The following is a 45,520-nucleotide window of genomic DNA, read 5'->3' as shown; positions in this document are numbered from 1 at the left end:
CGCGTCGGCGGCGGGGGCGGTCGCGGTGGGCACGCGCGACCTCGGCGCGCCGTGGGCCACGGTCGCCGTCGTCGACGAGCGCGCCGCCGGCGTCGTGGTCCGTCGCCTCTGAGTCCTGGTCCGTCGCCGTCACGGGACGCCGTCGATCGATGCGGGGGCCGTCCGAGGCGTCAGCCGCCGGAGACGCTCAGCTCGGCCTCGTGGAGCGCCTTGGCGAACTCCTCGGACAGCTCACGCGAGTCGAGCCAGCCGTACGGCAGGAGCGGGCGCTTGGGCGAGCCGGCGCGGCCGCGCTGGCCCTCGGCACCGGCGCCCGGGTACCCCTGCTCGAGGTCGAGCCGGCCCAGGCGCTCGTCGAGCTCCGCCATGGTCGACACCAGCCCGAGCGCGGCCCGGGTCTCGCCGCCCACGACGTAGCCCTTGAAGTACCAGGCCATGTGCTTGCGCATCTCGCGCAGCGCCTTGCCCTCGTCGCCGAAGTGCTCGACCATCAGCTCGGCGTGCCGGCGGACGATCGTCGCGACGTAGCCCAGGCCGGGCGTGATGCGCTCGTCGGACCCCGCGAACGCGGCCGCGAGGTCGGCGAACAGCCACGGCCGGCCCTGGCAGCCGCGGCCGACGACGACCCCGTCGCAGCCGGTCTGCGCGACCATCTCGAGGGCGTCCTCGGCGGACCAGATGTCGCCGTTGCCCAGCACGGGGATGTCGGTGACGGTCTGCTTCAGCTGGGCGATCGCGTCCCAGTCGGCCGTGCCGGAGTAGTAGTCGGCGGCGGTGCGGGCGTGCAGGGCGACGGCCGCGACGCCGACCTCCTGGGCGACCAGGCCGGCCTCGAGGTAGGTGAGGTGGTCGTCGTCGATGCCCTTGCGCATCTTCACGGTGACGGGCACGCCGTACGGGCTGGCGGCGTCGACCGCGGCCGTGACGATGTTGCGGAACAGGTCCCGCTTCCAGGGCAGCACGGCTCCCCCGCCCCGGCGCGTGACCTTGGGCACCGGGCAGCCGAAGTTGAGGTCGACGTGGTCGGCGCGGTCCTCGCTCGCGATGAGCTTCACGGCGGCGCCCACCGTCGCGGGGTCGACGCCGTACACCTGGACGGAGCGCGGCCGCTCGTCGGGCTCGTGCGAGATGATCCGCATCGACTCCTCGCCGCGTTCGACCAGGGCGCGCGAGGTGACCATCTCGGCGACGTACAGCCCGGCACCGGACTCGCGGCACAGGCGGCGGAAGGCGGCGTTGGTGACGCCCGCCATCGGCGCCAGGACCACCGGGGTGTCGATGGTCAGCGGACCGATGCGCAACGGCGGCAGCACGGCGCCGGAGCGCGCCGGAACCGCAGGAGTCGTCAGGGTCATGCCCCCATTGTCCCTCACGCGACGGATCAGCCCAGCAGCCAGCCGTTCTCCTGCGCCAGCCGGGCCGCCTCGGCGCGCGTGCGGCCTCCCGTCTTGCCCATCGCCGCGGACAGGTAGTTGCGCACCGTGCCCTCGGACAGGAACGTCTCGCGGGCGATGTCCGCCACCGTGCCCCCGGTCGCCGCGACGACCAGCACGGCCCGCTCGCGCTCGGTCAGCGGGTTGGCGCCGACGGTCAGCGACTCCACCGCGAGGTCGGGATCGACCACCCGCAGCCCGCGGTGCACGCGGCGCACGGCGTCGGCCAGCTGCTCCGCGGGCGTGTCCTTGACGACGAACCCGCTGGCCCCGGCGTCGAGCGCGTGCCGGACGTACCCGGGGCGGCCGAAGGTAGTGACGATGAGCGAGCGGCACGCCGGGTACCGCGCCCTGAGCTCGGCGGCGGCGGAGATCCCGTCCATGCCGGGCATCTCGACGTCGAGCAGCGCGACGTCGGCGGCGGTCTCGCGCGCGGCGTGCAGCACCTCGTCACCCCGGCCGACCTGCGCGACCACCGTGAGGTCCGACTCCAGGTCGAGCAGGGCCGCGAGCGCGCCGCGGACGAGGGCCTGGTCGTCGGCCAGCAGCAGGCGGATCATCGAGTCCCGTTCTTCGTGGTGACGAGCAGCTGGTAGCCCCCCAGCGGGCTCGCGGACACCTCGACGTGCGCGCCGACCTGCCGCGCGCGCTCGGTCAGCCCGCGCAGCCCGTTGCCGGGCACCACCTCGGTGTTGGCCGGCCCGTAGCCGTCGTCGTCGACGACGAGCGTGTCCGCGGTCATCGTCACCCGCACGCGCGTGGCCGCCGAGTGCCGCAGGACGTTCGTCGTGCCCTCGCGCAGCGCCCAGGCGAACAGCTCCCGGAGGTCGTCGGGCACCTGGTCGACCGTGCCCGGCACGTCCGCCTCCACCCCCGCCGAGTCGAACGCCTGCCGCGCGCCGGCCAGCTCTCCGGCGAGCGTGACGGCTCGCGTCGCGGAGACCATGCCACGCACGTCCGCGAGCGCCGAGCGGGCCAGCGCCTGGACCTCCGCGATCTCGGCGCGCGCCCGGTCGGCGTCGACGTCGAACAGCTTCCCGGCGAGCTCCGCCTTGACCGCGATCACGGTCAACGAGTGCCCGAGGATGTCGTGCATGTCCCGCGAGATGCGCTCGCGCTCCCGCTCGACCGCCAGCACCGCGACCTCGTCCTGCGCGAGGGCCAGCTGCCGGTTGCGCAGCACCAGCTGCGTGAAGCCGTAGACGGCGACCGACGCCAGGATCACCGAGATGACCAGGTCGTCGATGGTGTCCCACCCCGGCACCAGCCGCGGGACGACCAGGATCACCGCCGTCGAGAACACCGCGACGAGCAGCGCGCGGGGATCGCGCAGCAGGAAGATCGCGGACACGCAGACGAAGACGAGACCGACGAGGCCCTGCTCGTCGGCCGCCAGGCAGGCGATCGCGACGAGGACCACCTGCTGGAGGAGCACGTACCCGCTGCGGGGGTCGGGCAGCCGGCTGCCGTGCGGCCCGGCCCGCGTGAGGACGACCCACGCGAAGCTCACGGCGAGCCCGGCGATCGCGCAGAGCGAGAGCGTGCGCTCGACCCCGTGGGGCGCGTCCCAGGCGGCCTGCCACGGCTGCAGCAGGAAGATCGCCCAGACGATGCCCATCGTCGGGCCGACGACCCGCATGACCCGGCGGGTGCGGGGCCGGGCGATCCCGTCCGCCTCCGAGGCGTACGCGAGCCGACCGCCCCAGCTGGGCCACTCGTCCTTGGGCACGGAGATGCCGTCACCCGGCTTCGCGCGACGCCTCACAGCGCTCACGCTAGCCGGGTGACGGTCACCGCGATCCGTCGGCGTGCGGGTCACACCCGCGCCGTGTCGCGGCGGAACCGCCACGCGGCGCCGCCGACGAACACGGCCGCCCAGCCGACCACGTTGACGATGGCCCAGATGCTCGGCGCGTCGCCGGTCAGGGGCGCCCGCACGATCTCCGCCAGGCCGTAGGTGGGCACCACCTTGGCGATGTCGGCGAACAGGCCGTCGCCGAGCGGGACGAACAGGCCGCCCGCGAAGGCCAGCAGCGCGAGCACCGGGCCGAGGATCTGCATGACGTTCTCGGCCGGCAGCAGGTAGCCCATGAACAGGCCGAAGGCGGCGAAGACCACGGAGCCGAGCCACGCGAGCCCGAGGGACGCGACGAGCGCACCGGTGTCGCCGGTCGCCCCGCTGGCCAGCCCGACGGCCGCGACCACGACGACCGCGGCCAGGCCCATCACCATGGCGACGGCCACCTTGGTGAACACGTAGGTCGCCGGGCGTAGCGGCGTGAGCCGCAGCTGGCGGGTCCACCCCTGCGAGCGCTCGACCGACACGCTCGCGCCTCCGCTGGTGGTGGCCAGCATGGCGCCGTACAGCGCCATCGAGACCATGATGAACGCGGTGACGTTGCCGTTGCCGACGGACTGCGTCTTGTACGCGTCGGCCGTGCCGAAGATGAGGAAGAACGCCGGCGGCATGATCAGCGTGAAGATGACCGTGCGGCGGTTGCGCAGCAAGCGGCGCAGCTCGATGGCGAGGAACGGGCCGTTGACCAGCGAGGTCCGCGGCGCGCGGTCCCGCGCGGTCGTGGTCGCGGGCAGGACGGCGGTGCTCATGAGGGGCTCCCAGGGGTGGTGTTGTCGCCGGTCAGGGCCAGGAACGCGTCCTCGAGCCCGCGGGCGGTGATCTCGACGTCGCTCGCCGCGGTGGCGGTGAGCAGGTGGCGTGCGACGCCGTCGGAGTCCGACGTGTGCACGAGGACGCGGTCGCGCCGCAGCTCGACGGACTGGACGCCGGGGATCGACTCCAGCGCGGCGCGCTCCGCCGCCGACAGGTCGGGCAGGGTGGCCGTCACGAGCCGGCCCGACGCCATGTTCTTGACCTGCGCGGCGGACCCGTCGGCGACGATCCGGCCGTGGCTGACCAGCACGATCCGGTCGGCGTAGGCGTCGGCCTCCTCGAGGTAGTGCGTCGCGAACATGATCGTCCGGCCGCGCGACGCGTCGGCCCGCAGCGCGGTCCAGAAGTCGCGGCGCCCCTCGACGTCCATGCCCGTCGTCGGCTCGTCGAGGACCAGGACGTCCGGGTCGGGCAGCAGCGCGAGCGCGAACCGGAGGCGCTGCTGCTGGCCGCCCGAGCACTTGCCCACCTTGCGGTCGGCGATGTCCGCGATGCCGGCACGGCCGAGCACCTCGGACGCGGTCCGGGCCGACCGGAAGAACGACGCGGTCAGCTCGACCGTCTCGCCCACCGTGAGGTCCTTGAGCAGGCCGCCGGTCTGCATGACGGCCGAGACCCGGCCCTCGGCGATCGCGCGGCTGGGGTCGAGCCCGAGCACCGACACCGAACCCGAGTCGGGCTGGGCCAGGCCGAGCATCATGTCGATCGTGGTCGTCTTGCCCGCCCCGTTGGGGCCGAGGAACGCGACGACCTCACCCGGCGCGACGGCCAGGTCGATCCCGTCGACGGCACGCACGGTGCCGAAGGACTTGTGCAGACCGCGCAGCTCGATCGCCAGCGGTCCCGAGCCGGCCGGGGCCGGGGTGGGAAGGGTGTCGGTGAAGGTCATGGCTCGATCCTGACCGGCCCGCCGGCACCGCTCCCCCGCCGCACGTCACCAACGGGGCATGACGGATGTCATCCGGGGACGACGACGCCCGCCCCGCGGACGGGACGGGCGTCGTGGATCGGTCGGGGTCAGGCGCCGACGAGGTGCTGCGCGAGGTAGCCGGTGACCTTGTCGAGGGCGACGCGCTCCTGCGTCATGTCGTCGCGGTGCCGGATGGTGACCGCCTGGTCGTCGAGCGTGTCGAAGTCGACCGTGATGCAGAACGGGGTGCCGATCTCGTCCTGGCGGCGGTAGCGGCGACCGATCGCGCCGGCGTCGTCGAACTCGACGTTCCAGTTCCTGCGGAGCTCGGCGGACAGGTCGCGCGCCTTGGGCGACAGCGCCTCGTTGCGGGACAGCGGCAGCACCGCGGCCTTGACCGGCGCGAGGCGCGGGTCGAGCTTGAGCACGGTCCGGGTGTCGACGCCGCCCTTGGTGTTGGGCGCCTCGTCCTCGTAGTAGGACTCGACCAGGAACGCCATGAGCGAGCGGGTCAGGCCGGCCGCGGGCTCGATGACGTACGGCACGTACCGCTCGTTCTTGGCCTGGTCGAAGAAGGACAGGTCCTGGCCCGAGTGCTCGGTGTGCGTCTTGAGGTCGAAGTCCGTGCGGTTCGCGATGCCCTCGAGCTCGCCCCACTCGCTGCCCTGGAAGCCGAAGCGGTACTCGATGTCGACGGTGCGCTTCGAGTAGTGCGACAGTTTCTCCTTCGGGTGCTCGTAGTGGCGCAGGTTCTCGCGCGAGATGCCCAGGTCGACGTACCAGTCGGTGCGCTGGTCGATCCAGTACTGGTGCCAGGTCTCGTCGGTGCCGGGCTCGACGAAGAACTCCATCTCCATCTGCTCGAACTCGCGCGTGCGGAAGATGAAGTTGCCGGGCGTGATCTCGTTGCGGAACGACTTGCCGATCTGGCCGATGCCGAACGGCGGGCGCATGCGCGCGGTCGAGTAGACGTTCTTGAAGTTGACGAAGATCCCCTGGGCGGTCTCGGGCCGCAGGTAGTGCAGGCCCGACTCGTCCTCGACCGGGCCGAGGTACGTCTTCAGCATCATGTTGAAGTCGCGGGGCTCGGTCCACTGGCCGCGGGTGCCGCAGTTGGGGCACGCGATGTCCGCCAGGCCGTTCTCGGGCGGGCGGCCCTTCTTCTCCTCGAACTCCTCGAGCATGTGGTCCTCGCGGAACCGCTTGTGGCAGTTCAGGCACTCCGTCAGCGGGTCGGTGAAGACGCCGACGTGGCCGGAGGCGACCCACACCTGCCGGGGCAGGATCACCGACGAGTCGAGGCCGACGATGTCGTCGCGGCTGGTGACCATCGTCCGCCACCACTGGCGCTTGATGTTCTCCTTGAGCTCGACGCCCAGCGGTCCGTAGTCCCACGCGGAGCGCGTACCGCCGTAGATCTCACCGCTCGGGAAGACGAACCCGCGCCGCTTGGCGAGGGAGACGACGGAATCCAGGCGGGAGGGTGCAGCCACGATCGATCACTCCAGGGTGGTGGCGCCCGCGGCTGGGTGTCGCGGGCGGATGGACCACGGCATCGCCGCCGTGGTTGAGGCGCAGCCCAGGCTACCGGTGAACGGCCGCAGCCGTTTTGACAACGGTTCTCGTCTAACTGAGAATGATCGTCATGTCCAACGCGTTCCGACGAGCCGCCGTGCTCGCGCCGCTCGTCGCGCTGCCCCTCGCGCTCGCCGCGTGCGACGCGGGTGCGACGCCCGGTGTCGCCGAGGGCACCGTCGACGTCATGGCGTCGTTCTACCCGCTGCAGTTCGTCGCGGAGCAGGTCGGGGGCGACCGCGTGACCGTGCGATCGCTCACGCCACCCGGGGCCGAGCCGCACGACGTCGAGCTCTCCCCCGCGCAGGTCTCCCGCATCGACGGCGCCGACCTGGTGGTCTACCTGTCCGGCTTCCAGGCCGCGGTCGACGACGCCGTCGCGCAGACCTCCCCCGCGCACGTGGTCGACGCCGCGAACGACACCACGCTCATGACACCCGCGCAGGAGCATGGTCACGAGGAGGGTGCCGACGAGGGCGAGGAGCAGGACCACGGCGCGCTCGACCCGCACTTCTGGCTCGACCCCAGCCGGCTGCCGTCGGTCGCCGACGACGTCGCGCAGCAGCTCACCGCGATCGACCCCGAGGGCGCCGACACCTACTCGGCCAACGCCGCGGCGCTGAACCAGCGCCTGGCCGACCTCGACGCGTCGTACGCCACCGGGCTGGCGACCTGCGAGACCAACACGTTCGTCACCTCGCACGAGGCGTTCGGCTACCTCGCGGACCGGTACCACCTGCACCAGGTCGGCATCTCCGGCATCGACCCCGAGGCCGAGCCGTCGCCGGCCCGGCTGGCGGCCGTCGAGAAGATCGTGCGCGAGCAGCACGTCAGCACGATCTTCTTCGAGAGCCTGGTGAGCCCGAAGGTCTCCGAGACGCTGGCGAAGGACCTCGGCATCACGAGCGCGGTGCTCGACCCGATCGAGGGCCTCGCCGATGCCGCCGACGACTACTTCTCGGTGGCTGAGCGCAACCTCGACGCCCTCCGCATGGCATTGTCCTGCTCGTGAGCACCCCCGTGATCGAGGCGACCGGCCTGGGCGTCACCCTGGGCGGGCAGCCGATCCTCGACGGCATCGACCTCGCGGTCCCCGCCGGTGAGGTGCTCGCCGTGCTCGGCGCCAACGGCTCGGGCAAGTCGACGCTCGTGCGCACGCTGCTCGGCGTGATCCCGCGGACCGCCGGGGACGTCCGGCTGTTCGGCACGAACCTCGGGCCGGCCGCTCCCTGGGACCGCATCGGGTACGTCCCGCAGCGCCTCCCCGCCGCCGCCGGGGTGCCCGCCACCGCGTACGAGGTGGTGACGTCCGGGCTGCTGCACGGCCGGTCGCTGCGTCCGCCGCGCGGTCACCGCCGCCGGGCGCTCGACGCCCTCACCGACGTGGGGCTGGGCGACCGCGCCGACCAGCGCGTCCAGGAGATGTCCGGCGGGCAGCAGCAGCGGGTCCTCATCGCGCGCGCCCTCGTGCGCGATCCCGACCTGCTCGTGCTGGACGAGCCGACCTCCGGCATCGACATCCCCACGCAGGCCACGTTCGTCGACACCATCAGCCGCCTGCACGACGCGGGGACGACGGTCGTCGTGATCCTGCACGAGCTGGGCCCGTTCGCGCCGCTCATCGACCGCGCGATCGTGCTCCGGCACGGCCGCGTCGCGCACGACGGCGCCCCTCCGCGCGCCCGCGGGGAGCACGCCGGCGAGTGGCACGACCACACCCACGCGCACCCCGACCCCGAGCCGCCGCACATCGGGCCGTCGCTGTCGGTGGAGGTGAACCCGTGACCGCGTGGGACCAGGTGGTCGAGCTGCTCAGCTCGCCACTCATGCAGCGCGCGCTGCTCGCCGCGATCCTCGTCGGCGCCTGCGCGCCCGTGGTCGGGACGTTCCTGGTCCAGCGCCGCATGGCCCTCATGGGCGACGGCATCGGGCACGTCGCCCTCACGGGCGTGGCGCTCGGCTGGCTCGTCGGCAGCTGGGCCGGTCTGGTGCCGCAGGACTCGCTCGCCGTCCCGGGAGCCGTCATCGCCGCGATCGTCGGCTCCGTGGTCATCGAGCTCGTGCGCGAGCGCGGCCGGACGAGCGGGGACCTCGCCCTCGCGCTGATGTTCTACGGCGGCATCGCGGGCGGCGTGCTGCTGATCAAGGTCGCCGGCGGCACCAACGCGAACCTCATCAGCTACCTGTTCGGCTCGATCTCGACCGTGTCGACGACGGACCTCTGGTGGACCGTCGGCCTCGCCGCGCTCGTTCTCAGCGTCGGCATCGGGCTGCGGACCGCCCTGTTCGCCGTGAGCCACGACGAGGAGTTCGCGCGCGCGAGCGGCCTGCCGGTGCGGTTCCTGTCGATGATCGTCGCGGTCATCGCCGCGCTCACCGTCACCATCGCGATGCGCGTCGTCGGCCTGCTGCTGGTCAGCGCGCTGATGATCGTGCCGGTGGCCATCGCGCAGCTGTTTGCGAGGTCCTTCAGCCGGACGATGACGCTGGCCAGCATCATCGGCGTCGTCGTCAGCGTCGCCGGCCTGGTGCTCACGTACTGGCAGGACATCCCGCCGGGCGCCACCATCGTCGTGCTCGCCATCCTGGTCTACGCCGTCGCCGCGACACTGCGGCCGTTCTGGTCGCGCTCGCAGCCCCCGCGCGACCCGCACCCGGACATGGTCGACGACGTGCTCCTGGTCGACGACGTGCACGACGAGCTCGAGGTAAGGCCAACCTCACCCGCACCGTAGAATCGGCCCGTGACCGACGTCCGCGACGCCTACGGCCTGGGGGGTGTCTCCCTCGGCATCGCCGTCGCCGTGCTCTTCGCGATCGTCATCGCCCGCTCGCACGCCACCTACTGGGCCGGCCGCGGCGTCGTTCGAGGCGCTCAGGCGGTGCACGAGACCGCGGGTGCACCGGGCTGGTGGCACGCGACGATGGTGCGGCTCGAGGCCTGGACCGACACGCGCACGGCGAAGCGCGGCCTCGACCTGGTCCGCCGGTGGGGTGCCGGCGCGATCACGCTCGCGTACCTGACCGTGGGGCTGCAGACGGCGATCTTCGCGGCGGCCGGGCTCATCAAGATGCCCTACCTCCGGTTCGCGATCGCCTCGATCCCCGGCGCGCTGATCTGGGCGGTCGTCTGGGCGACCGTCGGTTTCGGTGCGGTCTGGGCCGGGCTCGCCCTCTTCGCGACGTCGCCCTGGGCCCTGGCCGGGGTCGCGGTGGTGCTGGTCGTCGGCATCGGCTGGCTGGTGCGCCGACGCCTCGCGCGCCGAGCGGCCGAGCCCGTCCCGGCGCCCGTCGGCGACTGACGGACCGCCTGGTCCGGGGGCTACCCGGGCTGGGCGGCGCGGTCGACGGCTCCGCCGTAGCGCCGGTCGCGCCGCGCGTACGTCTCGACCGCCCGCCAGAGGTGGCGCCGGTCCACGTCGGGCCACGGCTCGTCGAGGAACACCAGCTCGGCGTACGCCGCCTGCCAGATCATGAAGTTCGACGTGCGCTGCTCTCCCGACGACCGCAGGAACAGGTCGACGTCCGGCAGGTCCGGCTCGTCGAGGTAGCGCGCGAACAGCTTCTCGTTGACCTTGTCGGGCTTCACGCGACCCGCCGCGACCTCGCGGGCGATGGCCTGCGCGGCGTCGGCGATCTCGGCCCGACCGCCGTAGTTCACGCACATGGTGAGCGTGACGGTCGTGTTGTCCTTGGTGAGCTCCTCGGCGGTCTCCAGCTCGGCGATGACCGAGCGCCACAGCTTCGGGCGTCGGCCGGCCCACCGCACGCGCACGCCCCACGAGTTCATGAGGTCCCGTCGGCGTCGCAGCACGTCGCGGTTGAAGCCCATGAGGAACCGGACCTCGTCGGGTGAGCGCGACCAGTTCTCGGTCGAGAACGCGTACGCCGAGACGTACTCCACGCCGACCTCGATGGCCCCCGCGACGACGTCGAGCAGCGACGCCTCCCCCGCGGCGTGCCCGGCGGTGCGCGGCAGCCCGCGAGCATTGGCCCAGCGGCCGTTGCCGTCCATGACGACCGCGACGTGCTTGGGGACGAACTGCTTCGGGATGTCCGGCGGGCGGGCGCCGGAGGGATGCGGGTACGGCGGTTCGACGGCGTGCGGCACGTCGGCCATTGTGCCGCGTCCGGCGCTATGAAACCGGATGGTTGCACTACGGGTCGTCGCGGGTTAGCGTGACGTGCAACATATTGATTGCACATCGAGAGGATCGCCACCATGAGCACCAGCCTCACCCTGACGTTCGCCGTCGACCAGACCGCCGAGCACACCTTCGCCGCCATCAACGACGTCCGCGGCTGGTGGTCCGGCCCGCCCGCGCCCACCGAGCCGCAGATCGAGGGTCGGACCGACCGGCTCGGCGAGGAGTTCAGCTACCTCGTGACGGACGTGCACTACTCGAAGTTCCGGATCACGGAGCTGGTCCCGAACAGCCGGGTCGCCTGGCTCGTGCTGGACAGCCGGCTCACGTTCATCAAGGACGAGCAGGAGTGGACGGGCACGACGGTCACCTTCGACGTCAGCGAGCAGGACGGCCGCACGCAGGTCGTGTTCACGCACGTCGGTCTGGTGCCCGAGCACGAGTGCTACGAGGTCTGCGACGACGCGTGGAGCTCGTACATCCTGGGCAACCTGCGCCGCCTCATCGAGACCGGCTCGAAGGACCCGGCTCCAGCCGGCTTCGCGACCGCCGTCGACGCCCTGCGCTGACCCGTCGCCGGTGGTCGGGAGGTCAGACCCTCTCGACCATCGGCAGCGAGCGCAGCTGGCGCTCGAGGTGGAACTGGCAGAACGCGGCGACCAGACCGTTGCCCTCGCCGCGGTGCCGCTCGGCGCTGGAATCGGCGAGCGACCAGTCGCCCGCGAGGAGGGCCGCCAGGAGCTCGAACGTCTCCGGCGCCGGCGCTGCGGCACCCGGAGGTCGGCACGCGCGACACACGGCTCCGCCCGACGCGACCGCGAAGGCCGTGTGCGGACCGGGCTCGCCGCAGCGCGCGCAGTCGGTGAAGCTGGGAGCCCAGCCGGCGACGGCGAGCGCGCGCAGCAGGTACGAGTCGAGCACCAGACCCGGCGCGTGGTCGCGGCCGGCCAGGGCCTTCACCGCGCCGACCAGCAGCCAGTACTGCTGGAGCGACGGCTCGTGCTCGGCCTCGACCAGGCGGTCGGCGGTCTCGAGCATGACCGTGCCCGCCGTGTAGAGCGTGTAGTCCTCGCAGATGCGGCGACCGAACGCCCCGAGCGTCTCGGCCTGCGTGACGATGTCGAGGTTGCGGCCCGTGCTCAGCTGGAGATCGACGTGCATGAACGGCTCCAGGCGCGACCCGAACCGTGACGACGTGCGGCGCACACCCTTGCCGACCGCACGGACCTTCCCGTGCGACCGGGTCAGGAGGGTGACGATGCGGTCGGCCTCCCCCAGCTTGTGGGTGCGCAGCACGATCGCCTCGTCGCGGTAGAGGCTCACCCGCTCATTGTCTCCCGCGCCACCGACAGTCCCCGTCGGCGCGCGGGGGCGAACGACGCCGATCAGGCGGCGAACTCCTCGTACTCGGCCACCAGGCCGGAGAAGCAGGCGTCGATCGCGGAACGCTCGCCGACGACAGCGCGCACGTCGGTCACAGAACCCTCGTCACTCTTGACCGCGGTGGACCTGGCGGGCGTGGGCGGGCTCGGGGCGCGACTCAGGTACTCATGCCCGGTGGGCGTGGTCGTCAGGACGTGGTGCCCAGGTCCCGCTCGCTCGAGTGGCCTGCGCGACCATCCCGGCGCTTCCTTCGCCAGGTTGCAGGCGACGCAGAGACCCTCGCCGTTGGCGGCCGTCGTCGCGCCGCCCGCGGCGGACGAGACGATGTGGTCGATGTGCCGCACGGGAGCTCCGCAGTACGGGGTTCGGCAGATTCCTTGGTCGCGGATCCGCAAGAACTCGGCCAACCCGTCCGGGTGGAAGCGCGCGCGGGAGGTCATCGCGACGAGGTCGCCGCCGGGATCGGCGTACAGCCGCCTCAACCACACCGCACCGGCATCGACACCAGCAGCAACGAGCTCACGAGCCACCTGCGCGGGGACTGGACCGCCACCCGATACGTGCCCGGGCTCGTGGCCGGCACCCAGCAGCGCCGAGTCGCTGAGGACGAGGTTCACCGTGAGGGGTACCGCCGCCGTGCTCGACTGACCGGTGACGAGCTCCACGAGCGTGTCGGCCATGACCTGCCCGCGACCTCGTCGCGCAGCCGCGCGCCCGTCCTCGCCGCCGCCGACAGCCGCACCCGCGCGCTCCGGCGGAACACCCGCAGCCGCCGCATCGGCCGCCCGGCCGAGGGCCGCGAAGACGGCGACACCCTGTGCCACGGGGAGCAACGCCGTCAGGTACGTCATCGTGTCGGGGGCCGCCCGCAGGGTCACGCAGCGCTCGGACTGCGCACGCCGTGCGCGGCGGACGGCCGCGGCGGGATCGAGCCGCGCGGCATGAGTGCGAGCCGACGCGACGAGCTGCCTGGTCCCGATCCCGACCAACGTCGACGGGTCGGCGCAGAGCAGCGCGTCGACCTCGCGACGATCCTCGACCTCCAGGCAGGCCGTCTCCTGGACCAGCAGCATCGCGCGGTGCTCGGAGAGCAGCCCATCCCGCAGTGCGCCGAACGTGTGTGGCATCTCCGAGAGCCACGCCTTGGCGGCACCGACCAGAGCGGCGCCCCGGTGCGGCGACTCGCGACGCGCCAGACCGACCTGCGCGGCGACACCCAGTCCGCGCCGCCTGGCGGGCACGCCCTCGTGCGCCTGCCGCTCACGTTCGGCACGGTCGAGCGCGACCGCCGCCTCAGCCTGGAGCGAGCACGCCGCGGACTTGAGACCCTCCAAGGCTGCGATCAGCTCAATCAGTGCCGCACTCGGACCGGCCGCACATCCGCCGCGGTCGTCGCCTCTTGCGCGGACGACGCTCAGCCCTCCGCCATCCGTCGATGAACCAGCCAGTCCACCGACGGCCCGCACGAGCTCGTGCCGCCAGCGCATGACCACACCCGCATCGACCGCACTCACGTCGACCCGAGCGGCACCCGAAGCCGCGGCTGCGAGGTCGCAGGAGGAGAGCGCGGGGCTATCGGCCGGAGCCATCGAGCCCACGGGCGCATCGAGCACGCCGACGACCGGCGTGGCCGCGTCGGCGGCCCGCTCGGTCCGGAGCGGAGTCGATGTCATGAGACCACCCTATCGAACATACGTTCGATTCGAATGCTCTGTCCACATTCCGACCCGCGGGGGTGAGCGGAGAACGCGGCACGCATCAGCGACGACCGGCGACCGCCGCGAGAATCGCCAACGCCGCTCGCTCGGGGGCCACGACGGAACCCAGCGTGCGACTTCAGGACCTCACGGTCATGACCGCCGGCGCAGGGCCGAACGCGTGCGCGGCGAGGACCGCGCGCCCCTGCGGTGCAACAGGACGTCCAAGCAGGGGACGTCAGAACCCGAAGGTCGTGACCGCCGGCACAGCACCGAAACCGCGCGCATCGATGACCGGGCGGTGCCAGAGCACGTCCGAGCAGAGCACGTCAGAACCCGAACGTCATGACCGCCGGTACCGAGCCGGCCGCGAGCGCGTCCAGCACGGCGCGCTCGTGCGGAACGACGGGGTCCGGCAGCGCGTGCAGGGGGAACCAGCGCAGGTCCGCCGCCTTGTCCGCCTCCTGGAGCGCGGGGTCGCCGATCCATCGTCGGCACTCGAAGAACCAGTCGACGCGCTCGTCGATCGGGTCCCCCGTGCCGTTGGTGCGGTGCATGCCGGTGAGGCCGGCGAGGTCGGCGGGGACGACGTCGATGCCCAGCTCCTCGCGCGCCTCGCGGACCGCGGCGGCCAGCACCGATTCACCGCGCTCGACGTGCCCGGCGGCGGCGCACGCCCAGTGCTCGTCCATGTAGCCGGTGCCTCGGCGCAGCTGGAGCAGGACCTCGTCGTCGCGTCGGAGCACCACGTAGGCAGCGGGGACGACCTGGAAGCGCACGGCAGCCACCGTAGACCGGACCATCGATCCGAGAGCGCGGCCGCGCCGCCGACACCTCGCCGCCCCGCATCCGTCGAGGGTGGTGACGGAGCTGCGGGCGAGGGTCGGCGGCGCGAGCGGTGCACGACCGTCGTCGGGGTCGCCGACGGACGGCCGGGCGCGCCCCGGGGCGGCAGGCGGTGTCGCAGCCGCGGGGCCAGGGCCAGGAAGTCAGTGCGGCGCGGTCAGCGCTCGTGCCGGTTGACGGCCGAGATGATCGCCTTCAGCGAGGCGGTCGTGATCGAGGGGTCGATGCCGACGCCCCAGAGGATCTCGTCGCCGATCGCGCACTCCACGTACGCGGCGGCCGTGGCGTCGCCGCCCGACGAGAGGGCGTGCTCGGCGTAGTCGAGGACGGCCACGTCGACCCCGAGCGTCTTCACGGCCGCGACGAACGCCGCGACCGGACCGTTCCCGGACCCCTCGAGCGTGCGCCGGACGCCGCGGTCGACGAGGTCCACCTCGAGCGTGTCCGGACCGTCCTCGACGCTGGTCCCCCGCGTGCCGCGCAGCGAGAACCGGCCCCACGGGGCGAACGGGCTGCCCGGCTCGACCGGCAGGTACTCGTCGTTGAAGATGTGCCAGAGCTCGTCGGCCGTGACCTCGGTGCCGTGCTGGTCGGTGTGTTTCTGCACCACCTGCGAGAACTCGATCTGCAGCCGCCGCGGCAGGTCCAGGTCCTTCTCGGACTTCATCAGGTAGGAGATGCCGCCCTTACCGGACTGCGAGTTCACGCGGATGATCGCCTCGTACGAGCGGCCCACGTCCTTCGGGTCGATCGGCAGGTACGGGACGGCCCACACGACGTCGTCGACGGTCTTGCCCTGGCGCGCCGCCGACGCCTCGAGCGCGGTGAGGCCCTTCTTGATCGCGTCCTGGTGCGAGCCGGAGAACGCCGTGAACACCAGGTCCCCGCCGTAGGGGTGCCGCTCGTTGACGGGCAGCTGGTTGCAGCGCTCGACGGTGCGGCGGATGTGGTCGATGTCGGAGAAGTCCAGCTGCGGGTCGATGCCCTGGCTGAAGAGGTTCATGCCGAGCGTCACCAGGCAGACGTTGCCGGTGCGCTCGCCGTTGCCGAACAGGCAGCCCTCGATCCGGTCCGCGCCGGCCAGATAGCCCAGCTCGGCGGCGGCGACCGCGGTGCCGCGGTCGTTGTGCGGGTGCAGCGACAGGACGACGCTCTCGCGGTACCGCAGGTTGCGGCTCATCCACTCGATCGAGTCGGCGTAGACGTTGGGCGTCGCCATCTCCACCGTCGCCGGCAGGTTGATGATGACCTTGCGGTCGGGCGTCGGCTCCAGGACCTCCAGCACCGCGTTGCAGATGCGCAGCGCGTACTCCAGCTCGGTGCCCGTGTAGGACTCCGGGGAGTACTCGTAGTAGACGTCCGTGTCCGGGACGAGCTCCTCGTACTTCTTGCAGAACCGCGCACCCGACACGGCGATGTCGACGATGCCGTCCTCGTCGGAACGGAACACGACCTCGCGCTGCAGGGTCGACGTCGAGTTGTACAGGTGCACGATCGCCTGCTTGGCGCCCGCGATCGCCTCGTATGTCCGCTCGATCAGGTGCTCGCGCGCCTGCGTCAGGACCTGGATGACGACGTCGTCGGGGATGCGGTCCTCCTCGATGAGCATCCGCACGAAGTCGAAGTCGGTCTGCGAGGCGGACGGGAAGCCCACCTCGATCTCCTTGAAGCCCATCTGCACCAGCAGCTCGAACATCTCGAGCTTGCGGGCGGGGTTCATCGGCTCGATCAGCGCCTGGTTGCCGTCGCGCAGGTCAACGGCGCACCAGCGCGGGGCCTGCGTGACGCGGGCGTCGGGCCACCGGCGGTCGGGCAGCTCCACGCGGATCTGCTCGTGGAAGGGGCGGTACTTGTGCACCGGCATCGACGACGGCTGCTGGGCGCTCGTCTCCAGGTAGGTCATGGTCTTCTCGTCCTTCGGGCGGTTCGGCGGGGGGTCAGCCGGCACACACGACACCGCGACGAGGATGCGGCCTAGAGGGCCTCGTCGCGGCAGCGAAGAAGGAGGGTGACTGCGAGCACGAAGTCACCGTACCCCCAATGACGCGGCGGCCCGCAAGTCGGTCTCACCGGAGCGCCACCAGCACGTCGTCGCCGAGCGCGTACAGCTGCGACCCCATCCGGACCACGCGCGTCGTGCCGGCGGGCAGCGGGATCTCCCAGAGGGACGCGCCGTCGTCGAGCGACAACGACGTCAGGACGGCGGTGCCGTCGGACGCGTCGTGCTCGACCGCGACGCGCCGGCCGTCTGTGAACGCGCGACCGATCGACGGTCCGAAGGTGCGGGACCACGACAGCTCCCCCGTGGCCGCGTCCAGCCCGACGAGCGCGCCGCCGCCGCGCAGCACCACCCGACCGCCCGCGTCGACGTCCACCTCGGGCGCCGGTGCCGACGCCAGCCACACCTGCTCGGCGGTGCCCCGGTCGTACGCCCGCACCCGCCCACCGGTCGACCCCTCGGTCAGCCCGCCCGCCGCGAAGACGAGCCCGGACGTCCCGTCGCTTACCGTCGGCGCCACGAGCACCCCGCGGACGGAGGCCCAGGGCCGGCCGAGCCCGGTCGACAGCTCGGACACGGCATCCACGCCCGCGTCGCGCAGCCGGTAGCGGGTGCGGACCAGCGTCCCGTCCTCGAGCAGCCGCGTCTGGTCCGCCACGGTGGCCCCAGGCGGTCGGGGCAGCCGCTCCCCCGTCGCCGCGTCGAGCACGAGCGTCACGTCGTTGCCCGCGGCCAGGACCAGGCCGGCCGCGGCGACCAGGGCGACGCGGCCGTTCGACGCGGACTGGAACGTGGACCACCGCTGCGTCTGCCAGCGCGCCTCGCCCGTCGCCGGGTCGAGCCGGCGGACGGTGAGCATCCCCCAGGCGTAGGTGGCGACGACGAGGTCCGACCCGGCCTGCGCCGTCGCGACGACCCAGCCGCCGACGGGGCTGCGGGACAGCACGGTGCCGTCGGCGGGGTCGAGGACCAGGAGCTCGGCGCGGCCGTCGTCGGCCCTCGGCTCCGACGGGACCAGCACGCGCCGGTCCGACGGCGGCGCCGGGCCGACCACGCAGGCGAGCTGCGCGTCGAGCGCCCGGCAGAGCACGTTCTCGGGCGCGGGATCGGCGCCCAGCGGGACGGCCCACCGCTGCTGCCCGGTCACGGCGTCCAGCCCCAGGATCTGCCGCCCGTCGTGCGGGCCCCCGACCGTCGCCACGATCACGTCGCCCACGAGCAGCGGGGGCGACGACCCGTCGACCGCCGCCGTCCAGCGCACGCCCGGTGCGTCCGTCAGCGACCGGACGGCGCCGGGGAACGCCGCCGCGCCGAGCACGGCGGCGCGCTCCTGGCCGGCCGCCCAGCGCGGCGCACCGACCAGTGCCACCGCCAGCACGACCGTCGCGACGACGACCGCGGACACCGCACGCGCCGGTCGGCGGACCGCCCAGGCACGGAGACGCTCGGGCCCGGACGGAGCGGGCTCAGCACCCGGCAGCTCGTCCTCGTCCAGCCGCACGCGCTGCATCGGGGCGCGGAGCCCGCTCGCCGCCATCCCTCAGCCGTAGACGATCAGGTCGTTCACCGTGCGCACCACGAGGTGCCCACCGACCGCGTCGACGTGCCGCACGTGCTCGGGCAGCGGCACCGCCCAGTACCGCACGCCGTCGGCGAGCGCGCGCCCCCAGAGCTCCGGCCGACCGTCGGGCGAGGTTCCCGGGCCGAGCACGAGCGTGCCGTCGGACACCGGCTCCCACCCGAGCGCGTCGCCGGAGTCGACCGACCACAGCGCACGGCCGTCCGTGGCGTCGAGCACCCCGTACGTGCCGGCTCCCGACACGACGAGCCGGTGACCCACCAGCACCCTCGGGTCGAGCATCGTCACGGTGCGCCACTGCTCGGCGCCCGTCGCGAGGTCCATTGCGGCCAGCTGCGAGCCCTCGTCGACCACCACGAGGGCCGGTTCGGAGCCGTCGTCCGCCGACAGCTGCGCGGGCAGTCCCGGCAGGCCGTACAGCTCGGTGCCGTCCACGTCGTGCATGCGACCGCCGCCGACCGGCGCCCAGGTGGCGAACCGGTCGCCCAGCGCCGCCACCTGGATCCCGGTGAACCGGGCGCCGGCCACGAGCGTCGTGCCGTCGTCCGCGTCCAGGACGATCGTCGACTCGCCGTCGAGCACGACGACCGGCGGCAGGACGCGCATCGACGCCGTGAGGAGCTGGGCCATGGCGTGCGGTGAGGTGTACGACCACACGACGGCGCCGGACCGCCCGCTGCGCCGCTGCACCTGCAGGTGGTTGTCCGGGTTCAGCCGGCCGATGACGAGGTCGTCGTCCACCCGCTCGATCCCGACGACGTCGCCGCGGACCTCCCAGCCGCCCGTGCGCGTCCCGTCCGCGGCCGCCAACGGCAGGACGGTGAGGCGCGGCGGCTCCTGGATGGACGCCTCGTCGGAGTACAGGACGCGGGGCTGCGGCACCAGGCACAGGACGAGCGACCCGACGTTCGCGTCCTGCGCCGGGCAGGTGACCCCGCTGGTCTCGAACCCGCTGCGCGAGGCCTGGGCGACGGGCACCGACCAGAGCACGTCGCCGGAGGCGGGGTCGTGCGCCGTGACGGTCCACTCCTCGTCGCCCACGGCGAGCACCACGAGCGCCCCGTCGGCGGCGAGCACCGCGCTGTGGGCCGTACGACCCTCCACGTCCCACAGGGGGGTCGGCGCCGCGTCGAGCGGCCGGACCAGGCCGGGGACGGCCTCGATGCGGGCGACGAAGGCGCGGTCCCGGGCGGACACGAGCATCGTCGCCGCGATCACCGCGAGCACGACGACGACCGCGAGCGGCCACCAGCGCAGGAGCGGGTGCCGGCCGACCGGGACGTCGGGCGGCGGTTCGTCGTCCGGGTGGCGCGACCGAGGCGTCGTGGTCGAGGCGTCCTCGATCTCGACGAGCTGCATCCGTGCAGCAAGGCGCCGGTCCGCCATGTCCCGACTCTAGGACACCGGCTGCGCTCCCGGAGCCCGGACGAGCCGCAGGGCGCAGTCGCCGAACGCCACCGTGGACCCCACCCGTAGCCGGACCTGCTGGTCGACCCGGCACACCACCTGTCCGCCGTCCGGCAGCGTCACGACCGTGCCGTTGGTCGATCCGCGGTCCGCCACCCAGACGCCGCCGGGCTCGACGCCGATCTGCAGGTGGGTCTTGGAGACCGACCGCCCCGGGTCCACCACGCGCACGAGCTGGACGTCCGCGTCCGACGCCGGGTTGCGACCCACCAGCGCCGTCCGCTCGATGGTGATCCGGCGGCCGTCCGAGAGCTCGAGCTCGGCCACCGCCCGGTCGACCGCGACCGACTCTGCCGGCTGCGCCACCAGGTCGTCCCGGGGACCGGCGGGCCGGGTCAGCTCCAGCTCGGGCGAGAGCCCGTAGCTCAGGCCGACCTGCCGGACGACGGGAGTCGCGCGGGTGTCGAGGTCGGGTCCGCTGCGCTGCGGCGAGACCGGTGCGAGCACGAGCGCGGCGGGCCGACCCTGGTCGACGAGGAGGGTCCCGTCGGCGCCGGCGGGCGTCGCGACCGCCCACCCAGGGACCGTCGCCGCGCGCGGGGACGGATCCTGCGGCGCGGGAACGGGAGAGACCCGGGGACGCGGTCCCTCCACGGGGGCGGGCGAGTGCACCGGACGCACGTCGAGGACCTCGTCGCGCGCCGCCAGGTCGTGCCAGCCGCGAAGGCGGCCGGTGCGGTCGAACACGGGCGAGAGCAGCACGACGAGCGCGCCGACGCCGAGCGCCAGCAGCCCGGCGACGACCACGAGCCCGCGGAGCAGGACACGCCCCAGGCCGATCGGCCGGCGCGACTCGACGTCGAGCGTCCGGATGCCCGTCGCGCGGCGGCCGACCGTCCAGCCGAGCCGGCCGTGCAGGGCCCACTGGACGGCGACGACGACCACGGCGAGCACGACGGCGGCGAGGGTGAGGATCCGCTGGTCGCTCAGCAGGCCGACGGCCAGGACCGCGGCCAGCAGCAGCCCGTCCAGCAGGCCTGCGGCGAACCGACGGCCCAGGCTCGCCGGCGCGGCCTCGGCCGCGGCGTCGTACGGACCCGCGTGCGCACTCATGAGATTCCCTTCGGGCGTCGTCTCCGGCGGTCCCGGAGCGACGCTGTCGATACGCGCGCACGCATGCGTCGGCGCCAGCCGACACCGTGCGCCATCGCCCCCACGGTCACCTGGACGTCCGCCCAGTACGCGGTGGCCTCGGCCGCGTTCGGCGCACCGGCGCTGAACACGGCGTGGTCGGCCGAGCGCGCGAGCGCGCCGACCCGGGACGCCACGACCGCGCCGTCGGGCGCGTCGGCGAACGACGCCGCCAGCGCGCGCGCCGACTCGTTGCGCGTCGCCAGGCCCCCCGTCGGCCGGCGCAGGTCGCGCGCGGCGTCCAGCACCTCGTCCCAGCCGCCGGCCACCTGCGCGACCGGGTCCTCGCGACGCCGCCGGCGACGGCGTCGGCGGGCCTTGAGCGCGACGATGACGAGGAACGGCGCTGCGAGCACGAGCAGCGGGACGGCCACGACGCCCGTCACGCGCGCGATCCGCCACCACAGCGCGTCGCCGTCGTCCCCCGTGTCGGGGTCGTCGGTCTGGGGCTGCTCGGTGTCCTCGTCGGGCGGCGTGACCGCCGCGGGCGGCGGCGGGGGCGGCTGGACGACCTGCGGATCGGGCTCGGACGGCTTCTCCTGGTCCTCCTGCTGCGGCGTCTGCTCCGGCGGCGGGGTCGGGTCGAACGGCACCCAGCCGTAGCCCTGGAAGGCGACCTCGACCCAGGCCTGGATGTCGTCGCCGGTGACCTCGACGGGGCCGTCGCCGGCGCCCTCCGGCGGCACGAAGCCGAGGACCACGCGCGCCGGCAGGCCCATCTTGCGCACCATGAGAGCCATCGCTGCGGCGTACTGCTCGCCGTCGCCCACCATGAGGTCGCCGCCGAGCAGCGACGTGATCCGGTCGGCGCCGTGCCCGGACAGCGACTCGGTGCCCGACACGTCCATGCCGTGGCTGAAGAACCCCTCGGTCGAGAGCCAGTCGGCCAGCGCCTGGCTGATCTGCACCGGGTTGCCGGCGTCGCGCGCGACGTCCGCCGCGGTCGCCGCGGCGACGTCCGGGACGCCCGTCAGGGGCGGCTGCGCCACATCCGACGCGGGCGCCCGCCCGATCTCCGTGGCGTCGGGCACGCGCGGCACGACGACGTCGACGCCGTACTCCAGCCCGGGCCGCAGCCCGCCGGTGAGCACCGCCGCACCCGTCGCGTCGTTGTAGCGCAGCGCGCCCGCCGCGCTGCCGTCAGCGATGTCGAACGACGTCGCCTGCCCCACGGTGGGCAGCCAGACGCCGGTGAGGCCGTCGATCGTGATGTCGACGTGCGCGGTGTCGCCCCGGACCGTCGTCTCGATCTCGTCGCCGACGCGGCGGAACTCGCCGGACGCCTGCGCGGAGCCGTCGCCGGCCACGTTCCAGACGACGCCGTCGTAGCGGTCCATCGTGGCCAGCCGCACCCGGGCGTTCGCCGGCAGACCGCTGACGGTGAAGAGGGTGGTGTCCGCGTCCTTCTTCACGTACTCACGGAAGGCCGACAGCGGGCTCGGGTAGTCCCTCGGGTCGAACGGCGGCACCAGCTCGTCGCGCACGACGAGCCGCTCGGTCCCGCCGGCCACCAGCGGTGCACCGAGCACCCCTGCGCTCACCGCGACGACCGTGAGCAGGCCCGTCGCCACCACGCGGCGGGCGCGGAGCAGACCCGCGCGCCAGGCCGCCCACGGCAGCAGCACCACGACGAGCACGAGCCCGGTGAGCACCGGCGGGACGGTCGGTCGCCGCGTGCCCAGCACGATGACCGCGATCATCACCGCGACGGGCACCAGCGCGGCCGACGCGGCTGCGGCCCCGGTGCGCAGGCGGAGGGCCAGCGAGACGGCGAGCGCCGCGCCGACGAACGACAGGAAGTACATCGCGACGAGGAGCGTGCCGCTCGAGCCGACGGGCGGCTGCAGCGTGAGCACCTGCTTCCACGTCGACGCGGTGCCCCGGGCCAGGTCGAGCACGGTCTGCGGCGTCGGCACGATCCCGGCGATCGTGGTGCTCGGGGCGGCGAGCGCACCACCGGCCAGCACGAACACCACGACGAGCACCGCGACCACCGTGATCGCGGACCATCGCCGCGCGGCGCCGACCGCGGCGACGAGGGTGCCCAGCGCGAGGCCGCCGACGAGTGCCGGCACCGCGGTCAGACCGCCGTAGACCTCGAGCAGCGGCACCAGGACGAGCGCGAGGGTCCCGACGAGGCAGGCGATGTCGACGGCGGCGCGGCCGAACGGTCGGGTCATGCCGTCACCCGCCTCAGGAGCCGGGGCAGGTCGTCCAGCCGGCCGATCGTCGCCAGGCTCAACGAGCCCTGCGTCCGCACGGAGACCTCGGCCCCGGGCAGGCAGCGCAGAACGACCGTCCGCGTCCCCGCGGGGACGTACCGGGCGCCGAGCCGGTGGTCCGCGTCGCTGGGCAGCGAGCCCGTGACCAGCATGGCGACCGACGCCTCCGGGGCCTCCCGGACCACGCGGCGGCCCAGGAGCGTCACGCCGGCGCCCCCGGCGGCCAGCGCGATCCCCGAGCAGTCGTCGAGCAGCAGGGGCGGGGTCTCGACGCGCAGCCGGCCCGGGCCGGCGAGCACCACGAGGTCGCGCTCCTCGCGGATCGTCTGGACACCGACCGACGCCACCACCGAGACCGCGAGCTCGAGCTCGTCGTCGTCGGCGTAGTCGCGCGGGTCCGTCGCCAGCGCGAGCGCCGTCGTGGTGCGCCGCGTGTCCTCGAACTGCTTGACCATGAGGCTGCCGCGGCGGGCCGTGGTCCGCCAGTGGATGTACCGGCGGTCGTCCCCGGCGACGTAGTCCCGCAGGGCGTGGAAGGACAGGTCGGAGTCCGACAGGTCCCGCGTCGCCTGCCCCTCGAGGTCGCGCAGCAGGCCGGCGCTCGCGCCCGCGAGCGAGACGAGCAGCGGGTGCACGAAGAGCTCGACCGGCCGCGTCCAGCGCACGCTGCGCCGCGCGATCCCGAACGGGTCGCCGCGCACCGAGCGCACGGGTCCGACGACGATCACCGCGCGCCGGGCGGTCGGGATGGCGAAGAGGTCGTCGTGCGTGGCGTCGGGACCGAGCGCGGGCACCCCCAACTCGGCGACCGCCGCGCCGACGGGCAGCTCGACCCGCGACGGCAGCGACCGGCGACGCGCGACGTTGCGGACCTCGAGGCGACCGAGGGCGCGCTCCCCCACCTTGACGCGCCGGTCGGCCATGTCGAGCGTGATCGCGTACCGGGCGCGCCCGGCGGTCATCAGCAGCGACACCACCAGCACGGCCCCGAGCGCGGACCCGAGCGCCGCGAGCTCCAGCCACCCGAACAGCCGGCCCAGCACGAGGCCGAGGGCCGCCAGCGCGGCGACCCCCCAGCCGATCGGTGAGACCCGCAGACCCACGATCAGGCCACCCGCAGGGCCGGCGGCGCCGTCGTCTCGAGGATGCGCGCCAGGATCTCGGCCGCCGTGATGCCCGCGAACTCGGCCTCCGTGTCCAGCAGCAGCCGGTGCGCGAGCACGGGCTGCGCGAGGTCCTTGACGTCGTCCGGGATGACGTACTCCCGGCCGGCCGCCGCGGCCCAGACCTTGGCGGTGCGCACGAGCGCGAGCCCGCCGCGCACGCTCGCGCCGATCGCCGTCTGCGCGTCGTCGCGCGTGGCCTCGGTGAGCCGTGCGACGTAGTCGAGCACGACCTCGTCGATGTGCACCGTCTGCGCCAGGTCCGCCATGGTGCCGACCGCCTGCGTGGTGATCCGCGGGGTCAGCACCGTGGTGCGGTCCTTGGCGCCCGCGAGGATCTCGATGGTCGAGGCGCGGTCGGGGTAGCCCAAGGACGTCTTGATGAGGAAGCGGTCGAGCTGCGCCTCGGGCAGCCGGTACGTGCCGGCCTGCTCGATCGGGTTCTGCGTCGCGATGACCATGAACGGGCGGCCGACCGGGTGGGTCACGCCGTCGACGGTGATGTTGCCCTCCTCCATGACCTCCAGGAGCGCGGCCTGGGTCTTGGGCGAGGCGCGGTTGATCTCGTCGGCGAGCACCACGGACGCGAAGATCGGACCCGGGTGGAACTCGAAGCGGTGCGTGCTCTGGTCGTAGATCGTCACGCCCGTGACGTCGGACGGCAGCAGGTCCGGCGTGAACTGGATGCGGTGGTGGCTGCCCTGCACCGTCGCCGCCAGCGCCTTGGCCAGCGACGTCTTGCCGGTGCCGGGGGCGTCCTCGAGCAGCAGGTGCCCCTCCGCGACCATCGCCGTGAGCGCGAGCCGCACAGTGTGCTCCTTGCCGAGCAGCGCCAGGCCGACGTTGGACACGAGGGCGTCGAACCTCTCGCTGAACCAGATGCTCTGCTCGGGGGTCATGTGCGGGTGTCTCCGTCTCGGTGGTGCGGTCTCGGGGTGGTCGGGGGTAGGTGCTACGGCATGGTGAAGGTCAGCGTGGTGGTGGCGCCCACGCCCTTGCCGTTGATGGCGGCGATCGTGACGGTGACGACCGCGCCGGGCACGGCGCCGGGCATGCTCGCCACAGTTCTGTCGGCGCTCCGGGCGCTCTTGTTGAGGTCCTTGCCGCAGTCCTCGGGGTCCGAGCCGGCGGTCCAGCACACGCGGTAGCCGCTGACGTTCTGGCCGCCGTCGTCGGTCGGCGGGTCCCAGCTCGCCGTCAGGGTGGTCGGCGCGCTGGCGTCGTCGGGGGTCAGCGCCGCGTTGATCACCTTGCCCGGGGCCGCGCCCCAGCCCCACGTCGCGGACTGCGTGGCCGTGCCGCTGGTGAGCGTGCGGCCGGTGCCGGTGGTGCTCGCGGTGACCGTGAGCGTGACCGTCGTGCCGCTCCAGCTGATCCAGCCGCTGACGTCCACGTCGGCGGCCCGGCCCGTGGTGGTGCCCGTCGCGGAGTGGCCGCCGGGCGCGCTGAGCCGGTAGGTGTACGTCACGGTGCCGCCGCCACCGTCGCCGGACGCGCCCCAGCCGATCGTGGCGGTCGACGGCTCACCCCACGAGCCGGTCGTCGCCGACACCGCGAGCGTGAGGTTCGTCGGGGTCTCCGGCGGGGTCGTCGCGGTGGCCGTGGCCGCCGGGCTCCACCCGCTCGAGCCGGCGGCGTTGACCGCCCGCACCTGGTAGGTGCTGGCGACGCCGGGCTGGGCGGGAACCGTGTACGACAGCCGGTTGCCGACGTCCGCCTCGCTGCCGTCGGGCAGCCTGATGACGTAGGCGCGGATCGGCGAGCCGTTGTCGTCGGCGGCGGACCACCGCAGGTCGATGCTGCCGTCGCCAGCCGGGGCGGTCGCGGTGAGGCTGGCCGGCGCGGTCGGCAGGCCGAAGGTCGAGGCCGTCGTGGACCCGACGTCGCCCCACCCGGCCTTGTTCTTCGCGCGCACCGAGACGCGGTAGGGGTACTTGGTCTGCGCCTGGTCGAAGGTCAGCGTCTGGGTGCCGGCCGCGACCGGGAACGTGCCGCCGTTCGGGCCGTCGACGACGACCTCGTACTGCGCGACCGCGTCGCCGTTGTCCTTCGGAGCCGTCCAGGCGATCGCGATGACCCGACCGAGCTGCGTGTCGGTCGGCGTCGCGGTGACGTCGGGCGCGTCCGGGGCGCGGGCCGGGACCATCGGCTGCGAGGACGGCGACCAGCCGCTGGGATCCGGCGCCTTGTTGTGCGCGCGCACGCGGACGGAGTAGGCCGTGCCGTTGCGAAGGCCGGAGAACGTGTAGCTCGTCGTCGGGGACGTGACCGACGCCGGCCCCGCGGTCGGCGCGGGCGAGATCTCCAGCGTGTAGCTGGTCACGGGCGAGCCGGTGGAGGTCGGTGCCGCCCACGTGGCCCGGACGGAACCGTCCCCGAACTCCAGCGTCGGCGCCGCGGGGGCGTCCGGGACGGCGTCGGGCCGGGCGGTGGCCGACGGCGCGCTGGGCTCCGACCAGTCGACGTCGTTGAGCGCCGCGACCGTGAACGAGTACTCCACGTCGTTGGTGAGGTTGTCGATCGTGCAGGTCGTGCTCGCGCACTGCCGGACGATGCCCCCGGGGTTCGCGATGACGCGGTAACCCGTGATCGGCGCGCCGCGGTTGTCCGGGGCGTCCCACGAGAGGACGACGGTCCGGTCCCGCACCTCGTTGATCCGGGGGGCTGTCGGCGTGGCGGGCCGGCCGCGCACCACGACCGTGATGCGCCCCTCGACCTCACGGTCCGGGTCGCCCGTCACGTCCCGCACCCGGTACCGCGTGACCATCTGGCCGATGAAGCCCTCGGCGGGCCGCACGCTCACGGAGTCCGCCGAGGCGCCCGCGGTCCCGGCTCCCGGGGTCTCCACCGTCGCGCCGAGCACGGTCATCGCCGACCCGGGGAACGGGTTGAACGCGCCGTCGAGCACGTCGACCGTGATCTGCCGGCCCTCGACGCCGTTCTCGATCGTGCGGTCCACCAGCCGGATCTTGGGCCGCGTGCTGGCCACGACGCGGACGTCGATCGTCTGGTCGAGCGAGCCCGTCCGGCCGTAGCCGATGCGCACGCTGAGCTTCTCCGTGCGACCCTTCGGCGTCGTCTCGTCGGCCGCGATGCTCAGGATGCCCTTCTCGATCCCGCCGGTGAACCCCGCCGGGATCGCGGACGTCAGCTGGTAGGAGTACCGGTCGTCCGTGGGGCTCGCGCCCTCGGGCCCGGTGGTGAACGCCCGCAGGTCGACGGTGAGCGGGTCCTCCCCCGGCGACACGTCGATGACCGACGGCGTGAACGTCGGCGGGTGGTCGTCGACGGCGTAGACGGTGATCTGCAGCGTGATGACCGAGGTGCGCGCGGACGTGTCGCCCGCGCCCGACGCGTCCGTCACGGGCACGGTGATCGAGGCCGGGCCGGCGTAGCCGGGCGCCGAGGTGAACTGCAGGGTGGTGAGGGTGGGCACGAGGTCCGAGCCGTCGGACTTCGTCGCCGTCACGCCGAGGGCGTCGGCGACGCGCGCCGTGCGGCCCGGAGCCACCTGCACCTGCTCGTCGAGAGGGATCACCAGCTGCTCGCCCGAGGCCACCCGCAGCTCCGGGGCCTTGGGCCGCGGCATCGGCGGGAAGAAGCCCAGCATCGGCACGGTGATGAACGCGTAGGAGGCCGCCGTGCCGGGTTCCGCCGTCGTGTTGGTCAGCAGGTACGGGATGGTCTGGGGGTGGTCGACGAGGCTCACGACGACGTCGCCCCCTTCGGTCACCCGCGCCACGTCCGACTGCGAGCCCGGGACCGAGACCGCCAGGTCGCTCAGCGGACCGCTGGGGTTCTGCGCCACCGCGAGCACGTCGACCGAGACCTCGGTCCGGCCCAGGGTGTCGAGCGCGGACACGACGACGTCGCGCGCGATCGGCGGCAGCACCGGGGCGTCGTCGAGCACCGTCACCGTCAGGACGGCGGTGTCCCGACCCCCACGGTCGTTGGACACCGTGTACGCGATCTGCAGCACCGTCGGCTCGTCCGGCGCGTGCACCACGATCCGGCGGCCCGAGACCTGCGCGTCCGTGCCCGCGGGCATCTCGAGCGCCGGGTCGAGCGAGAGCTCACCGCCGCTCGAGTCCACGTCGTTCGCCAGCACGCGCACCTCGACGCGCTGGCCCGGCTTGACGGTCACGTCGTCGTCGCGCGCGACCACCGGGGCGGCCCCGGCCGGGCGGGGGGCGATGCCGACGCGGATCGTCGCGACCGCGCGCTGGCCCACCCAGTCCTCGACCGCGTAGGTGAACTCGACGGTGCCGACGTCGCCGGGCACCGCCTGGAACTCGATCCAGTCGGGGCCGCCGGCGCGGGCGATGCCGTGCGGCGGGCCCGACGCGATCCCCAGCAGGGTGACGCCGTCGCCGTCGGGGTCGATCCCGACCAGCGGCACGTCGATGCGCACGGTGTCGCCCTCGAACACCCGCGCCACGATGTCGACCGGCCGGGGCGGCGCCTTGGTGGTCGCGTCGGACGCGTGCACGTGGACGGTGACGGTCGCGGCGGTGCGGTTGCCGGTGGCGTCCTGCACCTCGAACGTCGCGTGGGCCGTCATGGCGCCGGCCGGCGCCTGGTACCGCAGGACGTCGCCGGACACGAAGAGCAGGCCCTCGCCCTCGCCGAGCGGCTCGGCCAGCTGCGGCACGAGGGTCAGGCGGTCGCCGTCGGGGTCGTAGGCGTCCTGCAGCACGGGGATGGTGACCACGCCACCCGTGCGGACGCTGGCCTCGGCGTTCGGGACGACGGGCGGCTGCGACGTCGCGGCCGGCGGCACGGGGTGCACGACGATCTCGCCGACGGCGCTGAGCGCCCCGTTGGTCACGGTGTACCGCAGGACCGTCGGGCCGGTGAGCGTCCGGTCGGAGCGGATCTGCACCAGGTTGTGCCCGAGGACGGCGACGCGCAGGCCCTCGCTGTCCCCTCCGTCCACGGACTGCAGCACCAGCACGCGCCCGGCCGGGTCGCTGTCGTTCTCCAAGGGGTCGACCGTGACCTCGCCCCCGGCGGGCAGGAAGGCCTGGTCGCGCACGGCGACGGGGGGCTCCGCCGCCTCCGGCCACTCGCGGACGTCGATCCGCGCCAACCCCGTGACCTGCTGCGGAGCGGCCGTGACGAGGAACGTCACGTAGTAGCTGCCCGCGCGCGCGGCGCTGAACGTGAACGTGCCGCCCTGCAGGTCGCTCGTGATCGTGGCGCCGACGACGTCGTCCACGCCGGCCAGGCGCGGCGGCTCGGCGGTTGCACTGCGCACCGCGTCGAGGGGGTGCAGCGTGACGGGCTGACCGACGTACGTGACGGCGTGCACCGGGTCGATCTGGGGCGCGAGCGACCCCGCGGGCCGGACGTCGACGTCGAGGGTGCCCTCCGTCGTCGACGTGCCGTCGGAGACCTGCAGCGTGACCTGCGTCCGCCCGAGCGACGCCCCGTCCGCGCGGAACGTGAGGGACCCGTCCTGCCGGAACCGCACGGACCCGGCGGCGGGGTCGGCGACTGCCCCGACGAGCAGCAGGTCGTCGCCGTCGGGGTCGGCGAAGTCGGCGAGCACGAGGTGGTCGGCCTGGCCGCCCTGCTCCACCTGCAGCGACCCCGTGCGCAGCTGGACGGGTGCCGAGTCGACGCTGCCGTCGTGCACCGTCAGCCGGACCGCGGCGGTCGACGTCGCGCTGGTCCCGCGGCCGTCGGAGATCGTGTAGGTGAGCTCGGCCGAACCGCTCGCACCCTCCGCGACCGCGACCTGCAGCGCGCGTCCGCCGTAGATCGCCTCGACCGTGCCGAACGTCGGGGGCAGCGGGTCGAACTCGGAGATGACGAGGATCCCGCAGTCCGACGAGGAGTCGTTGTCGATGACCGGCAGGATCGTGGTCCGCCCCGGGCGCACGCCGAACTCGTCGTCGGCGGCCGTCGGCGGGGCCGAGGTGCCCGAGCACTCCGTCACCAGGTTCTGGGTGGTGTCCGTGGTCTCGGTCTGCTCCTGAGCCTCGTCGGGCTGCTCCTCCGGCTTCACCTGCGTCCAGTCGGGCACCCGCAGGTCGGGGTCCTGCAGCGGCATCCACAGCCGGCCGCGCAGGGTGTCGTTCAGCACGACGACCTGGCGGTTCACCCGGAACTTGAGCACGTCGGCGCTGGACATGTCCTCGAGGTTGCTGACCTCGGCCTCGGCGCCGTCGCAGAGCTGAAGGTAGGACCCGACGGCCGTCGCCCAGGCGCCGAGCGCGCACCGCCCGACCTGCACGGGCTCGGCCGGCAGCCCCGACCCGTCGGTGGCGTGCGTGACGACCGCGCCGCCGTCGAGCGGCACCTCCACGAGGGCCGTCCGGCTCGCGACGAGGGCGCGCGGCCGCTCCGGTCCGGGCTGCTGCAGCGTGAGGTCGTCCCCGTCGAGGTCCGTCTCGCCGCGCAGGGTGCGGACGGTGGACCCGGAGAGCACCACGGGCTCGTCCCCGACGGCGGTGAGCTTGTCGACCGGGCCGGCGCCGAGCGTGCCGAGCGGCGTCGCGCGCGCGGCGCCGTCCACCACGTCGATCTTCGTCACGGCCCCGTCCCGCGGCGCGACGCCGAGCACGGCCCCGCTGCGGGCGACGACCGCCGCGCCGCCGTCGCCCAGCTCGAGGTCGGGGGCGTCGGTGGCGATGCGCAGCGAGTCGAGGGACCCGACCGTGCGCACCCAGACGTTGCCGTCGTCGTCCGTCAGCGCGACGACGCCGGCCGCCATCGACACCACGGTGCCGGGCACGGAGACGGTTGCCGACGCGGTGACCGTCGCGGGGTCGACCACGGCGACCGTGCCGGGCTCGACCAGCAGCACGTCGCCGGCGTCCTGCAGCACGTCGAACGTGCTGCCCGAGGCGGCGAGGCCGCCGTTGAGCTCCTCCACCTGCGCGTTGTAGCGCCCGAGCTGCAGCTTGCTGGTGGCCGTCAGCCAGACCCCGCCGTCGTTGAGGTCCAGGCGAGCCAGCGGGAAGCCGTGGTCGAGCAGCGCGAGGACGAGGACCAGCACGGGCACCGTCACGACGGCGGCCGCGGTCGTCGCCCGCGTGCGAAGGGATGCCCTGCTCACGGCGCGCAGCCCTCCGCGGGGTCGGCCGAGACGCGGCGGTCCGCGCGCACGATCGACACCTCGACGCAGACCTGGCCGGCGCCGGCCAGGTCGGCGGGCACCGTCACGGTCGCCTCGTCGACGACCGCCAGCTGCGGCTCACCGGTCGCCTGCAGGACCCCCCAGAGGTACCGGTCGCCGTCCTGCGGCTCCGGGTTCTCCCAGGTGAACACCACCGAGCCGTCCGCCTGCCGGGTGCCCAGGAGCGAGTGCGGCGACGGCACGGGCTGCCCGATGCTCGTCGGCTCGGCGTCCTGCGTGAAGTCGGTCGACGACGGCTGCCCGTCGGGCGTGTCCCCGGTGCGCAGCGCGGCGGCGCCGATGGCCACGACCGCCGCCAGCACCACGACGCCCGAGACGATGCCCGCGACGACCCGTCCCCTGCCGCGGCCGACGGGCTCGGTCGCCTCCGCGACCTCGGGCTCGGGCGGTGCGACGAAGACCGGTGCGGACGTGGCGGCTGGTGCCTGCGGCGGGACCGAGACCACGCCGCGCTGCCGAGTCGGCTCGTCCGCACCCGGCGCAGGTGCGTCACCCAGAGGGGCGACCGGCGCGACGGTGACGATCGACCGCAGCCGCGTCGCGTCCTCGCGGCCGCCGTCGGGCGGGGCGGCCGGCAGGTCCCGGACCGGGCCGGCGTCGGGCTGGTCCGTGAGGTCGAGGGGCGTGATCGGCAGGCGCAGGTCGGCCTCGACCTGCTGCAGGGCGCGCGCGACGGCCGCCGCGGACTCGAACCGGCGCGCCGGGACCTTCGCCATGGCCCGCTCGAGCAGGTCCTGGAGCCCCCACGGCACGTCGTCGCGGCCCGTCGGCGGCAGGGGCGAGCGCTCGATGCGGGCGACCAGCTGCTGGGCCGTGTTCTCGCCGCCCGGCACCTCGAACGGGGTGCGGCCGGCCAGCAGCGAGTAGATGGTCGCAGCCAGGGAGTACACGTCCGAGCGCTCGTCGCCCGTCGGGCGCTCCCCGAGCAGCTCGGGCGGCGACCACGGGATCGACATGCCGACCGTCGCGCCGGCGCCGTGCCCGGTGGTGGCGGCGATGCCGAAGTCGGTCAGCGCGGGCCAGCCGAAGTCGGTGGTGAGCACGTTCGCGGGCTTGATGTCGCGGTGCAGGATGCCGGCCCGGTGCGCGGTCTCGACCGCCGACGCCAGCCGCACGCCGATCCGCAGCGCCTCGGCCACGGAGATCCGCTCCTGCCGGTAGCGCTCCGCCAGGCCCGGCCGCGAGCAGTACTCCATGACGAGGAACGGGCGCCCGTCGGCGGCGATGGCCGCGTGGTAGATCGTGACGATCGAGGGGTGGTGCGACAGCTGGGCCATGAGGTTGGCCTCCTGCTGGAACCGCGCACGCACCTCGTCGTCAAGGCTCCCGGCGAGCAGGACCTTGACCGCCACCTCACGCCGCGGAAGCTCCTGCTGGTACAGGAAGACGTCCGCGAAGCCGCCGAGCCCGAGGACCCGGAGGTACTCGTAGCCCGGCAGGCGGGGCGGCGTCGATGCTTCGCGGCGTGCGGTCACGAACCCCGCTCCACCGAGAACGTCACGCCGTCACCGAGGTCGACGACCTCGTCGACGCCGACGACGCTGGGCTCCCCCGGGTGCAGCCGACGCGCGCCCTCGCCGGGGCGGGCGACGTGGACGCCGTTGGTCGAGTCGAGGTCGGTGACCACCACGTGGTCGCCCTCGACCCGAACCTCGGCGTGCGTGCGCGAGATGTCCTGCTGCGGGCTGGGCACCGTGATCAGGCGCGGCAGCTCGCGGTTGGTGACGCGGGCGACCTGCGGCGCACGGCCGAGCAGCACGGCACGGTCCAGCGGCACGACCAGGCCGGTCGAGAGCACCAGGCGCGCGGCCGACTGCACCGCCGCGGGCACGCGGAACGGTCCCGGGACCTCGTCCCCCGCCCACGACGGCAGCTGCTCGCGGATCTCCGCCAGGTCGCTCGACAGGATGGTGAGGCCGTCGTGGTCGTCGAGCGACGCGCCGCCGACCGGCACGGGCGCGGCCGGCGCGGGAGCCGGCGGCCACGTGAGGAAGGACTCCGCGGCGGCCACGACGCCCGTCGGGTCGGTGTGCTCGTCGACCTCGGGCTCCGGCGTCGCGTCCCCGTGGGTCTCGACGGGCACGAGCGCGACCGTGGTCGGCTCGTCCCACACGGCCTCGGGGGCGATCTCCGGCAGGTCGTCGGTCACCGGCGCCTCGGCGACGGGGCCGGCCTCCAGCACGTCGGCGGTGCCGACCACGGGCTCGGCCGGCTCGTCGGCGGTCGCGAGAACGGGCTCGACCGGCTGGTCGTGCGCTTCGGCGACGAGCTCGTCCGTGACGCTGGGCTCGACGGTCAGCTCGTCGACGCTGCCGACGACCGGCTCCGCGGGCTCGTCGGCCGCCGACTCGTCGACGGCGGGCTCGAGAGCGACTGGCTCGACAGCGGCCGGGACGATCTCCACCGGCGCTGCCACCTCGTCCCGCGCCGTCAGGGACACGCTCACGCGCGAGGCCTGCACGACGCCGTCGGCCAGCGGAAGGCTGACCGGACCGCGCGCGGGGTCCTCGACCTGCACAGACACGTCGGAGACGCCGTCGAGCACACGCTCGGTCCAGGTGCTGACCTCGCCCGAGCGCCAGACGTCGCGCCGACCGCCCACCTCGACGACCACCTCGACGTCGCCGCGCAGGGCGGCGTGCACGCGCTGTCCGTCGACCGACACGACCGCGAACGGCGGGAGCCCGCCGAAGCCGTCGCGGGCCAGCAGCGCCAGCGCGGAGAAGACACCCTCGCCGGCGTCCTGCCACAGCGCGCGGACGGTCGAGGAGGCGGTCGTCGGACCGAGCAGCGCCACGAAGCCGGGCCGGACCACGGCGGTCCAGCCGCCGGCGGAGTACTCGGGCACCGTCATGACGTCTCCTCGTTCGGTGTGCTCGCGCCTCGCGCGTCGGTGGGGGGCAGCGAGCGGCGCGGGACCGTGGCGCCGTTGAGCATCTCGTCCCACAGGTGCGGACCGAGCTCGGCGCCGGTGCGGGGCACGGTGATGTGCACGTCGTCGTGCGCGCCCGAGGCGGTGGCCACGTCGACCACGACGGCGCTGACGTTGTCGCGCGCGCCGTGCTCGAGCGCGAGCCGGACCAGGTCGGCCGCGGCGTCCTGCGGGTCGCCGATGCCGGCGAGCACCTGGGCGAGGACGTCGTCGCCGAGCTCGCGCGTGAGGCCGTCGGTGCAGATGAGCAGGCGGTCGTGCAGCCCGGCGGGCAGCAGCCAGTACTCGGGCTCGGGCGGGTCGCCCGTGCCGAGGGCGCGGGTCAGCACGTGCCGGTCGGGGTGCGTCGCGGCCTCATCCAGGTCGATCTCGCCCAGGTCGAGCAGCTCCTGGACCACCGAGTGGTCCACGCTGACCTGCTCGAGCTCGTCGCCGGTCCACAGGTACACGCGCGAGTCGCCGACGTTGAAGACGAGCCAGTACGACCCGCCGTCGTGCTCGGTCACCGCGACGCCGGCCACGGTGGTGCCGCCCTGGCGCCCGCCCGTGAACTCGGTGCGGATCCGCGCGGCGGTGCGGTCGAAGCAGGCGTGGACGTCGTCGGCGGTGGCCGCGGCCTGCCCGGCCAGCTGGGCGAACTCCTCGACGGCGATCCGGCTCGCCAGGTCGCCGGCGTCGTGACCGCCCATGCCGTCCGCGACGAGGAAGACAGGCGGGTACGCCAGGAGGGCGTCCTCGTTGACCTCCCGGACCAGGCCGCGATCGGTCGCCGACCCCCACGACGTTCGCACGCGACCCCCTCGTCCCTCGTGTGGCCCCGGCGGGTGCCTCGTTCAGATCATCGGCGCACATCGTGCCGCACGTGAGCGCTTCGTACACAACCGCGACCGGCTCGTGATCAGATCCCGAGCTGGAAGACCCCCCAGTAGGCCAGGACGACCAGCAGGACGACCGAGCCGATGGCCCCCGCCCACAGGACGGAGGTCCGCACGATACCCGGCGCGGGGTGTCCGCCGGCCAGGCGCACCCGGCGGCAGCGGCGGAGCAGGAGGACCCCGACCACGACGACCGCGATGCCGAGCACGCGCACGGCGACCCACCCGCCCTGCACCACGAGGTCGTTGCGCTGGTAGTCGAGCGCGAGGCGCGCGATCGAGACGATGTACCAGGCCAGCCCGACGACCGTGAGGATCGCGCCGAGCCCGAGGGCCACCAGCAGCGGCAGGACGCCGGGCGCGAACCGTGGGCCCGGGCCGGTCGGCGTCGCGCCGCGCCGGCGCCGGACCTCGCCCGTCGCCGCCTCGGCGCCTCGCGCCACCAGCACGGCCAGCGGCCCGAGCAGGATGAGGGCCAGCGCGGCCACGGCGAGCGCCACGACCACGTCGCCGTCGCCGAACCACCGGGGCTCGGGCACGGGCGCGGCGACGTACGTCTGCTCGGGCTGCGCACCGGCGATGCGTGGCGGGGCGTCGCCGGTCGCGGGCAGGCCGAGCACCCAGCCCGACAGGTCCTCCAGGAAGGCGGCGTCGACCTGGCCGTCCACCCGGATGCCGTGGTTGGCGCCCTCGTAGTAGCGGACGGTCACGTCCCCGTTGCCGGCGATCGCGGTGTCGCGCAGGACCTGCTCGGCCCCCTGGATGGTGGGCATCGAGGCGTCGCCCGTGCCGTAGACGACGAAGACCGGCTGGCGCATCTGGCGCTGGTACGGGGTCACGTCGAAGTCCGCGTACTCGAACCCGCCGCCGGGCAGCGACATGCCGACGGCCCGCGGGATCGCCCGGAACACGCCGTGCGGGACGCCGGTGTTGCGCAGGTAGGCGTCGACCGCGAACGCGGCCTGCTCCCGCGGCGGGACGACGGGCGACGAGACGAGCACGACGAACGCGATGCTCGGGTCCTGCGCGGCCATGATCGGCGCGATCCAGCCGCCCTCGCTCTCGGCGTAGATGCCGACGCGGTCGGGGTCGACCCCGTCGCGCGCCTGCAGCAGCGCGACCGAGGCGTCGTAGTCGGCCGCCATGAGGGGGTAGTCGCGGTGGCGGGTGGTGTAGGTGTCGAGCCGCTTGTTGGGCACCATCGCGACGATCCCGGACGCCGCGAGCGCGTGCGCCTGCTCGAGGAAGGCCGTGTCGTAGCGGCCGGTCCCGGCGCCGTGCACGAAGACCACGCCCGGCAGCGGACCCTCCGCGCCGACGGGTTCGCTGATCTGGGCGTCGACGGTCGTGCCGTCCAGCTGCACCGTGACCACGGACGTGCGCACCGGGTACGACGGCACCGGCGCGGCGGACCCGATCGCCGTCGACGACGTCTCGACCGTCAGCGGGTCGGCCAGCGGGACCGGGTCCCACTGCGGCCCCATGACGGCGCCGAGGATCGCCAGCAGCACGACGCCGAGCGCGGTGCTCGCGACGACGCGGTACGACCGACCGACGTGACGCTCCACGTCCGTCTCCGCGCGCGACGCGACCCGCTCCTGTGACCTCAGCATCCTCAGAAGCCCAGCTTTCCGAGCTGCTTGGGGTCGCGCTGCCAGTCCTTGGCCACCTTGACGTGCAGGTCGAGGTACACGCGGGCGCCGAGCAGCGCCTCGATGCCGCGGCGCGCCTGGCTGCCCACGTCGCGCAGCCGTGCCCCGCCCTTGCCGATGATGATGGCCTTCTGGCTGTCCCGCTCCACGAACAGGTGCACCCGCACGTCCAGCATCGGCACACCGTTCGCGGCCGGCTCGTCGCGCGCCACGATCTCGTCGACGACCACGGCGAGCGAGTGCGGCAGCTCGTCCCGAACCCCCTCGAGCGCGGCCTCCCGGACCAGCTCGGCCACCATGACGGCCTCGGGCTCGTCGGTGAGCTCGCCCTCGGCGTACAGGGGCGTGCCCTCCGGCAGGTGGCCGATCAGCACGTTCTCGAGCACGTCGACGTTGTAGCCGGACGTCGCGGAGACCGGCACGATGTCCGCCCACTCCCCCAGCGCCTGCACGGCCATGAGGTGCTCCGCGAGCTTGCCCTTGCCGACGAGGTCCGCCTTGGTGACCACCGCGACCACCGGCGTGCCGCGGCCGTCCCTGGCCAGCTCGGTCATCTGCTCCGCGATGAACCGGTCGCCCGGTCCCACGCGCTGGTCCGCCGGCAGGCAGAACCCGACCACGTCGACCTCGGTGAGCGTGTCCTTGACCAGCGCGTTGAGCCGCTCGCCCAGCAGTGTCCGCGGGCGGTGCAGACCGGGGGTGTCGACGAGGATCAGCTGCGCGTCGGGCCGGTGCACGATCCCGCGCACGGTGTGCCGCGTGGTCTGCGGGCGCCCGGACGTGATGGCCACCTTCTGCCCGACGAGCGCGTTGGTCAGCGTCGACTTGCCGGCGTTGGGGCGCCCGACGAAGCAGGCGAACCCCGAGTGGAACGTGTGGACGGCGGTCATCGAGTGGCTCCGTGGGTGTCGGGCGAAACAGGGGTGTCGGCGTCGACCACGCTGACCAGGACGGTGGCGAGGCGCCGACGACGGCCCTCGACCCGGTCGGCGACCAGGTGCAGCCCGTGGATGTCACCGGCGGAGCCGGGCAGGGGGACCTTGCCCAGCGCCTTGGCCAGCAGGCCGCCGGCGGTGTCGACGTCCTCGTCGTCCACCTCGAGCTCGAACAGCTCGCCCAGCTCGTCGCGGCCCAGCCGGGCCGGGACGCGGAACACGCCGCCCCCGAGGTCCTCGACCACGGGCGCGGTGGGGTCGTGCTCGTCGGTCAGCTCACCGACGATCTCCTCGAGCGCGTCCTCGATGGTGACCAGGCCGGCGATGCCGCCGTACTCGTCGACCACCATCGCCATGTGCGACGAGCCGTCCTGCAGCTCGCGCAGCAGCTCGTCGACCGGCTTCGACTCCGGCACGAAGACCGCGGGGCGGGCCAGCGACGACGCCGGCGCGTTGAGCATCGCCTCCTGCTCGTGCCGGTCCGACCGACCCGCGGGCGCGATCGGCAGCCGGCCCACGACGTCCTTCAGGTAGAGCACACCGCGCAGGTCGTCGACGGAGTCGCCGGTCAGGGGGACGCGCGAGAAGCCGGACCGCAGCAGCAGGGCGAGCGCCTTGCGCAGCGGGGTGTCCTCGGGCGTGGTCACCATGTCGGTCCGCGGGACCATGACCTCGCGCGTGAGCGTGTCGCCGAGCTCGAGCACGGACCGGAACATCTCACGCTCCTCGTCCTCGATCACGTCCGACTCGCTGACGCGCTGCACCATGTCCCGCAGCTCGTCCTCGTCCTCGGCCGCCGAGCCCGCACCCGGCCGCCCGACGGCGCCGAGGCCACCGGCGACGGCCGTCACGGCCACCAGCACGCGCGACAGCCGCGTGAGGGTGGCCACGGGGTGCTGCCGCCCGATCGTGCGCGGGCTCACCCGGACCAGGAGGAACGCCACGAGCCCGCAGACGGCGAGCGCGACCAGCAGGACCGCCCACCACACCAGGCCGGTCGACCCGACCGTCAGCGTGAGGCACACGGTCGCTGTCATCTCGGCGAGCAGGCGCACGAACGCGGCCGCCGACGCCACCCGCGCGGGGTGCTCGGTGAGGGCGCGCACGCGACCCGCGGCGGGGTGCCGCTCGGCCAGCAGCTCGGTGACGGCGGATCGCGAGATGCGCACCACGGCGACCTCGCCCGCCGACAGCGCCGCAGCGGTGGCGATGCCCAGGACGGCGACGACGACGAGCAGCGCGGCGGGGATGTCCGTCATCGCGACGCCAGGAACGTCAGCAGCAGCCGACGCTGGAGGGCGAACATCTCCTTCTCCTCCTCCGGCTCTGCGTGGTCGTAGCCGAGCAGGTGCAGGATGCCGTGGGTGGTCAGGAGCAGGAGCTCCTCCGCGGTCGAGTGCCCGGCCGTGCGCGCCTGCTGGGCCGCGACCTCCGGGCACAGCACGACGTCGCCGAGCAGGCCGGCCGGCGTCGGGTCACCCTCCCGGCCGGGCCGGAGCTCGTCCATCGGGAAGGACAGGACGTCGGTCGGTCCCGGCTCGTCCATCCACTTCACGTGCAGGTCGGTCATCACATCCGTGCCGACCAGCAGGATCGAGACGTCGGTCTGCGGGTGCACGTGCATCTCGTCCAGCACGTAGCGGGCGAGCGCTGCGAACTCCGCCTCGTCGACGTCGAACCCGGACTCGTTGTTGACCTCGACGCTCATGGCCGCCTCAGCTCCTGTCCCAGCGCGCGTACGCGTCGATGATCTCGCTGACGAGACGGTGCCGGACCACGTCCGACGACGTCAGGCGGCAGAACGCGACGTCGTCGACGCCGTTGAGGATCTGCTCGACCACGCGCAGGCCCGAGGTCTGCGACGACGGCAGGTCGACCTGCGTGATGTCGCCGGTCACCACGACCTTCGACCCGAAGCCCAGCCGCGTGAGGAACATCTTCATCTGCTCGACGGACGTGTTCTGCGCCTCGTCGAGGATGATGAACGCGTCGTTGAGGGTGCGGCCACGCATGTACGCCAGCGGCGCCACCTCGATGGTGCCCGCCTCCATGAGCCGCGGGATCGACTCGGCGTCGACCATGTCGTGCAGCGCGTCGTACAGCGGCCGCAGGTAGGGGTCGATCTTGTCGGAGAGGCTGCCGGGCAGGAAGCCGAGCCGCTCGCCTGCCTCGACCGCGGGCCGCGTGAGCACGATGCGGTGCACCTTGCGGTCCTGGAGCGCCTGCACGGCCTTGGCCATCGCCAGGTACGTCTTGCCCGTCCCCGCGGGGCCGATGCCGAACGTCACCGTGTGCCGGTCGATCGCGTCGACGTAGTCCTTCTGCCCCGGGGTCTTGGCCCGGATGGTGCGGCCGCGCCCCGTGAGGATGTTGAACGACAGCACGTCCGCGGGACGCGCGGTCGACGCCGCCGTCAGCATGGCGACCGACCGGGTCACCACGTCGGGCGTGAGCGGGGTGCCGCCCGCCGCCATCTCGACCAGCTCGTCGACCAGGCGCGACACGAGGGCGACGTCCCCGACGGGTCCGGCGAGGGTCACCTCGTTGCCGCGGACGTGGATGTCGACGGAGGTGAACCCCGACTCGATGGTCCGGAGCACCTCGTCCCGCAGGCCGAGCAGCTCGACCATCGAGACCTCGGAGGGGACGCTGATCCTGTGCTCGACGCGTGCGGGTGCCCCGGTGGGACGCGCTGCGGAAGTGGACTCGGCCATGTGCTCGGCGTGCGCCGTGCGCTCCTTAGCTCGGATGCGGTCAGGGACTGCTGTCGGTCTGCCGGCAGGGAGGGGTGTCCCGGACGACGTCGACAGTCTACGAGTCGACGCCGACACCATTCCCCTGCGTGCTCAGGCCCACCGGCCGAGCCGCTCGGCCACCAGCGCGAGCGCGACGGGCCCGGCCGTCGAGGTCCGCAGCACGTGCGGTCCGAGGCGTACCGCGCTCGCGCCGGCCTCGACGAGGCGCCCCAGCTCGGCGTCGCCGATGCCGCCCTCGGGGCCGACCACGACGAGGCACTCCCCGGCGGTCGGCAGGCCCGTCGCCGCGATGGCGTCGGTCGCGTCCTCGTGCAGCACGAGCGCGACGCCGCCGGTCGCCACGACCGCGCGGACCCGTTCCGCCAGCCCGCGCCCGTCGAGCGCGACCTCGACCTCGGGCACGCGGGCTCGTCGCGACTGCTTGGCGGCCGCCCGCACCGTGCCCAGCCAGCGCGCCCGGCTCTTCGCGGCCCGGTCCCCGCGCCACACGACGATCGACCGCTCCGCCTGCCACGGGACCACGACGTCGACGCCGACCTCCGTCGCCGCCTCGATCGCCATCTCGTCGCGGTCGCCCTTGGCGAGCGCCTGCACCAGCACGAGGGCGACGGCGGGTGCGGGCTCGACGACCCGCTGCCGGACCTGCACGACCACGCCGTCGGCCGTCACCGCGTCGACGACCCCGACGAGGCGCACGCCGGCGCCGTCGACGACGTCCACGCGCTCGCCCGGCCCGCGCCGCTGCACGACGCCCGCGTGCCGACCCTCGGTGCCGTCGAGCAGGTAGGTGCCGCCGTCGACGACGGCGTCGAGCGTGCCGGGCTCGGCCAGGAAGACGGGCGCGCTCACGACGCGGCCGGTGCGGTCATGCTCAGCGGCCCGAGAGCTTGTCGCGCAGCTTGGCGAACACGCCCGTGTTCGACGCGGCCAGCCGCGCCTCCGGACGCTCCTCGCCGCGCAGCGTCGCCAGCCGGCGCAGCAGCTCGGCCTGCTCCTCGTCCATCGCGGTGGGCACGTGCACCTCCACGTGGACGTGCAGGTCGCCGCGGCCGGCCGCGTGCAGGTGGCCGACGCCGAGGCCCTTGATCGTGACGACCTGCGCCGGCTGGGTACCGGGCCGCAGGTCCACCTCGCGCGCGCCGTCCAGGGTGTCGAGCATGAGGACCGTGCCGAGCGCCGCCGCGGTCATCGGGACCTCGAGCGTCGCGTGCAGGTCGTCGCCGCGCCGCACGAAGGTGTCGTGCTTGCGCTCGCGGACCTCGAGGTAGACGTCGCCGGCCGGACCGCCGGCCGGGCCGACCTCGCCCTGGCCGGTGAGCTTGATCCGGGTGCCGGTGTCGACGCCCGCTGGCACGTCGACGCTGAGCGTGCGGCGCGAGCGGACGCGGCCCTCGCCGGAGCACTCGGTGCACGGCTCGGGAATGACGGTGCCGAAGCCGTGGCACGCGGCGCAGGGCTGCGTCGTCATGACCTGGCCGAGGAACGACCGGGCGACCCGCTGCACCGAGCCGCGGCCGCCGCAGACCTCGCAGGTGCGCGGCGAGGTGCCCGGGCGGCAGCACGAGCCGCTGCAGGTCGGGCAGACGACGGCGGTGTCGACGGGGACGTCCTTGTGGACGCCGAACGTGACCTCCGCCAGGTCGAGGTCGAGCCGGACGAGCGCGTCCTGGCCGCGCCGCGCGCGCGGGATGGGCCCGCGCTGCTGCGCGGCACCGGTGGCCGCGCCGAAGAACGTCTCGAAGATGTCCTGGAAGCCGAACCCGCCGCCCATGCCGCCGCCGGGCGACGACGGGTCGCCGCCGAGGTCGTACGCGCGGCGCTTCTCGGGGTTGCCGAGCACGTCGTAGGCGCGCGAGACGTCCTTGAACCTGTCCTCGGAGCCGGGGTCCGTCCCGGCGACGTCGGGGTGGTGCTCGCGCGCGAGCTTGCGGTACGCCTTCTTGATCTGCTCGGGGCTGGCGTCACGCGGGACGCCGAGGACCTCGTAGTAGTCGGTCACGAGTGGGGGTGCTCACTTCCAGCTGTCGTTGACAGGGTCACGGTCATTGCGCCGGTCATTGCGCGAGGATGCGCGTCAGGTAGCGGGCCACGGCGCGGACCGCGGACATGGTGCCGGGATAGTCCATGCGGAGGGGCCCGATGGAGCCGATGCGCGCCACGGACCCGCCGCCCTCGTCGCCGTAGCCCGTGGTCACGAAGCTCGTCTCGAACAGCCCGTCGTGCTGGTTCTCGCGCCCGATGCGCACGGACACCGTCGCCGAGTCCTCGGCCATCTCCGAGAGCAGGCGCAGCAGCACCACCTGCTCCTCCAGGGCCTCCAGGACCGGGCCGATCGACCGCACGTCGGTGCCACCGACGCGGGCGAGGTTCGCGGTGCCGGCGAGCACGACGCGCTCCTCGCTCTCCTGCGCCAGGGTCTCCTCGACGACGGCGACCACCGCGTGCACGAGCGCCTGGTCGGTCGGCGCGAAGGCGTCCGTCAGCTCGCCCAGGGCCACGGGCAGCTCCGAGAGGCGCCGTCCCGCGGCGCTCACGTTCAGGCGGGAGCGCAGGCGCGCGACGACGGCCTCGTCCAGGTCCGACGAGAGCTCGAGCGTGCGCTGCTCGACCCGCCCGGTGTCGGTGATGAGCACCACCAGCAGGTGGCGCGCCCCGACGGGGACGAGCTCGACGTGGCGCAGCGCCGAGCGCCGCAGCGACGGGTACTGCACGACGGCGACCTGCTGCGTCAGCTGCGCGATGAGGCGCACGGCGCGGTCGACGACGTCGTCCAGGTCCTGCGCGCTCTCGAGGAACGCGCCGATCGCGCGCCGCTCGGGGCTCGACAGCGGCTTGACGGTGGAGAGCCGGTCCACGAACAGCCGGTAGCCCTTGTCCGTCGGGACCCGCCCGGCCGACGTGTGCGGCTGCGCGATGTAGCCGCCCTCCTCGAGCGCGGCCATGTCGTTGCGGATGGTCGCGGGCGACACGCCGAGCGAGTGCCGCTCCACCAGCGCGCGCGAGCCCACGGGCTCCTTGGTGGCGACGTAGTCCTCGACGATCGCGCGCAGCACGTCCAGCCGCCGGTCCTCGCTCATGTCGCCTCCTCCGTCGTCGGGCTCGTCAGATGCCCGAGCGGGTAGCACTCCCCGCACGGGAGTGCCAATGCTACGCCGCGGAGCCGACACCCACGGGGCGGCTGCCGACCATCCGGCGCGACGGCCCCTACGCTGCCCGGGTGAACGACGACCGCTACGGCTCGGACGTGCTCGGGGGCTCCGGCTCGACGCACCACCGGCCGGCCCGCACCAGCCGCCCCCAGCCCGCCGAGACCGGCCTGGTCGTCGAGGAGGTCACCACTGGGTGGGTCGGCGCCGTCGTCCGCGTCGAGAAGTCGGGCGGCCAGCACGTGGTCGTGCTCGAGGACCGGCGCGGCCGCACCCGCACGTTCCCGCTGGGCCGGGGCTTCTGGCTCGACGGCGAGCCCGTGGCGCTCACTGCGCCGGTCCGCGCCCCGGCGCCCGCGAAGCCCGCCCGCACCGCGTCGGGCTCGGTCGCGGTGCACGACGCCCGTGCGCGCGTGGCCCGCGGCAGCCGGATCTGGGTCGAGGGCAAGCACGACGCCGAGCTGGTGGAGAAGGTCTGGGGCGACGACCTGCGCCTCGAGGGCGTCGTGGTCGAGCTGCTCGACGGCGTCGACAACCTCGCGGTCGCCCTGCGCGACTTCGCCCCCGGCCCCGGTCGCCGCGTGGGGGTGCTGGTCGACCACCTCGTGGCCGGGTCCAAGGAGAGCCGGATCGCCGCCGACGCCGTCCGCGGCCTCCCGGCCGGCTCCGTGCTCGTCCTCGGGCACCCCTACGTGGACGTCTGGCAGGCCGTGCGGCCGGAGCGCGTCGGGCTGGCCGCCTGGCCCGTGATCGAGCGGGGCACGGAGTGGAAGCACGGCATCCTGCGAGAGCTCGGCTGGCCGGCCGAGGACCAGGCAGACGTCGCCCGCGCCTGGCAGCGGATCCTGCGCTCGGTGCGCAGCTACGCCGACCTGGAGCCCAGCCTGCTGGGCCGGGTCGAGGAGCTGATCGACTTCGTCACGACGTGACGGTGCCCGGCCCGCCGTGCTGGCGGGCCGGGCACCAGGAGTCGTCCGTCAGGGCACGAGCTGGGCGACCGGGTCGCCCAGCAGGCGGCGGAACAGGAAGGCCGTGGCGATGAGGACCACGGGGATGGCGACGAACAGGCCGAGGCCGCACAGCAGGGCGCCGACGAAGATGATGACGATGCTGAGCAGGTAGAACAGGATCGTCGTCGACAGGTTGGCAGTGATGAGCTGCACGCTCGACCGCAGCGCGTCGATCGGGCTCAGGTTCTTGTCGATGACGAACCAGAGCGTGAAGAACACGAGGAAGTTCACGGCCACGGAGATCAGCCAGCCGATGATCGGGATCCACGACACGAAGCCGACCACCAGGTTGATGCCGGCGAGCAGCAGCGCCGTCAGCAGGATCGGGCCCACGTTGGTGAACGTGAAGAAGTCGCCCAGCCTGGTCGCGCGCCCGTCGGTGAGGCCGAGCGCCGCGCGGATGAACGCCGCCTCGATCAGGTACCCGACCAGCGCGAGCGCCGCGTAGAGGATCACGGTCACGAACGAGAACCCGGCGCCGACCAGCCCCCCGCCGTTGCCGTTCGGGTCGGTCAGGCTGGCGGACCCGATGAGGATCGCCCAGAGGATCGCGGCCACCGCCGCACCGATGACCAGCCAGATCAGCGTCGCGAGGATGAAGAGGCCACCGGCCCGCGTGAACCCCTTCCAGCCGTAGGAGTAGGCCTCGCCGATCGGCGACGGCTGGATCATCGGCGCGCCGTAGCCCGGCCCGGGCGGCGGGTAGGCGCCGGGGGGCGCCTGCCCGTAGGCGGGCGCGGGCGGCGGCGGGTAGCTCCCGGGAGCCGGCTGGCCGTAGGGCGACGCGGGCGGCTGGCCGTAGTCGGGCGCGGGCGGCGGGGGCGGCGGCGGGTAGCCACCGGCAGGTGG

At 73.8% G+C, this 45,520-nt stretch carries 36 protein-coding genes; 6 read left to right on the top strand and 30 right to left on the bottom strand.

The annotated features are described in order from the left end of the window. Positions 1-170: 170 nt before the first annotated feature. From dusB to AC1DT4_RS15570, 6 genes are all read right to left on the bottom strand, one after another. Positions 171-1,355: a tRNA dihydrouridine synthase DusB gene (gene dusB / locus AC1DT4_RS15595; RefSeq protein ID WP_477090712.1), complete on the bottom strand. Its 1,185-nt coding sequence runs from the start codon at positions 1,353-1,355 to the stop codon at positions 171-173. A gap of 26 nt (positions 1,356-1,381) precedes the next feature. After that, positions 1,382-1,993, bottom strand: a complete 612-nt coding sequence (locus tag AC1DT4_RS15590; protein WP_477090711.1) for a response regulator transcription factor — start codon at positions 1,991-1,993, stop codon at positions 1,382-1,384. Continuing rightward, positions 1,990-3,198: a sensor histidine kinase gene (locus AC1DT4_RS15585; protein WP_477090710.1), complete on the bottom strand. Its 1,209-nt coding sequence runs from the start codon at positions 3,196-3,198 to the stop codon at positions 1,990-1,992. Before AC1DT4_RS15585 ends, AC1DT4_RS15590 begins: the two co-directional genes overlap by 4 nt. A 50-nt stretch (positions 3,199-3,248) precedes the next feature. After that, positions 3,249-4,040, bottom strand: a complete 792-nt coding sequence (locus AC1DT4_RS15580; RefSeq protein WP_477090709.1) for an ABC transporter permease — start codon at positions 4,038-4,040, stop codon at positions 3,249-3,251. Next, positions 4,037-4,993 (bottom strand): ABC transporter ATP-binding protein, encoded by a 957-nt coding sequence (locus AC1DT4_RS15575; protein WP_477090708.1) that lies wholly within the window; start codon positions 4,991-4,993, stop codon positions 4,037-4,039. Before AC1DT4_RS15575 ends, AC1DT4_RS15580 begins: the two co-directional genes overlap by 4 nt. 128 nt (positions 4,994-5,121) lie before the next feature. Next, positions 5,122-6,507: a glycine--tRNA ligase gene (locus AC1DT4_RS15570; RefSeq protein WP_477090707.1), complete on the bottom strand. Its 1,386-nt coding sequence runs from the start codon at positions 6,505-6,507 to the stop codon at positions 5,122-5,124. Positions 6,508-6,659: 152 nt separating this feature from the next. Here AC1DT4_RS15570 and AC1DT4_RS15565 point away from each other — a divergent pair, with 152 nt between their 5' ends. The 4 genes from AC1DT4_RS15565 to AC1DT4_RS15550 are packed head-to-tail and all read left to right on the top strand — an operon-like array spanning position 6,660 to position 9,891. Next, on the top strand, positions 6,660-7,601 hold the full coding sequence (locus tag AC1DT4_RS15565; RefSeq protein WP_477090706.1) for a metal ABC transporter substrate-binding protein: 942 nt from the start codon (positions 6,660-6,662) through the stop codon (positions 7,599-7,601). After that, positions 7,598-8,374, top strand: coding sequence for a metal ABC transporter ATP-binding protein (locus AC1DT4_RS15560; protein WP_477090705.1), 777 nt, complete (start codon positions 7,598-7,600; stop codon positions 8,372-8,374). The genes AC1DT4_RS15565 and AC1DT4_RS15560 overlap by 4 nt, the downstream gene beginning before the upstream one ends. Before the next feature lie 41 nt (positions 8,375-8,415). Further along, entirely contained in the window at positions 8,416-9,324 is a 909-nt protein-coding gene (locus tag AC1DT4_RS15555; protein WP_477090713.1) for a metal ABC transporter permease, read from the top strand. A 9-nt stretch (positions 9,325-9,333) separates the two neighbouring features. After that, positions 9,334-9,891 carry a DedA family protein gene (locus AC1DT4_RS15550; protein ID WP_477090704.1) on the top strand — a complete coding sequence of 186 codons (558 nt, stop codon included), beginning with the start codon at positions 9,334-9,336 and terminating at the stop codon, positions 9,889-9,891. 20 nt (positions 9,892-9,911) lie between these two features. On the opposite strand, the gene AC1DT4_RS15545 is transcribed toward AC1DT4_RS15550, so the two are convergent. Further along, positions 9,912-10,709, bottom strand: coding sequence for an isoprenyl transferase (locus tag AC1DT4_RS15545; protein ID WP_477090703.1), 798 nt, complete (start codon positions 10,707-10,709; stop codon positions 9,912-9,914). A 102-nt stretch (positions 10,710-10,811) separates the two neighbouring features. On the opposite strand from AC1DT4_RS15545, the gene AC1DT4_RS15540 reads away from it, so the two are divergent. Then, entirely contained in the window at positions 10,812-11,303 is a 492-nt protein-coding gene (locus AC1DT4_RS15540; protein WP_477090702.1) for an SRPBCC family protein, read from the top strand. 22 nt (positions 11,304-11,325) lie between these two features. Here AC1DT4_RS15540 and recO read toward each other — a convergent pair whose 3' ends face one another. The 22 genes from recO to hrcA all read right to left on the bottom strand — a co-directional run bounded on the left by recO (position 11,326) and on the right by hrcA (position 43,592). Further along, a complete protein-coding gene (gene recO, locus AC1DT4_RS15535; RefSeq protein ID WP_477090701.1) occupies positions 11,326-12,057 on the bottom strand; it encodes a DNA repair protein RecO in 732 nt (243 codons plus the stop codon). Between the two features lie 62 nt (positions 12,058-12,119). Continuing rightward, positions 12,120-13,451, bottom strand: a complete 1,332-nt coding sequence (locus AC1DT4_RS15530; RefSeq protein ID WP_477090700.1) for an HNH endonuclease — start codon at positions 13,449-13,451, stop codon at positions 12,120-12,122. 692 nt (positions 13,452-14,143) lie between these two features. Beyond that, positions 14,144-14,617 carry an NUDIX hydrolase gene (locus AC1DT4_RS15525; protein ID WP_477090699.1) on the bottom strand — a complete coding sequence of 158 codons (474 nt, stop codon included), beginning with the start codon at positions 14,615-14,617 and terminating at the stop codon, positions 14,144-14,146. Positions 14,618-14,817: 200 nt separating this feature from the next. Then, positions 14,818-16,563, bottom strand: coding sequence for a 2-isopropylmalate synthase (leuA, locus tag AC1DT4_RS15520; RefSeq protein ID WP_477090698.1), 1,746 nt, complete (start codon positions 16,561-16,563; stop codon positions 14,818-14,820). Positions 16,564-16,726: 163 nt separating this feature from the next. Beyond that, the gene (locus AC1DT4_RS15515; RefSeq protein ID WP_477090697.1) at positions 16,727-18,196 is read right to left on the bottom strand and encodes an outer membrane protein assembly factor BamB family protein; all 1,470 of its coding nucleotides are present in this window, start codon (positions 18,194-18,196) and stop codon (positions 16,727-16,729) included. A 3-nt stretch (positions 18,197-18,199) separates the two neighbouring features. Continuing rightward, positions 18,200-19,624 (bottom strand): PQQ-binding-like beta-propeller repeat protein, encoded by a 1,425-nt coding sequence (locus tag AC1DT4_RS15510; RefSeq protein ID WP_477090696.1) that lies wholly within the window; start codon positions 19,622-19,624, stop codon positions 18,200-18,202. Between the two features lie 9 nt (positions 19,625-19,633). Beyond that, positions 19,634-20,758: an RDD family protein gene (locus AC1DT4_RS15505; protein ID WP_477090695.1), complete on the bottom strand. Its 1,125-nt coding sequence runs from the start codon at positions 20,756-20,758 to the stop codon at positions 19,634-19,636. Beyond that, the gene (locus tag AC1DT4_RS15500; protein ID WP_477090694.1) at positions 20,755-23,016 is read right to left on the bottom strand and encodes a transglutaminase-like domain-containing protein; all 2,262 of its coding nucleotides are present in this window, start codon (positions 23,014-23,016) and stop codon (positions 20,755-20,757) included. Before AC1DT4_RS15500 ends, AC1DT4_RS15505 begins: the two co-directional genes overlap by 4 nt. Then, complete coding sequence (locus tag AC1DT4_RS15495; RefSeq protein ID WP_477090693.1) at positions 23,013-24,161, bottom strand: DUF58 domain-containing protein; 1,149 nt, start codon at positions 24,159-24,161, stop codon at positions 23,013-23,015. Before AC1DT4_RS15495 ends, AC1DT4_RS15500 begins: the two co-directional genes overlap by 4 nt. A 2-nt stretch (positions 24,162-24,163) precedes the next feature. Then, entirely contained in the window at positions 24,164-25,120 is a 957-nt protein-coding gene (locus AC1DT4_RS15490; RefSeq protein WP_477090692.1) for an AAA family ATPase, read from the bottom strand. 53 nt (positions 25,121-25,173) lie between these two features. Continuing rightward, complete coding sequence (locus AC1DT4_RS15485) at positions 25,174-31,284, bottom strand: fibronectin type III domain-containing protein (protein ID WP_477090691.1); 6,111 nt, start codon at positions 31,282-31,284, stop codon at positions 25,174-25,176. Next, positions 31,281-32,840 carry a serine/threonine-protein kinase gene (locus AC1DT4_RS15480; protein ID WP_477090690.1) on the bottom strand — a complete coding sequence of 520 codons (1,560 nt, stop codon included), beginning with the start codon at positions 32,838-32,840 and terminating at the stop codon, positions 31,281-31,283. Before AC1DT4_RS15480 ends, AC1DT4_RS15485 begins: the two co-directional genes overlap by 4 nt. Next, a complete protein-coding gene (locus AC1DT4_RS15475; RefSeq protein WP_477090689.1) occupies positions 32,837-34,219 on the bottom strand; it encodes an FHA domain-containing protein in 1,383 nt (460 codons plus the stop codon). The genes AC1DT4_RS15480 and AC1DT4_RS15475 overlap by 4 nt, the downstream gene beginning before the upstream one ends. After that, positions 34,216-35,088, bottom strand: a complete 873-nt coding sequence (locus AC1DT4_RS15470; protein ID WP_477090688.1) for a PP2C family protein-serine/threonine phosphatase — start codon at positions 35,086-35,088, stop codon at positions 34,216-34,218. Before AC1DT4_RS15470 ends, AC1DT4_RS15475 begins: the two co-directional genes overlap by 4 nt. 107 nt (positions 35,089-35,195) lie before the next feature. After that, positions 35,196-36,740: an alpha/beta hydrolase family protein gene (locus AC1DT4_RS15465; RefSeq protein WP_477090687.1), complete on the bottom strand. Its 1,545-nt coding sequence runs from the start codon at positions 36,738-36,740 to the stop codon at positions 35,196-35,198. Positions 36,741-36,787: 47 nt separating this feature from the next. After that, positions 36,788-37,714: a GTPase Era gene (gene era / locus AC1DT4_RS15460; protein ID WP_477090686.1), complete on the bottom strand. Its 927-nt coding sequence runs from the start codon at positions 37,712-37,714 to the stop codon at positions 36,788-36,790. Then, positions 37,711-39,018: a hemolysin family protein gene (locus tag AC1DT4_RS15455; protein ID WP_477090685.1), complete on the bottom strand. Its 1,308-nt coding sequence runs from the start codon at positions 39,016-39,018 to the stop codon at positions 37,711-37,713. Before AC1DT4_RS15455 ends, era begins: the two co-directional genes overlap by 4 nt. Further along, positions 39,015-39,467 (bottom strand): rRNA maturation RNase YbeY, encoded by a 453-nt coding sequence (gene ybeY, locus AC1DT4_RS15450; protein ID WP_477090684.1) that lies wholly within the window; start codon positions 39,465-39,467, stop codon positions 39,015-39,017. The genes AC1DT4_RS15455 and ybeY overlap by 4 nt, the downstream gene beginning before the upstream one ends. 7 nt (positions 39,468-39,474) lie before the next feature. Next, entirely contained in the window at positions 39,475-40,473 is a 999-nt protein-coding gene (locus AC1DT4_RS15445; RefSeq protein ID WP_477090683.1) for a PhoH family protein, read from the bottom strand. A gap of 132 nt (positions 40,474-40,605) precedes the next feature. Then, positions 40,606-41,364: a 16S rRNA (uracil(1498)-N(3))-methyltransferase gene (locus AC1DT4_RS15440; protein ID WP_477090682.1), complete on the bottom strand. Its 759-nt coding sequence runs from the start codon at positions 41,362-41,364 to the stop codon at positions 40,606-40,608. Between the two features lie 22 nt (positions 41,365-41,386). Continuing rightward, a complete protein-coding gene (gene dnaJ, locus AC1DT4_RS15435) occupies positions 41,387-42,514 on the bottom strand; it encodes a molecular chaperone DnaJ (protein WP_477090681.1) in 1,128 nt (375 codons plus the stop codon). A 55-nt stretch (positions 42,515-42,569) separates the two neighbouring features. After that, positions 42,570-43,592 (bottom strand): heat-inducible transcriptional repressor HrcA, encoded by a 1,023-nt coding sequence (gene hrcA / locus AC1DT4_RS15430; protein WP_477090680.1) that lies wholly within the window; start codon positions 43,590-43,592, stop codon positions 42,570-42,572. A 140-nt stretch (positions 43,593-43,732) separates the two neighbouring features. On the opposite strand from hrcA, the gene AC1DT4_RS15425 reads away from it, so the two are divergent. Further along, positions 43,733-44,590, top strand: a complete 858-nt coding sequence (locus tag AC1DT4_RS15425; RefSeq protein ID WP_477090679.1) for a DUF3097 domain-containing protein — start codon at positions 43,733-43,735, stop codon at positions 44,588-44,590. A gap of 48 nt (positions 44,591-44,638) precedes the next feature. Here AC1DT4_RS15425 and AC1DT4_RS15420 read toward each other — a convergent pair. Next, positions 44,639-45,520, bottom strand: an 882-nt coding sequence (locus AC1DT4_RS15420) for a DUF2189 domain-containing protein (protein WP_477090678.1), incomplete at its 5' end; no start/stop codon positions are given.

The organism is Cellulomonas sp. P4_D11 (assembly GCF_056401915.1).
Note: the sequence above shows the minus strand (reverse complement) of the source record. Positions and strands in the feature narration are given on the sequence as shown.

Excerpts from the sequence above, each read along its gene's own strand:
- AC1DT4_RS15575 (WP_477090708.1), bottom strand. The coding sequence starts at position 4,993 with ATGACCTTCACCGACACCCTTCCCACCCCGGCCCCGGCCGGCTCGGGA.
- AC1DT4_RS15545 (WP_477090703.1), bottom strand. The coding sequence starts at position 10,709 with ATGGCCGACGTGCCGCACGCCGTCGAACCGCCGTACCCGCATCCCTCC.
- AC1DT4_RS15565 (WP_477090706.1), top strand. The coding sequence starts at position 6,660 with ATGTCCAACGCGTTCCGACGAGCCGCCGTGCTCGCGCCGCTCGTCGCG.
- AC1DT4_RS15590 (WP_477090711.1), bottom strand. The coding sequence starts at position 1,993 with ATGATCCGCCTGCTGCTGGCCGACGACCAGGCCCTCGTCCGCGGCGCG.
- dusB (WP_477090712.1), bottom strand. The coding sequence starts at position 1,355 with ATGACCCTGACGACTCCTGCGGTTCCGGCGCGCTCCGGCGCCGTGCTG.
- ybeY (WP_477090684.1), bottom strand. The coding sequence starts at position 39,467 with ATGAGCGTCGAGGTCAACAACGAGTCCGGGTTCGACGTCGACGAGGCG.
- AC1DT4_RS15510 (WP_477090696.1), bottom strand. The coding sequence starts at position 19,624 with ATGGCGGACCGGCGCCTTGCTGCACGGATGCAGCTCGTCGAGATCGAG.
- AC1DT4_RS15540 (WP_477090702.1), top strand. The coding sequence starts at position 10,812 with ATGAGCACCAGCCTCACCCTGACGTTCGCCGTCGACCAGACCGCCGAG.
- AC1DT4_RS15555 (WP_477090713.1), top strand. The coding sequence starts at position 8,416 with ATGCAGCGCGCGCTGCTCGCCGCGATCCTCGTCGGCGCCTGCGCGCCC.
- leuA (WP_477090698.1), bottom strand. The coding sequence starts at position 16,563 with ATGACCTACCTGGAGACGAGCGCCCAGCAGCCGTCGTCGATGCCGGTG.
- AC1DT4_RS15505 (WP_477090695.1), bottom strand. The coding sequence starts at position 20,758 with ATGAGTGCGCACGCGGGTCCGTACGACGCCGCGGCCGAGGCCGCGCCG.
- AC1DT4_RS15445 (WP_477090683.1), bottom strand. The coding sequence starts at position 40,473 with ATGGCCGAGTCCACTTCCGCAGCGCGTCCCACCGGGGCACCCGCACGC.
- AC1DT4_RS15455 (WP_477090685.1), bottom strand. The coding sequence starts at position 39,018 with ATGACGGACATCCCCGCCGCGCTGCTCGTCGTCGTCGCCGTCCTGGGC.
- hrcA (WP_477090680.1), bottom strand. The coding sequence starts at position 43,592 with ATGAGCGAGGACCGGCGGCTGGACGTGCTGCGCGCGATCGTCGAGGAC.
- era (WP_477090686.1), bottom strand. The coding sequence starts at position 37,714 with ATGACCGCCGTCCACACGTTCCACTCGGGGTTCGCCTGCTTCGTCGGG.
- AC1DT4_RS15525 (WP_477090699.1), bottom strand. The coding sequence starts at position 14,617 with ATGGTCCGGTCTACGGTGGCTGCCGTGCGCTTCCAGGTCGTCCCCGCT.
- AC1DT4_RS15580 (WP_477090709.1), bottom strand. The coding sequence starts at position 4,040 with ATGAGCACCGCCGTCCTGCCCGCGACCACGACCGCGCGGGACCGCGCG.
- AC1DT4_RS15500 (WP_477090694.1), bottom strand. The coding sequence starts at position 23,016 with ATGACCCGACCGTTCGGCCGCGCCGCCGTCGACATCGCCTGCCTCGTC.
- AC1DT4_RS15490 (WP_477090692.1), bottom strand. The coding sequence starts at position 25,120 with ATGACCCCCGAGCAGAGCATCTGGTTCAGCGAGAGGTTCGACGCCCTC.
- AC1DT4_RS15515 (WP_477090697.1), bottom strand. The coding sequence starts at position 18,196 with ATGGCGGCGAGCGGGCTCCGCGCCCCGATGCAGCGCGTGCGGCTGGAC.
- AC1DT4_RS15475 (WP_477090689.1), bottom strand. The coding sequence starts at position 34,219 with ATGACGGTGCCCGAGTACTCCGCCGGCGGCTGGACCGCCGTGGTCCGG.